63 protein-coding genes (1 of these 63 only partly in view) are annotated in these 56691 nt (G+C 39.9%); 21 read left to right on the plus strand and 42 right to left on the minus strand.

Features of this window, described 5'->3' with window-relative positions; genetic code table 11:
• The first annotated feature begins 908 nt into the window (after window positions 1-908).
• Window positions 909-1874 (plus strand): lipid A deacylase LpxR family protein, encoded by a 966-nt coding sequence (locus OC25_RS21860; protein WP_039480604.1) that lies wholly within the window; start codon window positions 909-911, stop codon window positions 1872-1874.
• A 1-nt stretch (window position 1875) separates the two neighbouring features.
• Entirely contained in the window at window positions 1876-2985 is a 1110-nt protein-coding gene (locus tag OC25_RS21865; RefSeq protein WP_039480607.1) for an acyloxyacyl hydrolase, read from the plus strand.
• Here the strand turns inward: OC25_RS21865 and OC25_RS21870 are convergent.
• From OC25_RS21870 to OC25_RS21880, 3 genes are read right to left on the minus strand one after another with little or no spacing between them, the layout of a single operon-like run.
• Entirely contained in the window at window positions 2982-3341 is a 360-nt protein-coding gene (locus OC25_RS21870) for a CoA-binding protein (protein ID WP_039480610.1), read from the minus strand. The two genes, OC25_RS21865 and OC25_RS21870, sit on opposite strands and share 4 nt — an antisense overlap.
• Window positions 3342-3375: 34 nt before the next feature.
• Window positions 3376-3843 carry a DinB family protein gene (locus OC25_RS21875; RefSeq protein ID WP_039480613.1) on the minus strand — a complete coding sequence of 156 codons (468 nt, stop codon included), beginning with the start codon at window positions 3841-3843 and terminating at the stop codon, window positions 3376-3378.
• 33 nt (window positions 3844-3876) lie between these two features.
• On the minus strand, window positions 3877-5418 hold the full coding sequence (locus OC25_RS21880; protein WP_039480617.1) for an NAD(P)/FAD-dependent oxidoreductase: 1542 nt from the start codon (window positions 5416-5418) through the stop codon (window positions 3877-3879).
• 374 nt (window positions 5419-5792) lie between these two features.
• Between OC25_RS21880 and OC25_RS21885 the strand changes: the two genes are divergently transcribed.
• The 5 genes from OC25_RS21885 (at window position 5793) to OC25_RS21905 (ending at window position 8767) form a co-directional block, all read left to right on the plus strand.
• On the plus strand, window positions 5793-6374 hold the full coding sequence (locus tag OC25_RS21885; RefSeq protein WP_039480897.1) for a LemA family protein: 582 nt from the start codon (window positions 5793-5795) through the stop codon (window positions 6372-6374).
• An 82-nt stretch (window positions 6375-6456) separates the two neighbouring features.
• A complete protein-coding gene (locus tag OC25_RS21890) occupies window positions 6457-6900 on the plus strand; it encodes a TPM domain-containing protein (protein WP_039480621.1) in 444 nt (147 codons plus the stop codon).
• Window positions 6900-7688: a TPM domain-containing protein gene (locus OC25_RS21895; protein WP_039480624.1), complete on the plus strand. Its 789-nt coding sequence runs from the start codon at window positions 6900-6902 to the stop codon at window positions 7686-7688. Before OC25_RS21890 ends, OC25_RS21895 begins: the two co-directional genes overlap by 1 nt.
• 100 nt (window positions 7689-7788) lie before the next feature.
• Window positions 7789-8178: a hypothetical protein gene (locus OC25_RS21900; RefSeq protein WP_039480626.1), complete on the plus strand. Its 390-nt coding sequence runs from the start codon at window positions 7789-7791 to the stop codon at window positions 8176-8178.
• A gap of 40 nt (window positions 8179-8218) precedes the next feature.
• Entirely contained in the window at window positions 8219-8767 is a 549-nt protein-coding gene (locus OC25_RS21905) for an NUDIX hydrolase (RefSeq protein ID WP_082018686.1), read from the plus strand.
• 111 nt (window positions 8768-8878) lie between these two features.
• On the opposite strand, the gene dnaA is transcribed toward OC25_RS21905, so the two are convergent.
• From dnaA to OC25_RS21920, 3 genes are all read right to left on the minus strand, one after another.
• Window positions 8879-10309: a chromosomal replication initiator protein DnaA gene (gene dnaA, locus OC25_RS21910; protein ID WP_025145530.1), complete on the minus strand. Its 1431-nt coding sequence runs from the start codon at window positions 10307-10309 to the stop codon at window positions 8879-8881.
• Between the two features lie 509 nt (window positions 10310-10818).
• Window positions 10819-12366, minus strand: a complete 1548-nt coding sequence (locus tag OC25_RS21915) for an acyl-CoA mutase large subunit family protein (RefSeq protein WP_039480630.1) — start codon at window positions 12364-12366, stop codon at window positions 10819-10821.
• A 170-nt stretch (window positions 12367-12536) separates the two neighbouring features.
• Window positions 12537-13067, minus strand: a complete 531-nt coding sequence (locus OC25_RS21920; protein ID WP_039480633.1) for a DUF7935 family protein — start codon at window positions 13065-13067, stop codon at window positions 12537-12539.
• A gap of 92 nt (window positions 13068-13159) precedes the next feature.
• On the opposite strand from OC25_RS21920, the gene OC25_RS21925 reads away from it, so the two are divergent.
• Together OC25_RS21925 and OC25_RS21930 are read left to right on the plus strand one after the other, a co-directional pair.
• Window positions 13160-13513 carry a HesB/IscA family protein gene (locus tag OC25_RS21925; protein WP_039480636.1) on the plus strand — a complete coding sequence of 118 codons (354 nt, stop codon included), beginning with the start codon at window positions 13160-13162 and terminating at the stop codon, window positions 13511-13513.
• Between the two features lie 156 nt (window positions 13514-13669).
• Window positions 13670-14899, plus strand: coding sequence for an ABC transporter permease (locus OC25_RS21930; protein WP_039480641.1), 1230 nt, complete (start codon window positions 13670-13672; stop codon window positions 14897-14899).
• Between the two features lie 142 nt (window positions 14900-15041).
• On the opposite strand, the gene OC25_RS21935 is transcribed toward OC25_RS21930, so the two are convergent.
• Genes OC25_RS21935 through OC25_RS21955 form a run of 5 tightly spaced genes read right to left on the minus strand, consistent with a single transcriptional unit; the run spans window position 15042 to window position 19680 of the window.
• Entirely contained in the window at window positions 15042-15779 is a 738-nt protein-coding gene (locus OC25_RS21935; protein WP_039480644.1) for a tyrosine-protein phosphatase, read from the minus strand.
• Window positions 15780-15796: 17 nt separating this feature from the next.
• Window positions 15797-16354 carry a hypothetical protein gene (locus OC25_RS21940; RefSeq protein ID WP_039480647.1) on the minus strand — a complete coding sequence of 186 codons (558 nt, stop codon included), beginning with the start codon at window positions 16352-16354 and terminating at the stop codon, window positions 15797-15799.
• The gene (gene galE, locus OC25_RS21945; protein ID WP_039480650.1) at window positions 16355-17377 is read right to left on the minus strand and encodes a UDP-glucose 4-epimerase GalE; all 1023 of its coding nucleotides are present in this window, start codon (window positions 17375-17377) and stop codon (window positions 16355-16357) included.
• Between the two features lies 1 nt (window position 17378).
• On the minus strand, window positions 17379-18368 hold the full coding sequence (locus OC25_RS21950; protein ID WP_039480652.1) for a UDP-glucuronic acid decarboxylase family protein: 990 nt from the start codon (window positions 18366-18368) through the stop codon (window positions 17379-17381).
• A 1-nt stretch (window position 18369) separates the two neighbouring features.
• Window positions 18370-19680, minus strand: coding sequence for a UDP-glucose dehydrogenase family protein (locus tag OC25_RS21955; protein ID WP_039480655.1), 1311 nt, complete (start codon window positions 19678-19680; stop codon window positions 18370-18372).
• Between the two features lie 122 nt (window positions 19681-19802).
• Between OC25_RS21955 and OC25_RS21960 the strand changes: the two genes are divergently transcribed.
• Window positions 19803-21065: a 3-deoxy-D-manno-octulosonic acid transferase gene (locus OC25_RS21960; protein ID WP_342418093.1), complete on the plus strand. Its 1263-nt coding sequence runs from the start codon at window positions 19803-19805 to the stop codon at window positions 21063-21065.
• Here the strand turns inward: OC25_RS21960 and OC25_RS21965 are convergent.
• The 8 genes from OC25_RS21965 to OC25_RS22000 form a co-directional block, all read right to left on the minus strand.
• Window positions 21055-21561 (minus strand): gluconokinase, encoded by a 507-nt coding sequence (locus tag OC25_RS21965; RefSeq protein ID WP_039480661.1) that lies wholly within the window; start codon window positions 21559-21561, stop codon window positions 21055-21057. The genes OC25_RS21960 and OC25_RS21965 overlap by 11 nt on opposite strands.
• A 7-nt stretch (window positions 21562-21568) precedes the next feature.
• Window positions 21569-22579: a ferrochelatase gene (gene hemH / locus OC25_RS21970; RefSeq protein ID WP_039480666.1), complete on the minus strand. Its 1011-nt coding sequence runs from the start codon at window positions 22577-22579 to the stop codon at window positions 21569-21571.
• A gap of 224 nt (window positions 22580-22803) precedes the next feature.
• Window positions 22804-23475 carry a fatty acid desaturase gene (locus OC25_RS21975; protein WP_039480904.1) on the minus strand — a complete coding sequence of 224 codons (672 nt, stop codon included), beginning with the start codon at window positions 23473-23475 and terminating at the stop codon, window positions 22804-22806.
• A gap of 118 nt (window positions 23476-23593) precedes the next feature.
• Window positions 23594-24442: a 4-hydroxy-3-methylbut-2-enyl diphosphate reductase gene (locus tag OC25_RS21980; RefSeq protein ID WP_039480670.1), complete on the minus strand. Its 849-nt coding sequence runs from the start codon at window positions 24440-24442 to the stop codon at window positions 23594-23596.
• A gap of 12 nt (window positions 24443-24454) precedes the next feature.
• Window positions 24455-25129, minus strand: a complete 675-nt coding sequence (locus OC25_RS21985; protein WP_052266389.1) for a carotenoid biosynthesis protein — start codon at window positions 25127-25129, stop codon at window positions 24455-24457.
• A complete protein-coding gene (locus tag OC25_RS21990; RefSeq protein WP_039480673.1) occupies window positions 25099-26196 on the minus strand; it encodes a glycosyltransferase family 2 protein in 1098 nt (365 codons plus the stop codon). The genes OC25_RS21985 and OC25_RS21990 overlap by 31 nt, the downstream gene beginning before the upstream one ends.
• On the minus strand, window positions 26193-26792 hold the full coding sequence (locus OC25_RS21995) for a 1-acyl-sn-glycerol-3-phosphate acyltransferase (protein ID WP_245222123.1): 600 nt from the start codon (window positions 26790-26792) through the stop codon (window positions 26193-26195). Before OC25_RS21995 ends, OC25_RS21990 begins: the two co-directional genes overlap by 4 nt.
• Window positions 26793-26895: 103 nt before the next feature.
• Window positions 26896-27405, minus strand: coding sequence for a phosphoribosyltransferase family protein (locus OC25_RS22000; RefSeq protein WP_039480679.1), 510 nt, complete (start codon window positions 27403-27405; stop codon window positions 26896-26898).
• Between the two features lie 189 nt (window positions 27406-27594).
• Between OC25_RS22000 and OC25_RS22005 the strand changes: the two genes are divergently transcribed.
• Window positions 27595-28299: a head GIN domain-containing protein gene (locus OC25_RS22005; RefSeq protein WP_039480681.1), complete on the plus strand. Its 705-nt coding sequence runs from the start codon at window positions 27595-27597 to the stop codon at window positions 28297-28299.
• A gap of 144 nt (window positions 28300-28443) precedes the next feature.
• On the opposite strand, the gene OC25_RS22010 is transcribed toward OC25_RS22005, so the two are convergent.
• The 3 genes from OC25_RS22010 to OC25_RS22020 all read right to left on the minus strand — a co-directional run bounded on the left by OC25_RS22010 (window position 28444) and on the right by OC25_RS22020 (window position 30711).
• Window positions 28444-28851, minus strand: coding sequence for a hypothetical protein (locus OC25_RS22010; RefSeq protein ID WP_039480686.1), 408 nt, complete (start codon window positions 28849-28851; stop codon window positions 28444-28446).
• A gap of 127 nt (window positions 28852-28978) precedes the next feature.
• Window positions 28979-30391 carry a 23S rRNA (uracil(1939)-C(5))-methyltransferase RlmD gene (gene rlmD / locus OC25_RS22015; protein WP_039480691.1) on the minus strand — a complete coding sequence of 471 codons (1413 nt, stop codon included), beginning with the start codon at window positions 30389-30391 and terminating at the stop codon, window positions 28979-28981.
• Window positions 30392-30600: 209 nt separating this feature from the next.
• Window positions 30601-30711 carry a hypothetical protein gene (locus OC25_RS22020; RefSeq protein WP_025145553.1) on the minus strand — a complete coding sequence of 37 codons (111 nt, stop codon included), beginning with the start codon at window positions 30709-30711 and terminating at the stop codon, window positions 30601-30603.
• A 583-nt stretch (window positions 30712-31294) separates the two neighbouring features.
• On the opposite strand from OC25_RS22020, the gene OC25_RS22030 reads away from it, so the two are divergent.
• Together OC25_RS22030 and OC25_RS22035 are read left to right on the plus strand one after the other, a co-directional pair.
• Complete coding sequence (locus tag OC25_RS22030) at window positions 31295-31753, plus strand: DoxX family protein (protein ID WP_039480698.1); 459 nt, start codon at window positions 31295-31297, stop codon at window positions 31751-31753.
• A 32-nt stretch (window positions 31754-31785) separates the two neighbouring features.
• Window positions 31786-33489, plus strand: a complete 1704-nt coding sequence (locus OC25_RS22035) for a M28 family peptidase (protein WP_039480702.1) — start codon at window positions 31786-31788, stop codon at window positions 33487-33489.
• Window position 33490: 1 nt separating this feature from the next.
• Here the strand turns inward: OC25_RS22035 and OC25_RS22040 are convergent, their stop codons facing one another.
• Window positions 33491-33922 (minus strand): virulence RhuM family protein, encoded by a 432-nt coding sequence (locus tag OC25_RS22040; RefSeq protein WP_039480910.1) that lies wholly within the window; start codon window positions 33920-33922, stop codon window positions 33491-33493.
• A 39-nt stretch (window positions 33923-33961) separates the two neighbouring features.
• Between OC25_RS22040 and crtD the strand changes: the two genes are divergently transcribed.
• The gene (gene crtD / locus OC25_RS22045) at window positions 33962-35446 is read left to right on the plus strand and encodes a 1-hydroxycarotenoid 3,4-desaturase CrtD (RefSeq protein ID WP_039480706.1); all 1485 of its coding nucleotides are present in this window, start codon (window positions 33962-33964) and stop codon (window positions 35444-35446) included.
• Window positions 35447-35512: 66 nt separating this feature from the next.
• Here the strand turns inward: crtD and OC25_RS22050 are convergent, their stop codons facing one another.
• From OC25_RS22050 to OC25_RS22065, 4 genes are read right to left on the minus strand one after another with little or no spacing between them, the layout of a single operon-like run.
• Window positions 35513-36073 carry a shikimate kinase gene (locus OC25_RS22050; RefSeq protein ID WP_082018685.1) on the minus strand — a complete coding sequence of 187 codons (561 nt, stop codon included), beginning with the start codon at window positions 36071-36073 and terminating at the stop codon, window positions 35513-35515.
• 17 nt (window positions 36074-36090) lie between these two features.
• On the minus strand, window positions 36091-37146 hold the full coding sequence (locus OC25_RS22055; protein ID WP_039480710.1) for an ABC transporter permease: 1056 nt from the start codon (window positions 37144-37146) through the stop codon (window positions 36091-36093).
• Window position 37147: 1 nt separating this feature from the next.
• Window positions 37148-38299, minus strand: a complete 1152-nt coding sequence (locus OC25_RS22060) for a BT_3928 family protein (protein ID WP_039480713.1) — start codon at window positions 38297-38299, stop codon at window positions 37148-37150.
• A 57-nt stretch (window positions 38300-38356) separates the two neighbouring features.
• Complete coding sequence (locus tag OC25_RS22065) at window positions 38357-38902, minus strand: DUF1599 domain-containing protein (protein ID WP_039480916.1); 546 nt, start codon at window positions 38900-38902, stop codon at window positions 38357-38359.
• 98 nt (window positions 38903-39000) lie between these two features.
• Between OC25_RS22065 and folP the strand changes: the two genes are divergently transcribed.
• The 3 genes from folP (at window position 39001) to cdaA (ending at window position 41269) form a co-directional block, all read left to right on the plus strand.
• A complete protein-coding gene (folP, locus tag OC25_RS22070; protein ID WP_039480717.1) occupies window positions 39001-39852 on the plus strand; it encodes a dihydropteroate synthase in 852 nt (283 codons plus the stop codon).
• A 143-nt stretch (window positions 39853-39995) separates the two neighbouring features.
• Window positions 39996-40358 carry a four helix bundle protein gene (locus tag OC25_RS22075; protein ID WP_039480721.1) on the plus strand — a complete coding sequence of 121 codons (363 nt, stop codon included), beginning with the start codon at window positions 39996-39998 and terminating at the stop codon, window positions 40356-40358.
• Between the two features lie 119 nt (window positions 40359-40477).
• Window positions 40478-41269 carry a diadenylate cyclase CdaA gene (gene cdaA / locus OC25_RS22080; RefSeq protein WP_039480724.1) on the plus strand — a complete coding sequence of 264 codons (792 nt, stop codon included), beginning with the start codon at window positions 40478-40480 and terminating at the stop codon, window positions 41267-41269.
• Window positions 41270-41369: 100 nt separating this feature from the next.
• Here cdaA and OC25_RS22085 read toward each other — a convergent pair whose 3' ends face one another.
• The 11 genes from OC25_RS22085 to OC25_RS22135 form a co-directional block, all read right to left on the minus strand.
• On the minus strand, window positions 41370-41780 hold the full coding sequence (locus tag OC25_RS22085) for a BrxA/BrxB family bacilliredoxin (RefSeq protein WP_039480726.1): 411 nt from the start codon (window positions 41778-41780) through the stop codon (window positions 41370-41372).
• Window positions 41781-41870: 90 nt separating this feature from the next.
• The gene (locus OC25_RS22090) at window positions 41871-42371 is read right to left on the minus strand and encodes a CCC motif membrane protein (protein ID WP_209435622.1); all 501 of its coding nucleotides are present in this window, start codon (window positions 42369-42371) and stop codon (window positions 41871-41873) included.
• Window positions 42372-42381: 10 nt separating this feature from the next.
• Window positions 42382-42705 carry a DUF2752 domain-containing protein gene (locus OC25_RS28570; RefSeq protein ID WP_052266390.1) on the minus strand — a complete coding sequence of 108 codons (324 nt, stop codon included), beginning with the start codon at window positions 42703-42705 and terminating at the stop codon, window positions 42382-42384.
• The gene (locus OC25_RS22100) at window positions 42689-43117 is read right to left on the minus strand and encodes a YkvA family protein (protein ID WP_039480729.1); all 429 of its coding nucleotides are present in this window, start codon (window positions 43115-43117) and stop codon (window positions 42689-42691) included. Before OC25_RS22100 ends, OC25_RS28570 begins: the two co-directional genes overlap by 17 nt.
• 17 nt (window positions 43118-43134) lie before the next feature.
• On the minus strand, window positions 43135-44022 hold the full coding sequence (locus tag OC25_RS22105; protein WP_039480732.1) for a YARHG domain-containing protein: 888 nt from the start codon (window positions 44020-44022) through the stop codon (window positions 43135-43137).
• 3 nt (window positions 44023-44025) lie between these two features.
• Window positions 44026-44652: a DUF2306 domain-containing protein gene (locus OC25_RS22110; protein ID WP_039480735.1), complete on the minus strand. Its 627-nt coding sequence runs from the start codon at window positions 44650-44652 to the stop codon at window positions 44026-44028.
• Window positions 44653-45060 carry a hypothetical protein gene (locus OC25_RS22115; protein ID WP_039480739.1) on the minus strand — a complete coding sequence of 136 codons (408 nt, stop codon included), beginning with the start codon at window positions 45058-45060 and terminating at the stop codon, window positions 44653-44655. It abuts the gene before it with no gap.
• A gap of 109 nt (window positions 45061-45169) precedes the next feature.
• On the minus strand, window positions 45170-46687 hold the full coding sequence (locus tag OC25_RS22120) for a GH3 auxin-responsive promoter family protein (RefSeq protein WP_039480741.1): 1518 nt from the start codon (window positions 46685-46687) through the stop codon (window positions 45170-45172).
• A gap of 159 nt (window positions 46688-46846) precedes the next feature.
• Window positions 46847-47587: an LPS export ABC transporter ATP-binding protein gene (gene lptB / locus OC25_RS22125; RefSeq protein ID WP_039480746.1), complete on the minus strand. Its 741-nt coding sequence runs from the start codon at window positions 47585-47587 to the stop codon at window positions 46847-46849.
• 76 nt (window positions 47588-47663) lie between these two features.
• Complete coding sequence (recJ, locus tag OC25_RS22130; protein ID WP_039480749.1) at window positions 47664-49364, minus strand: single-stranded-DNA-specific exonuclease RecJ; 1701 nt, start codon at window positions 49362-49364, stop codon at window positions 47664-47666.
• A 516-nt stretch (window positions 49365-49880) separates the two neighbouring features.
• A complete protein-coding gene (locus OC25_RS22135; RefSeq protein WP_039480752.1) occupies window positions 49881-51206 on the minus strand; it encodes a sulfatase-like hydrolase/transferase in 1326 nt (441 codons plus the stop codon).
• Window positions 51207-51330: 124 nt separating this feature from the next.
• Between OC25_RS22135 and OC25_RS22140 the strand changes: the two genes are divergently transcribed.
• Window positions 51331-52095 carry an MBL fold metallo-hydrolase gene (locus OC25_RS22140; RefSeq protein WP_209435623.1) on the plus strand — a complete coding sequence of 255 codons (765 nt, stop codon included), beginning with the start codon at window positions 51331-51333 and terminating at the stop codon, window positions 52093-52095.
• A gap of 81 nt (window positions 52096-52176) precedes the next feature.
• Here OC25_RS22140 and OC25_RS28005 read toward each other — a convergent pair whose 3' ends face one another.
• Both OC25_RS28005 and OC25_RS22150 read right to left on the minus strand, forming a co-directional pair.
• Window positions 52177-52818: a hypothetical protein gene (locus OC25_RS28005; RefSeq protein ID WP_156131555.1), complete on the minus strand. Its 642-nt coding sequence runs from the start codon at window positions 52816-52818 to the stop codon at window positions 52177-52179.
• A gap of 195 nt (window positions 52819-53013) precedes the next feature.
• Window positions 53014-53601 (minus strand): YceI family protein, encoded by a 588-nt coding sequence (locus OC25_RS22150; protein ID WP_039480763.1) that lies wholly within the window; start codon window positions 53599-53601, stop codon window positions 53014-53016.
• Window positions 53602-53834: 233 nt separating this feature from the next.
• On the opposite strand from OC25_RS22150, the gene OC25_RS22155 reads away from it, so the two are divergent.
• Complete coding sequence (locus OC25_RS22155) at window positions 53835-54413, plus strand: hypothetical protein (protein ID WP_039480767.1); 579 nt, start codon at window positions 53835-53837, stop codon at window positions 54411-54413.
• 105 nt (window positions 54414-54518) lie between these two features.
• Window positions 54519-54881 carry a VOC family protein gene (locus tag OC25_RS22160; RefSeq protein WP_039480770.1) on the plus strand — a complete coding sequence of 121 codons (363 nt, stop codon included), beginning with the start codon at window positions 54519-54521 and terminating at the stop codon, window positions 54879-54881.
• Window positions 54882-54974: 93 nt separating this feature from the next.
• Here OC25_RS22160 and OC25_RS22165 read toward each other — a convergent pair whose 3' ends face one another.
• A complete protein-coding gene (locus OC25_RS22165; RefSeq protein WP_156131556.1) occupies window positions 54975-55367 on the minus strand; it encodes a hypothetical protein in 393 nt (130 codons plus the stop codon).
• A 123-nt stretch (window positions 55368-55490) separates the two neighbouring features.
• Between OC25_RS22165 and OC25_RS22170 the strand changes: the two genes are divergently transcribed.
• Window positions 55491-55946 (plus strand): hypothetical protein, encoded by a 456-nt coding sequence (locus tag OC25_RS22170; RefSeq protein WP_039480777.1) that lies wholly within the window; start codon window positions 55491-55493, stop codon window positions 55944-55946.
• Window positions 55947-56126: 180 nt separating this feature from the next.
• Here OC25_RS22170 and gcvP read toward each other — a convergent pair whose 3' ends face one another.
• On the minus strand, window positions 56127-56691 hold the 3' portion of the coding sequence (gcvP, locus tag OC25_RS22175; protein ID WP_039480780.1) for an aminomethyl-transferring glycine dehydrogenase. It continues 2312 nt past the right edge of the window; 565 of the gene's 2877 nt are visible here — the last part of the coding sequence; its start codon lies beyond the right edge, outside the window — the gene reads right to left on this strand; the stop codon is at window positions 56127-56129.

The following is a 56691-nucleotide window of genomic DNA, read 5'->3' on the forward strand; positions in this document are numbered from 1 at the left end:
CAGTACTTCATTAAACCCGCTTTCGCTACATTGACATCTCTTTTAAGAACTTATTCGGCATTAACCTCACGGTTGCCTTTTATATATCTTCGGGTTTCAGTTCCAGAAAGTCTTACTTGTCTTTCTTATGTTTCGTCCGTTTCAATCTTTTTTGTTTGCCTCCTGCGACATCCGCCGCTTCAGCTTTTTTACCCTTCCTTATCGTTGGGAGTGCAAAGGTAGGAATCTTTTTTTAACTTCCAAATAAAATAATTTTTATTTTTTCGTTCTTCTTTTTTCCTTCTTCACTATTTCAATACGCTGGTTTTAATCAGCTCCCCGTTCCTTCCGAAGCGGGCTGCAAAGGTAACAATCTTTTCTCATCTCGCAAGGATTATTTTAAAATAAATCCTACTCCCCTTTTCCTATTGCCAGCTTTTCAGTTATTGTCCTCTCCTTCCGAGCGGGTTGCAAAGGTAGAAAAAATTAATACCCACGCAAAGGGTTTGGGATGTTTTATGGACAGGTTTAAGCTAATCCGATGGTTTACAGGATGAAATAATATTCATCGGGATAAAACAATTGGGGATTTGGGCTGTTTTGTATGGATTTTTAGGAGCAGGCCCGCTGTTTTTTTACCATTAAGGGATTAAGAACATTAAGGTTTGAGGCGCGTTTTTTATTTTTAGACGCTTTGAGGGGGTATTTTGCACCGGATGTGCCACCTAAACCCGACCGGCGCGGAAAACCCGCATCCCGATATTTCAATCGGGAGAGGATTTGCAGCAAGGGCGGGACTACTCAAACCAACGAAGCACAGGAACTTGCTTTGCTGATAAATCGGGATATAATTAGAGAATGGTATAACTATCGGGATATTGAACAATAATTAATACTTTTACCGCTTTAATAAATCATCCTTATTATTAATGAAAGTTGCGCTTAAAACCTACTTGCCTTTGCTCTTGATCTTTATTGCAAAGTTTAGCCAGGCTCAGAGTTACAAAAACGAGCTGGTTGTTATTACCGAGAACGACGCTTATATAGATATTACGAGCGACCGGTATTATACCAATGGCTTTTTTATTAAATACAGGCATGCTTTAAACGCCGAAAACCTGAAGGCCGGCCGGAGCAAAGAAATAATTGGTTTTGAACTGGGCCAGAAAATATATAACCCTTATTACAGTTTTGCCCCAAACCCTGCCCTGCACGACCGCCCATTTACCGCCTATTTATATGGCGAGGCCAATTACAGCAGGTTTTACCAAAATAAGCAGTTATTAAAGGTTACAGCGCAAGTTGGTCTTACGGGAAAAGATGCCCTGGGCGAAGAATTTCAAAAAACCTATCATAAACTGGTTGGCCAGAACGAAATTGCCGGTTGGGAATACGGACTAAACAGCGAACCTACTTTAAATCTGGGCATAGAATACAACAAAAGACTGCTCGCTACTCCTAACCAAATATTTGATATGACCGGAACTGCTTCGGCAGCGGTGGGCAATGTAATAACCAAAGCAAATGTAGGCGCACTGCTTAGATTAGGAAAATTTAATGAGATGGATGGCTCAGCTGCTTTTAACAGTTTAGTAAGTAATAGCAATAAAAGCAATGCTAAACGTAAATATGAGCTTTTCCTTTCGGTGGCCCCTCAATTACATGCTGTAGCCTACGATTCGAGCTTGCAGGGAGGATTGTTTTTGAATGATAAAGGTCCTATTACCTTTAAACCGAAACCCATCGTATTTACCACACAGCTGGGCTTAACCTTTGCCATTGCGCGCTGGACAGCCAATTATACGGCCACCTTTACTTCAAACGAAGTTAAAAACAGCGCAACGGGATACCGATATGCTTATTATAGTCTTGCTTACCGTTTCAGTAAAAGTTAATATGAAAAAACAATTACTCTCTTTGGCCTTAGTTTTTACAGGCTTGTCTTTTACTAAAGCGCAAATTGCTCCGGAAAACCACTCCATTATTTTTAAACCGGTATTCGGTACACACATCAATAACGATCAGGGGCATTTGTTTCAGGACCAGATTACAGGATTTGATGCAGCCTATTTCAAAGACATTAGTCAAAACAGCGACAAATGGATTGGCTTTAGTGGAGCAAAATCTTACGGAATTGGTTTCATTTTCAGAGATCTGAGCAAATTGAAAGGCACTAAAGATACTTCTGCCAATGCATTTGGTCAGGTTTACGGAGCAGTATTACAACTTGATTTCCAACTATTTAAAATTGGAAAAGCCAAGTTTAATTTTACACCGGGAGTGGGTTTGGGCTACACCAACAAATACTACTTCAATAATACGAAAAACCGTTTCCTGGGTAGTCCGATTAACGAAACCATTAAGGCCGATCTGGGTATGGAACTGCCGCTAAGTAAGTACACCGATTTAATGGCTGGCTTCGGTTTCCTGCACGTATCAAACGGTGGCGCAACCGTGCCAAATGGTGGCCTGAATACCGGAAATGTGTATATCGGACTAAAACTGGGCAACCCAAAAGAACTTACTGCCGAAAGAAAAAGTACGTATACCACCCTGCATCGAAACTCTATTGAGCTTAGCGCAGGTTTAGGCGCCAGAGGTGTATTTGGAGATAACAACAAAAGCCTTTATAAAAGCGGGCTATATGCAGGTTATAACTTCTATTTAAACGATATCATGTCGCTAAAGGCGGGGGCTGATGCGGTGTATTATTACAGCGTTTTTGACCCTAATCGTTTTGGAGAAACCTTTCAGAACTACGGTACTTCTTATGATAGATGGCGCACAGGGTTGAGTATTGGCGCAGATATTAACTTATGGCGTGTTACCGTCGCTGCACAAATCGGGAAATATATCCATTACAACAGACTAATGGAAAAAGCAACCTGGTACTGGACATTTGGCCCAACTTTTAACATTACCCCACATATTGGTTTACAGGCTAAAACCTATATGCACTTTGCACAGGCAGATTATGTAAACTGGGGCGTGGTTTACCGTTTTTAATATTGGCCGGTGGTTAACAAAACCAAGGTACAAGCTTCAACAGGCTCGATTTGATGCTGAATTAATACTTCTTCAAGCTCTGGATTCTCAGTACCCGGGTTAAAAATAACCCGTTTGGGTTTAGTTGCCAGAATATACTCGCGATATTGTGCCTGTAACGGACGCCCTATATACAAAGTGATGGTATCAATATCGCTATGAATGTGGCCGGGTTTTTCGATTTCGACACCTGCAACTGATCCTTCTTTAATGCCCACATTAACAATTTCGTGATTAAACCGCTTAAGCATATGTGCAGCTTTGTATGAATAACGTGATGGATTTGGCGACGCGCCTATAATAAGTGTTTTATTCATCTTTTACAGATTAGTGATTAGGCTAATAAACGGGCTAGAATTTAGAAAGCAAGGCTATTTGCCCCGAATGGTAAGCATGGTGCTGGGCTAAACCACTTAAAAGCTCGGTATTGGTTACTCCGGTTCCTAAAGCCGGATTCCTTTCATCTTTCACTTCATCTTCCCAATGGCTGGCTTTCATATTTTCTGCAATTCGGATCAATTCTTCGTTAGCCACTTTAAAATTAAAAATAATCTTTTCCCAGCCTTGCGGTGTTTTACTTTCAGGCAAAGGCCAATCGCCACGTTCTGGCTCAGCAGCAGGCTTTCCGGTTAACCGCGAAGTTACTTCTTCAGTCCATGCAGTTAAGTGCAGGGCGATTTCGGCAATAGAATGCGCGCCTACGATAAAATGCTTAAATGCCCTTTCAGGATTGACATTATTTAAAGTTTGCATCACATGGTTACCATGCCAGGCATCGCCATTAAAAGCTTTTTTTATTTCGTTGGTAATATTAAACATAACCAAACAACAACCTGTGTGCTATAAAGTTTGTTAAAAGGCTGTCAATATTGCATTTGCACAGTTAATACCATCAATAGCTGCCGAGACAATTCCACCGGCATAACCTGCCCCTTCGGCACAAGGATAAAGTCCTTTGATTTGCGGATGCTGGTAAGTTTCCTTATCTCTGGGAATACGTACCGGCGAAGAAGTTCTGCTCTCTACGCCTATCAAAATGGCTTCGTTGGTATAGTACCCCCTAATTTTCTTGCCGAATAAAGGCAATGCTGCACGCAAACTATCGGATACAAAATCGGGCAGAATATTATCGAGCATCGCACTTTTTGTGCCTGGCAGGTAAGAGTTTTTAGGTAAATCGATAGATAATTTATTGTTTACAAAATCAACCATCCGTTGTGCCGGCGCAACCAAATTACCTCCACCAGCTTCGAAAGCCATTTTTTCTATCTCTGATTGAAAATTAAGCATCCGTAGCGGATCGTAGCCCTGCACATCGTTTAAGGTAACCTGAACTACAGTACCTGAGTTGGCGTAAGGATTATTTCGTTTAGATGGCGACCAACCATTCACCACAATTTCGTTTTCGCCGGTAGCACATGGTGCGATAATACCCCCAGGACACATACAGAAAGAAAATACGCCGCGGCTCCCCACCTGCTCTACCAAACTGTAATAAGCTGGCGGTAAAAATTCTGACCGGATATCGCAATGGTATTGAGCCGAATCTATAATTTCCTGCGGATGCTCTATCCGGACACCCAGAGCAAAAGGTTTTGCTTCGATCAGGATGTTTTTCCTGTTCAGCAATTCGTACACATCGCGGGCTGAGTGACCGGTTGCCAGAATAACATGATCGGCAAAAAGTTTATCCTGAAAATTAATTTCGATACCTTTTACCTGGCCATGTTCGGTTAAAATATCGGTCATCTGACTATCGAACATCACCTCACCGCCTGCATTTAAGATGGTATCTTTTATGGCTGTGATAATGTGTGGTAATTTATTGGTACCAATATGTGGCCGGGCATCAATGGCGATATCGGGCTCGGCACCGTGGCTTACAAAAACCTGAAGTACTTTATTAATATCACCACGCTTGTTAGAACGGGTATATAGTTTACCATCTGAGTAAGTACCGGCTCCACCCTCTCCATAACAATAGTTAGATTCGGTATTTACTACCCCTTGCTTGTTAATGGCGGCTAAATCGCGACGGCGCTGTTTTACATCTTTACCACGCTCTACGATAATGGGCTTTAAACCGTTTTCGATACATTGTAAAGCTGCAAACAAACCTGCCGGGCCTGCCCCAATGATGATAACCGGTTTAGCCGAAGCAACATTAGGGTAATTAACGGTATAAATTTGCGGAACAACTTCTTCATCAACGAAAGCCCTTACCTGTAACCTGAAAATAACTTTACGGGAACGGGCATCTATGGATCTTTTGAGTATTTCGTAGCCTTTAATTCTTGTCAGTGGCAGTTTAAGGCCATCAGCAAGTTTCTGTTTAATCACTTCTGTTTGCTCTACCTGGTTTGGGAGCAAAGTAATTTCGATGTCTTTTTGCATATCATGTCGGGTTTTTATCCCGAATTGCTACAAAGATAAGCATCTGAAAGCATATTTGGTGATTTGCTGAACTTAGATAAAGTTTTCCGGGCTACTGCATGAAGTATTTAGCCCTGATCGGAGCGGGCATCCCGATTCATCGGGATAAAGCAGAGAGCAGGAACATCCGCTAAAAAGTGTGGAAGCCCCTGCGCTTCAAGGTAAAGAAGTCAAAATTGATGGTTATTTTTAAAATAAGAGAAACTGAATGCAACTGATAAGGAGCTTGCCAACCTGACAGATAAAAACGTAAACTGTAACAAAGGCATGCAATTTGATATCTAATTCGTAAATTGAGCAAAATCAATTGGATTAACACAACAAAAACCATAAAAATGAAAAGATTAATATTTGGGATTTTAGCTGCAGTAATTGCAGTAAGCACTTTAAGCTCATGCGGGTATAATAGCATGGTTAAACTTGATGAGAACGTAAAATCGAAATGGGGAACGGTTCAAACCCAATATCAACGGAGAGCAGATTTAATTCCGAACCTGGTTGCAACGGTAAAAGGCGCTGCCAAATTTGAACAGGGAACTTTAACAGCGGTAACTGAAGCACGTGCTAAAGCTACCCAAATGACGGTTAAGGCTGATGAGTTAACGCCAGAAAATATTCAAAAATATCAGGCTGCACAAGGTCAGCTGAGCCAGGCTTTAGGTAAATTATTGTCGATTACCGAAAATTATCCTGAGTTAAGGGCTACCCAACAGTTTAGCGATTTATCTGCACAACTGGAAAGTACAGAAAACAGGATTACTGTTGCCCGTAAAGATTTTAACGATGCCGTACAGGAGTACAATGGCAAAATCAGATCTTTCCCTACTAACTTAACCGCCGGTATGTTCGGCTTTAAGCCAAAAGGTTATTTCGAAGCTGATGCAACTGCCAAAGATGCACCTAAAGTAGAGTTTTAATCTTTTTAAGCATAACATTTAAGGGTAGTAAATGTTTATCTGAACATTTACTACCCTTTTTACTTCACCATAAATTAAGCACATGTCGTTATTTTCGGATATTGAACAGGAAAAAATAGCCAATGCCATTGCCGATGCAGAAAAAGCTACATCGGGCGAAATCAGGATTGCTATTGATAAACATTGTGAGGCTGATCCTTATGAAAAAGCCATCGAATACTTTGTTAAACTGGATATGGATAAAACAGCCAGAAGGAATGGGGTACTGATTTATCTGGCACACGTTGACCGTAAATTTGCCGTTATCGGCGATATAGGAATTAACCAGCTGGTACCTGATGATTTTTGGGAAACCACCAAAATTGCCATGACAGCACATTTTGCCAAAGGCAATTTAGCCGATGGTATTATTGCGGGCGTAACTTTGGCCGGAGAAAAACTGGCTTTGTTTTTCCCACCGCAAAAAGGCGATATTAATGAATTGCCTAACGATATTGTTTTTATGGATCGTCAAGAAAATAAGTAATGAAAAAAATATTTCTTTTATCGTTACTGGCTTTATTGTTCAACTTTGCTTTTGCGCAGGATTATCCCGAAAAACCCAACACCCTGGTTAACGATTACTCGGGTGTTTTATCTGCCGAGCAAAAGCAGGCCCTTGAAAATAAGCTGGTAGCTTTCGATGATTCTTCATCTACACAAATTGCCATCGCGATATTAAAATCGGTAGGCGATTACGACATTAACGAATATGCCGTAAACCTGGGCCGGAAATGGGGCGTTGGCCAAAGTGGAAAAAACAACGGCATTATGATTGTTGTGGCTGTTGGCGACAGAAAAATCTCTATTCAAACCGGCTACGGCGTTGAAGGCGCACTGCCCGATGTTTACGCCAAGCGGATTATTGATAATGACATTAAGCCAGAGTTCAGGGCCGGAAATTATTATGCCGGACTGGATGCAGCAACAACCTCAATTATTAAATACACCAGAGGCGAATATAAAAACGATAACCCCAGGGTTGCCAACAGGAAAAGCGGCGGTGGTGGTGGCAGCATCGTTATCGTAATTATTATCATTATCGTAATTCTGATTATCATGAGAAGAGGCGGTGGCGGTGGTAGCGAGGTAATAGGAGGTCGTGGTGCTTCTAATGCCTTATTCTGGGCCATGCTTTTTGGCAGCGGCGGCGGTGGTCGCGGCGGCTGGGGTGGTAATAGTGGCTGGGGCGGTGGCTCTTCAGGAGGAGGCGGCGGCTTCGGTGGATTTGGAGGCGGAAGCTTTGGCGGTGGTGGCTCTAGCGGAAGCTGGTAGCACCATCAGTTTAATTGTTCATTGGTTCATTAGTCAATAGTTGATTGTCTATAAACCAGAACTTTCCAACTTTAAAACAGCTTTTAACTTTACAACAACCATGTACAGAAAAGATTTAATTACAGCAGAAATACAAAAACTGGCAGAAGTGCTGGCCCGCATTATGGGCTTAAAACTGGAGGGTAAATTTAAAGAAGCCCAGTGGCTGTTTAACGAAAGTATGGAGAAAAGTTTCGTCTTGCCGGTAAACCTTTTGGAAGGAGCTGATTTAACCGCTTTTGAAAAGTGGCTTAACGACAGCGATCTTGCTCCTGAAAAGCTGGATTCGCTTAGCGAATTTCTTTATTACGAGTTGGGAATTAGCGCTGAAAGGAATTTAATTATCGCACCAAAATTAAATTTAGTGTATCAGTTTTTATCAGACCGGCATAAGATTGTACATTTGGTTAACCTGCACCGTCAGAAAACGATACAACAATACTTACGCTAAGCGTCTTGCTTGTGGCGTATAAAAATTAATAATGAAACAGATGATTATAGAAAAGTGGCAGAAAATTGCCTCTAAATATTTAGTACGGGAAAAGTGGGCTACTTTAAGGGTAGATGAGGTTAAACTACCTGATGGTCTAATTAAAGACGATTACTACGTTTTAGAATACCCCAACTGGGTTAATGCTATTGCCTTAACCGAAGCAGGAAAAATTATTATGGTACGCCAGTATCGTCATGCGGCCGATATTGTTTCGCTCGAAGTACCGGGTGGTGTAATTGACGGTGACGAAGCGCCAGAATTTGCCATTAAACGCGAGCTTTTGGAAGAAACCGGATACAGCTTTAAAACCTGTAAATTAATTGCTGAACTTTATCCCAACCCTGCTACTGCAAACAACGTCACTTTTACCTACCTCTTAACCGGGGGTGATAAAACGCATGAACAACACTTAGATGAACATGAAATTTTAAATGTAGAAGAATATACTGTTGACGAAGTAAAACAGTTAATTAGAGAAAATAAGATTGCCCAGGCTTTACACGTTGCGGCTTTATTTTACGGGCTCGAAGAAATAGCCAAAGGTTAATAAAAATCTGAGATAGGCCCCTTATTCCTATCTCAGATTTTACAGGTAAAAAAAGCAGCCAGATTTTGAACATCTGGCTGCTTTTTTATTGAACAATAAACTTGTAAAAGCTTAGCTCATTTTTAGTTTTTTCTGGATATCGTGTACGTAAGCTTTAAACTTTTTATCGGTATCGATTAAATCTTCTACCGTTTGGCAAGCATAAATTACGGTACTGTGATCGCGGCCACCAAAGAAAGCACCAATTGTTTTCAATGATGATTTGGTATGGCTCTTAGAAAGGTACATCGAAATCTGACGCGCCTGAACAATTTCACGTTTACGTGTTTGCGATTTAACCATATCAACCGGAACTTCAAAATACTCGCAAACCAGTTTCTGGATGTACTCCATTGAAATTTCTTTCGAAGTATTTTTGATAAAGTTCTTCAGCATTTGTTTGGCTAATGCTAAATCGATTTCTTTTTTGTTCAAAGTAGCTTGCGCCAGCAATGATACCATAGCACCTTCCAGCTCACGCACGTTGTTATCAATGTTGTGCGCTACATACTCTACCACCTCGCCTGGCAACTCAATACCATCAGCATACATTTTCTTTCTTAAGATAGCAATACGCGTTTCAAGATCCGGAATTTGCAAATCGGCAGATAAGCCCCATTTAAAACGGCTTAACAAACGCTCTTCTAAACCTGCTAAATCTTTTGGCGCTTTATCAGAAGTTAAGATTACCTGTTTACCCGATTGGTGTAGGTGGTTAAAGATGTGGAAGAAAATATCCTGCGTTTTTTCTTTTCCGGCAAAGTTGTGCACATCATCCATGATGATTACATCCATAGCCTGGTAAAAGTTAACGAAATCGTTAATGGTGTTGTTCTTTAATGAATCAACAAACTGCTGGCAAAATTTCTCGCAGCTAACATAAATAACCAGCTTATCTGGCATGCTGCGTTTAATCTCATTTCCGATGGCCTGCGCCAGGTGGGTTTTACCCAAACCTACCCCACCGTAAATCATTAAAGGGTTAAAAGATGTACCTCCTGGTTTTGCAGCAACAGCGTAACCTGCCGAGCGTGCCAAACGGTTACAATCTCCCTCAATGTAATTTTCGAAAGTGTAGTTTGAGTTTAATTGTGGATCAACGTTTAATTTCTTTAATCCAGGGATAATAAATGGGTTCTTAATATCCTTATTAATGGATACCGGAATCGGCATCGATTGTACCTTTGCCTCCGCGCCATTTCCATTTGAGGGCATATTGGTGGTATAAGGATTACCGCTGTTTGATGATTTATCTACAACGATATTATATTCCAACCTGCCATCCTCTCCAAGTTGTTTTTTTACCGTCTTGCGTAGCAAGCCAACATAGTGCTCTTCAAGCCATTCGTAAAAGAATAAACTTGGCACCTGTATAGTTAGAACCTTACCTTCCAATTTAAGGGCAGTTATTGGCTCGAACCAGGTTTTGAAACTTTGGTTCGGGATGTTATCCTTAATAATTTGGAGACAGTTCTTCCATACTTCTGTACAAGTTTTTTCCATTGCGATTTCTGTAATTTATTGGTTTTCAGTTCCGATTCGATATAAAGGGACGGTCCGTTTCGGGACTACGAATATTGAGAAAATTATCAACATTTTAAACAAAAATTTCAAATAAATCGTAACCCTCTGATAAGGAATAAAGTAGGTTGCTTAACCTCAATTTTTTATGTTAATAACTATTTATTAACACTGGTTATCCACATTTACAATTATTTAACGCGTTTGTCTCCGGTTAATTTCAAATCACCCTTAAAAAGCAAATTCCAAGCCATTTTAGGCATCATTTGCCAATATTGCGCTAATCAACACACGAAAACACTGATAATCAAAGCGCTACAAAGTATAAATAATATGTCGTTTAAATACGCGCTTCAGGCTATCTGCTAATTAAAACCTGTAATACTTTTTTTGTAGCTATTATCTGACAGTGAACTGGTCATTTTGATTGAAGCTTATCACTGCTCATCATCCTTCAGATCAGCTGATTATTAACATCACTAAATATGATTTTAATAAACGCCAAAGGTGTCGCGCAGCACATCAGCAATCTCTCCGAGCGTGGCATACTTTTCAACAGCATCAATAATCAAAGGCATTAAATTGGTGTCGCCCCGGGCAGCTTCTTTTAATAAACGCAGTGCTTCATCTACCGCAGCCTGATTGCGCGTTGCCCTGAGCTGCTCCAGCTTTTCGCTTTGTAGTTTACGGATAGCATCGTCGATATTAAAAACTTCGGTTAAGCTTTCTTCTTCCTGCGTAAATTTATTTACCCCGACCGAGATCCGCTCACCACTTTCAATCTCTTTCTGGTACTGGTAGGCTGCATTGGCAATCTCATTTTGCATGTAATCGCTTTCAATGGCATTAACCGAACCACCCATAGCATCTATCCGGTCGATATATATCCAGGCTGCTGCTTCAACTTCATCAGTTAAATTTTCTACAAAGAATGAACCTGCCAACGGATCAACGGTATCCGTAACTCCGCTTTCAAATGCAATAATCTGCTGTGTACGCAGGGCAATTTTAGCTGCCGATTCGGTTGGAAGCGAAAGCGCTTCATCGTAACCATTGGTATGCAGCGATTGTGTACCACCCAAAACTGCCGCCATAGCCTGATTGCTCACCCTGATTACATTGTTTAATGGTTGCTGAGCCGTTAAGGTCGAACCTCCCGTTTGGGTATGAAACCTGAGCATCTGGGCTTTTTCGTCAGTAGCGCCCAAATCTTTGGTAATTTTGGCCCACATGCGCCGCGCAGCCCTGAATTTTGCAATTTCTTCGAAAAAGTTATTGTGGCAGTTAAAAAAGAAAGATAACCTTTTGGCAAAAACATTAATGTCTAAACCTTTGTTTAAAGCTGCCTTTAAATAGGTTTTGCCATTGGCAAGCGTAAAAGCCAGTTCCTGCACAGCTGTCGAACCCGCCTCACGAATATGGTAACCCGATATAGAAATGGTATTCCATTTAGGTACCTCTTTGCTGCAAAACTCAAAAATATCGGTTATTAAGCGCATCGATTGTTTGGGCGGATATATATAAGTACCCCTGGCAGCATACTCTTTTAAAATATCGTTTTGTATGGTTCCCGAAATTTGCTTTAAATCTGCACCCTGCTTTTTAGCCAGGGCAATGTACATGGCCAGTAATATAGATGCAGTTGCATTAATCGTCATCGAAGTGGTAATGTCCTGCAGCTTAATACCTTCAAACAGAATTTCGATATCCTGAAGCGAATCAATAGCCACCCCTACTTTCCCAACTTCGCCATCTGCCATATCATGATCAGAATCGTAACCTATCTGTGTAGGCAAATCGAATGCAACCGACAAGCCTGTAGTTCCCTGAGCCAGTAAATAATGATAACGCTTGTTTGATTCTTCTGCAGTAGAAAAACCGGCGTACTGCCGCATCGTCCACAAGCGGCCGCGATACATATCTTTTTGTATGCCCCGGGTAAATGGATATTGCCCGGGTTGCTCTTCCATTGGCCTTGCCGAAGTATACAGCCCTTTTATTTCAATGCCTGATGTAGTGGTGTGTTTCTTCGTGCTCATATATTTGGTTTATTGGTCATTGGTTCATTGGTGAGGCAAACTGCCAACTTTAAACTGCATACTGTATTATCGGTAATTGCCTCCAACTCCAAACGCTCAACTCCAAACTTATTCAGTAGTTCATTAGTCATTGGTTCATTTGTAACTGCCCATTGGAAACTGCGTGATGCTTAAAACAACCGGGCAATATCTTTCTTAATCAACGCTAATGTTAAATCGTAAGGATTTTCATCAATAGTAGCCATGTGCTGCAAAATAGCTTTGCTCAGTTCAATTCCGTTCGATCCGGCAGACAAACCCTGTACAGCATTATTAATCATACCGATGGTATCATCTTTCAATTTACGCACTACGCCCCAGGTAACCGCATCTACATATAACTGCTGGGTAATGTTGTGCTGGTATTCTGCACGGACTTCACTTAAAATACCGGCTTGCAAAGTAGCTAAATCAATACCTTGCTGATGGAGACGCACCAACAGGTTAGCCGGGTTAATCCGGTCAACAAAGATGATTAAACGCTCGTGTGCCTGTAACCTTAACGGTAAAATATGCGCCCTTGTTTCTTTATTCAGCTCTATGGTTTTTAAATTAAAGAAACGCTGTATATCGCCCTTTAAAATATAATAAACAGCCATTAGCGCACCAAAAACGCCTGCAAATAAGATCACTACATCAATTAAAATCTGTTGGGTATTCATAAGTATTGTTTATATACGGTAATATTAGCTGACCGTTAAAAGCAAAAATGTGCATTATTATTTATATTTGTGACAGATAAAATTTAAATAACATGAGCACAACAGTTGATACATCATTTGCACCAGTTACTTTTTCGGAAGGAGCAGCCAAAGAGTTATATAAATTAAGAGATCAGCAGGAAATTGGCGAAGATTACGGCTTACGCGTTGGTGTAGAAGGTGGCGGTTGCGCTGGCATGAACTACGTGCTGGGTTTTGACCAGAAAAAAGATGGCGATCAGGAGTTTTTGATCGATGGCATTAAAGTTTTCATGAACAAAGCACATCAGATGTACCTGATGGGGATGATGATTGATTGGCAAGATGGTTTAAACTCACGCGGTTTTACCTTCATTAACCCGAACGCAACCAGCACTTGTGGCTGTGGTACGAGTTTCTCGGCATAAATAAAATATTATTGTAACATATCGTGTAGTCCCCTTGTCTAAACATCGGGACTTTTTTTATTTTTACACATAAAGGTTTAAGACAAAGGTGTAGGGTACAAGGCTAATCCCATCTTCATACTTGATACTCAATACTATACTTGGTACTTACAATAAATGAATTACAGAGAAAACATCAGACTGGCATTAGAATCTATTAAAGGTAACCGCTTGCGCACCATGCTTACCGCCTTGATTATTGCCATAGGTTTAATGGCTTTGGTGGGGATTTTAACCACACTTGATGCTGTAAAGAAAAGTATGACCGATGCCTTTAGCAGCATGGGGGCTAATTCATTCACCATCCGTAACCGCGGTACAGGTATCAGAATTGGTAATGGTAAAAGGCCAAAACCTTTTAAAGCCATCCGTTACGAAGATGCCATTAAATTTAAAGATAGTTTAAATACACCAGCCAAAGTAGCGGTGAGTGTATTTGCCAGCGGTGGTTCTACTGTAAAGTACGGCAGTTTAAAAACCAACCCGAATATTAATGTGCAGGGTATAGACGAAAATGGGTTGGCCTCTCAAGGCTTAAACCTATCGCAAGGCAGGAATTTTAGCGTTTCTGAAATTCAACTGGGTAGTAATGTATGTATTGTTGGTGGCGAGGTGGTAGAAAAACTATTCAAAGACGCAGATCCGCTTGATAAACTGATTAATGTAGGTAACAACCGCTTTAAAATTGTGGGGATTTTAGCTAAAAAAGGTTCGAGTATGGGCTTTAGCGGCGACAGGGCTGTTTATGTTCCTTTGTTAAAGGCGAAACAGATCAATGCAAACGCCAATCCATCTTACACCATTACCGTAATGGTGCCCAGCAATGAAATGCAGGAAACGATTATCGGAGAATCTACAGCATTATTCAGAAATATCCGTAAGGTAAAAGTAAACGAGACCAATAACTTCGAAATTACCAAGAGCGATGCCATTGCGCAAACCCTGTTCGAGAACCTGGCATTTGTGGCCATTGGAGGTGTAGCCATTGGTATTATTACATTAATAGGCGCTTCCATCGGTTTAATGAATATTATGCTGGTTTCGGTAACCGAACGTACCCGCGAAATTGGTATCCGTAAAGCAATTGGTGCCAACCCGCATGTAATCCGTCGACAGTTTTTAATTGAAGCCGTAGTGATTTGCCTGATGGGCGGTGTGCTCGGCATATTTTTAGGCATTGTACTCGGAAACATTATATCGCTGGCCATGGGCGGAGCATTCCTGATTCCCTGGCTGTTTATTATCGGCGGTTTTGTATTGTGTGTTTTTGTTGGTATTCTTTCGGGATATTATCCTGCCAAAAAAGCCTCAAAATTAGATCCGGTAGAGGCATTGAGATACGAATAAAGGTTAACCGGTTAATTGTTTGAATTGGTTAATTGCAGGTTTTTAGAAAGCGAAGCTTACTTATTAATTTAATTATTAGAATAGTAAAGGTTAGATTATTTGAGCAGTTAACCACTTAACCGATTCAAACAGTTAAACAATTCTAAAGTAGGGCATTCCCCAACTGGTGCTGACTCAGCAAGTTTTCGATTAAAGGTGTGCTTAAGCTATCTGCCAATGCATCGGCGTGCTTTAAATGGTGCATATCGCTACCGATAAAGTCGATCAGGTAATTTTCAACCATTTCCTCGGCTACTTTTTTTGCGCCGTTACCATAATAGCCAGTTAAGGCAATCGTATTGAGTTGCAAAAGACAACCTGTTTCCCTGATCTGGTGGTAATTTTCGAAAGCATGGTGGTAATAAGGATATCTTTCAGGGTGTGCCAGAACAGGTTTATAACCCGCATCCTGCATCATTTTGATAAAATCGAGCAGGTTTTGAGGTGCATTGATATAAGAAAGCTCAAAAAGGAGGTAATCGGAACCAAAGGTTAATACTTCTTTCTGTCTGATCTTTTTCTCGAGGGTTTCATCCAGATAATATTCTGCAGCTGCATCGACCTCGAGCTCTATTTCTGCTTCTTTTAGCCCGTTTCTCAATACATCAAGTCCGCGATTAATGTTATCGGGTGTATTGCGGTAATAATCGGCCATGATGTGCGGGGTGGCAATCAGCTTATGGTAGCCCAGGGCTTTAAATTTTTTAGCCAGCAATAAAGAATCTTTTATTGTTTGTGCGCCATCATCAATACCCGGGATAATGTGCGAGTGCATATCCGTCCCAATACTGGAGAAATTAAATTCGGGTACTATTTTTTTCTTTTTAAATAATCCGAACATAATGGTCGATCGTGGTTTTAACTTATTTTCTTTGGCAGATTACTGGCCTCGGCTGCACCTGCAAATTTAGAGGAATAGATTTTATGGAGCAAATGATTAAAATCTTCGCTCAGGTCAAATTGATGGTCTTCGTGAAGCTTTTTAAATTTATTTAAGGTTACCACGGTTGTTTTCAGATAAAATGCTGTGAACAATATCATAAAATCGCGGTAACCAAAAATTGATTTCTTATAGTCGAAAGGAATGGCATTGAGGATAAACAATTTCAGTTCTACCTCCCCTAACGGATCTTTTGTAACCTTATAAAAATGATTAACCATGGTGATCATCTTCCGGACTTTTACCAAAGCTTCCTTTGCATTCAGCTTGTGTAATTCCGAAATCTGCTCCTCTACATCGGCCTTAATCTTCTCTTTACGGTCGTTTAAATCCGTTTCATCCTCCAACAATTTATAATGAAGGTGTTCGGTAAGCACTTTATCTTTTGCAATTAAACGCAGCAGTAGCTTGTCTTTTTCTTTAACAGGTAAGCTGGTAATGGCTTCTTTAAGATCTTTGTGCTCCGATAACTTCATTTAAAAAGGGTTAGCCTTAATGTATTTTTCCCACTCCCATGCCGAGCGCATCATTTCGTTGATATCCAAGTTGGCCTTCCAGCCCAGTTGTGCATTCGATTTCTGTACATCGCCATAAATCTGAACAATATCACCAGCTCTTCTCGGGCCAATTTTATAATCCAGCTTTTCGTTATTTACTTTTTCAAAAGCAGCAATGATTTCTAAAACTGACGAACCTTTACCGGTACCAATATTGAAAACATCGTAATTGCCATTTGGGTTTCCGGTTTCTAAAAGTTTAATGGCTGCAACGTGCGCTTTGGCCAAGTCAACTACGTGGATATAATCGCGGATAGCTGAACCATCCGGTGTATCGTAATCATCGCCATAAACGGTAATCGGGCCGCGTTTACCAATAGCAGACTGTGTAATAAACGGAACCAGGTTTGCCGGAACGCCATTTGGCAATTCGCCAATTAAAGCCGTTTCGTGTGCACCAACCGGGTTAAAATAGCGCAAAGCGATAATATTTAAATCAGGCGTTACTGCTGCTGTTTCAGCTAAAATCTCTTCGGCAATCTGTTTGGTGTTACCATAAGGCGATTCTGCCTTTTGTACAGGCGCTGCTTCAGTTACCGGTAAGCTTTCTGGCTGACCGTAAACAGTACATGAAGAAGAGAATACGAAATTAATTTTTCTGTTGAATGAGGTTAACAGGTTAATTAATCCGTAAAAATTATTTCTATAGTATTTTAAAGGTTGTTCTACCGATTCGCCTACAGCTTTTGAAGCAGCAAAGTGGATAATTCCATCAATGTCGGTATTGTTTTCAGCGAATTCCTGTACAGCTTTATCATCCTGTAGGTCAATTTCATGGAAATCGAACCATTTGCCGGTAATAGCATGAAGCTGGGTTAAAATTTTAATGTTCGAGTTAGAGAGGTTATCAACAATAACAACTTCATAACCTGCATTGTGTAATTCTACTGCTGTGTGCGAACCGATGTATCCTGTTCCACCGGTAACTAATATTTTTGCCATTTTAACGGTTAAATGTGGTAAAGTCTTTATGATCAATTTTAGCCAAAGCCTCTGCAGGCAACGACTTAAAGTATTCGTATGTAATTTTTAATCCCTCAGCACGACCAACTTTTGGCTCCCAGCCCAATATCTCTTTCGCTTTGGTAATATCGGGTCTGCGTTGTTTCGGATCATCTTGCGGAAGTTCCTTATACACAATTTTTTGCGAGGTACCAGTTAGTTTGATAATTTCTTCGCAAAACTGCTTGATAGTAATTTCATCGGGGTTACCAATGTTTACGGGTTGTGCATAATCGCTCATCAGTAAGCGGTAAATCCCTTCAATAAGATCATCAACATAACAGAAAGAGCGAGTCTGACTGCCATCGCCAAAGATGGTTAAATCTTCGCCCCTTAGTGCCTGCCCGATAAAAGCTGGTAAAACACGGCCATCGTTCAGTCGCATTCTTGGACCGTAAGTATTAAAGATCCTAACAATACGGGTTTCTACCCCGTGAAAAGTATGGTAGGCCATGGTAATGGCTTCCTGAAAACGTTTGGCTTCATCGTAAACACCACGGGGCCCAACGGGATTTACATTGCCCCAGTATTCTTCTGGCTGTGGGTTAACATTTGGATCTCCATAAACTTCGGAAGTTGAAGCAATGAGCATCCGCGCATTTTTATTTCTGGCCAGCCCCAGCAGGTTGTGGGTACCTAAAGAACCAACTTTAAGGGTTTGAATCGGAATTTTAAGGTAATCGATCGGACTTGCCGGTGAGGCAAAGTGTAAGATGTAGTGAAGTTTCCCCGGAATATGCACAAACTTGGAAACATCGTGGTTGTAAAACTCAAAATTTTCGAGTTTAAACAAATGCTCAATATTTGCCATATCGCCCGTAATCAGGTTATCCATTCCGATAACATGAAAACCCTCTTTCACAAAGCGATCACAAAGGTGCGAACCTAAAAATCCGGCTGCACCTGTAATCAAAATTCTTTTTCGACCCATTTTAATCTATTAGTTTTCTACCTATGCTATTATAATAATAGCCAAGATCGATCATTTTTTGCAAATCATACAAATTTCGACCATCGAAAACCACTTTATTTTTCAAAATATGCTCAATTTTATCAAAATCGGGGTTGCGGAAAACCGACCATTCTGTTGCAATCAACAGTGCTTCAGCACCTTCCAATGCTTCGTACTGGTTTTTGGCGTATTTAATTTTATCGCCCAGAATATTTTTAACATTGGTCATCGCTTCCGGATCAAAAACGGTAACGGTAGCACCGTTCTTAACCAGCTCATCAATAATATACAAAGCCGGTGCTTCACGGATATCGTCGGTTTCGGGTTTAAAAGCTAAACCCCAAAGCGCAAAATGTTTGCCTTTAATGTCGCCTTTATAATATTTTAATACTTTATCAACCAGGATTGTTTTTTGTCTTTCGTTAACCTCCATTACCGATTTTAAAATCTGGAAGTCGTACGCATAATCATCGGATGATTTAACCAGTGCCTGAACATCTTTCGGGAAACATGAACCACCATAACCCACACCCGGGAAAAGGAAACGTTTACCGATACGATCATCTGAACCGATACCGCGTCTTACTGCATCAACATCGGCACCAACCAGTTCGCACAGGTTTGCAATCTCGTTCATGAAGGTAATTTTGGTAGCCAGGAAAGAATTTGCCGCATATTTAGTCAGCTCAGAAGAACGCTCATCCATAAAAAGAATCGGGTTTCCCTGACGTACATAAGGTGCATACAATTCGGTCATTAGTTTTTTAGCCTTTTCGCTTTTAGTGCCCAAAACCACGCGGTCTGGTTTCATAAAGTCGTCAACAGCTACTCCTTCTCTTAAAAATTCAGGGTTCGAAACCACATCTACCTCAACCGAAGTATTTTCGGCAAAAACAGCTTTTACTTTATCGGCAGTTCCCACAGGAACGGTTGATTTGTTGACGATTACTTTATACTCGGTAATCAATTTAGAAATATCTTTAGCTGCGCCTAAAATGTACGAAAGATCGGCAGCACCATCGCCACCCGGAGGAGTTGGCAAAGCCATAAAAATAATCTGTGCATCTTTTACGGCATCAGCAAGATTGGTGGTAAACGTTAATCTGTCCTGCTCAATATTTCTATGAAACAAAAGATCTAAACCTGGCTCGTAAATAGGCACTTCGCCAGCCTGCATTTGTTTTACTTTTGCTTCATTAATGTCAACACAAATAACATCATTTCCTGTTTCTGCTAAACAGGTTCCGGTAACTAAACCTACGTATCCTGTACCAATAACGGCTATTTTCATCTAGAGTATAATTTATTTTGTCTGTAACGAAACGATTCTGACTTATCTAATTGTCTTGATTTATAGGCTAAATCCCGAAGGTTTCATATATTATTAAGCTTTTTAAATATATTACTTTTATCTTGGCACGAAGATATGAAATTACACTAATGCTTTTGCTTTACATAATCGGAATTCGGGTTTACATTTTACTAATAAGGATCTTTTCATTATTTAATCCTAAGGCTAAACAATTTATAAGCGGCCGTAAAAACGTCTACACACAAATTGCTCAGCGCATTAACCCGAAAGAAAAACACATTTGGTTCCATTTTGCATCTTTAGGCGAATTTGAGCAGGGCCGGCCGGTTTTAGAAAAACTGAAAACACTTTACCCGGCTAAAAAAATCGTGGTTACCTTTTTTTCGCCCTCAGGATATGAAATTAGAAAAAACTATGCATTAGCCGATGTTTTTTATCTGCCCATTGACACTCAAAAGAATGCAGACAGGTTTATTGAAAGTATTAACCCCGAAATGGCCATTTTTACCAAATATGAATTCTGGCATTTTTACTTTAAGGGGCTGAAAGACCGCGGTATCCCTTTATATGTAATATCGGGCATTTTCAGGAACAGCCAGGCATTCTTTAAATGGTATGGAGGCTTTTACCGCAATATACTAAAAGCAGTAACGTACTTTTTTGTGCAGAACGAAGAAAGTGAAAACCTGTTAAAATCAATTGGCTTAAACAATGTAGCCCTTAGTGGCGATACCCGTTTTGATCGTGTTTATGAAAACGCACAAACACCAAAACATTTACCTTTAATTGAGCAGTTTATAGCTGGCCAACCCACTTTAATTTGCGGCAGCACCTGGCCCGAAGATGAAAAGTTACTTGCTGCCTTACCTGCCCAATATCCCGGTTGGAAATTAATTATTGCGCCTCACGAAATCCATGCCAGCCATATTGAAAGTATAGAAAAACAGTTTCCGGTTGGCAGTTTGCGGTTTTCGGTACTCAGTGCGCACTTAGAAGCTAACAATGCTCAAATCTCAGATCTCAAATCTCAAATCTTAATCATCGATAACATCGGTATGCTTTCGGCATTGTATCAATACGGTAAAGTGGCTTATATTGGTGGTGGATTTGGCACTGGTATACACAACACCCTTGAAGCTGCTGCTTTTGGTTTACCTGTAATTTTCGGGCCTAAATACGATAAATTCCAGGAAGCTAAAGATCTGATTACCATTGGTGCCGCGAAAAGTATATCATCAGCAGCAGAACTGACTGATGCTTTTAATGGTTTTGCAGATAACAAAAATGCCGCTGAAGCAGCCAAAAAATATGTGACAGATAAAAAAGGGGCTACCGATCAGATTATTTCAGTAATTACGAAATGAGCTTAGCCTGGGCTATTTCTGCTACAATAGCATCTATTGGCTGATCGATTGAGACAGTTAAAACATCCTGCTCGTCAACTTGCGGTTCTTCAAGCGTATCGAACTGGCTTTGCAACAGGCTCGATGGCATGTATTGATGCGAACGCTTCGCAATGCGATCATGAATTAAATCGAAACTGCCTTTTAAATAAACGAAGCTGATGGCCGGATTATCGACCCGCAGCAATTCGCGATACGCTTTTTTTAAAGCAGAGCAGGCAATAATACAAGAGGTACCATGCGCTACATGCTCACGGCCAACTTTAGCGATAAGTTGAAGCCAATCTAAACGATCTTCGTCGGTTAAAGGAATTCCCGCCGCCATTTTATCTACATTGCGTTGCGAATGCAGGTTATCGCCGTCAATAAATTCGGCCTGTATTCGTGGTGCAAGGGCTTTTCCTACCACGGTTTTACCACTTCCCGAAACGCCCATTAAAATGATAAAACCTGCCATTTCAGAATTATTTAATCATTCCGGCTAAAGCCTCAATAAATACCGGACTATCGTTTAAGCTTTCTACCAGCTGTACATGCTCTCCTCCTAACTCCCTGAACTCTTCGTGGTATTCTACTGTAATTTCATAAAGGGTTTCCAGGCAATCGGCAACAAAAGCCGGACTAAAAACCAGTAAACGCTTTTTGCCTTCTCCTGCCAACTTTTTCAATACATCGGTGGTGTAAGGTTGCACCCAGGGCTCTTTACCTAAACGCGACTGAAAACAAACAGTGTATTTTTCTTTTGGCAGATTTAATTCAGCAGCAATTAATCTGGCTGTATGATGCCCTTGTGCTGAATAGCAAAATTTATTGGTATCGTTTAAGGTTTGGCAACAATCGCTGCTTTTTAAGCAGTAGCTACCGGTATGATCGCACTTTAACAATTGACGTTCTGGCAAACCATGAAAACTGAACAACACATGATCATAGGTATCTATCTGATGTTTTCTTGCATTTTCTGCAAAAACCTTTATCATTAATTCGTTATCATGGAAAGAGTTAACAAAGGAAATTGGCGGTACAGTTGGCCATTTACCCACCAACTCCATAACCAGCTGTATAACTGAACCACTACTAGCCGATGCATACTGCGGAAACAACGGAATAACCTGAATACTTTCTACAAGGCCCGATTTAAGCTTATCGAGTGCCGAAGCAATTGAAGGGTTTTGGTAACGCATAGCCAGCTCTACCTGGTATTCGTCGCCCAGCCTTTCTTGCAGCATTTTAGCCTGCAGCTTGCTGTAATACAAAAGTGGCGAACCATTTTCGTTCCATATTTCGCGGTATAATTTAGCAGTTTTAGGGCTACGGAAAGGAACGATAATTCCTTTAACCAATAGTGTACGGTTTAATTTAGGAATATCAATTACCCTTTCATCCATCAAAAACTGATCAAGATATTTTTTGACATCGGCTGTTGCCGTACTATCGGGTGTTCCTAAATTTACCAGTAAAATTCCCTTTTTGCTCATTGATATTAAAATATGTTATTTGCGCAAATATCGCTTATTTATTGTTTTTAACCTATGTTAAAAAGTGATGAAAAACATTTTTTCGTCAACAGAAAATAATATTAACGGTTATTATTCCCTGCTTGTTTAACCCGACTGGCCATGATATCGTTAAATCCTTGACTATGAAATCTAATCAAGTGTCAGCTGGTAACAGCTGACACCACTGATGAACATCTAACCTGTTATTTTGTCTTATACAATTGCCACCAGGGCATACCCGGCTTTTGATGATGTTCTAAATGATAGCCGAAAAAGTAACAGGTAATGAAAGCAATGAAATGGTTCTTCTTTAGCGTAGAAGCATGATATTCGTTATCGTGCACGCCCTTATGTGGCAAATAAGTACCAAAATAAAACAATTGAAAAGTGCTTAACAGCGATGGCAACACCCAAAACAGCAACAGATTTTGCTCCGGAACCCAGATTTTCAGAACATTGTAAGCAATGGCCATAATTACGAGTTGTATTACTGTTACATAATTGAGCATAAACCTGAAATACCATTTCCAAAAACCATGCGGAGCAAAATCAGGATCGTTTACGGTATGTACATGATTGTGGTGCTGGTGATGTTTCGTGTACAAACGATTATAGAAAAATCCAGCATATAAAAATACCGCAAGGTAACCGAAAAAATTGTTGATTGTTTTATGGTTTGAAATTGTACCGTGCATGGCATCGTGTGCGGTAATAAACAAACCAGTATACATATGCATTTGTACCAATACCATTAGGTAAACCAAAGGATTTGTCCAACTGAACTGCCAGTTTAACAAGAAAAAAATTGAAATGAACCAGCAGGCAATTACAGTTAATGCAACCAATATTCCGGTAAATGAGCTTACAGTTTTCAATTTACAGTTTATATTGAAATGATTACAATCTTTGATTCCCTCCTTGCCGTCATGCTGAACTTGTTTCAGCACCTCTTCAATCATTTTAATTAACGAGGAGGAGTATCTTCAATGCAATCTAATATTCTTCTAGTCTGGCCTTTACCTTTTCCATCAGCCACATTGGTGTAGAGGTTGCACCGCAGATGCCAACTTTATCGTTTTCGGCAAACCAGCCTTGCTCCAACTCTTCAACATTCGAAATGAAATAAGAATTTTCGTTGTACTTTTTACATACATCGTAAAGCACTTTACCGTTGGATGATTTTTTACCTGAAACGAAAACGATTTTATTGTAATGGCTTACAAAATCTTCCAATTCCTCGTAACGGTTAGATACTTGCCTGCAAATGGTATCGTTGGCCTTTACCTCGTAACCGCGACTCAACAATTCATCTTTAATGTGGTAAAATTTATCGGTGCTTTTGGTGGTTTGACTATACAAAGTAAACTTAGCAGGAAGCTCAACATTATCGAGTTCTGCCAAATCCTGAAAAACAATTGCTTTACCATCGGTTTGGCCTTGCAAACCAATTACCTCTGCGTGTCCGTGCTTGCCAAAAATAAGTACCTGCTCATCATCATCGTGCGAATTTTTAATCCGGTTCTGCAGTTTTAAAACCACCGGGCAAGAGGCATCAATTAAGGTAAGGTTATTTTCTAAAGCCAGCTGATAAGTAGATGGAGCTTCGCCATGTGCCCTGATCAGCACTTTTTCATCGCGTAAATTCTTTAAAATTTCGTGATCGATGATTTTCAATCCCCGGTTGGTTAAACGTTCAACTTCTTCATCGTTGTGCACAATATCTCCTAAACAATATAAATAACCATCGTTATCCAAAATGTCTTCGGCCATTTCTATGGCATACACTACACCAAAGCAAAAGCCTGATGATTTATCGATGTTGACCTGTAAGTTATAACCCATTGCAATGCAAAATTAAGCAAAAATATTTGTTCCCGTTGTCATGTATAAGACAACAAAAAAGATAAACTGTGCCACAAACATCGCTGTGCCCAGGTATTTTTGCTGTTTAAGGCCCAATGCATAGTAAAACTTCAATAAAATAACCGAAACAATAAACCAGGCCACATAATTCTGAACCGGGATTTCGTGCCAGTTCCATTGCCAATAGTTAAATTTCATGGCTACAGGTTCTAAAAAGTAATCGAAAATAACCAATGCGAGTGCACCCAGTGCAGAAGCGAGAATACTGTTTCTAATCTTCAGGCTTTTCATCATTTGCCCTACGCTAAAAATCAGAATTACCCAGTTTACCCCCATCAACAAAGGCACAGCAGCAATTTTGTAACCCAGTGTAGGCCCATAATAATAACTGCCAAATATCTTGCCGGTATGTACCCCCAAAACCTCAACCATAAAGCCACATAGAAAAACGCCCGAAACAAATAACAACAAACGTTTAACATCCGCATTGTAGGCAAAAACAATTACGGCAAACATGAGCAGTAAATGAAAAGGAACCAGCTTAAGGAAATAAGGCTGGGCAGCCGGAATTAAAAAACCGAGTAAACCAACCAAATGAAAAACGATAATTACAGCAACTGCAATTTTTTTAACTTTTAAATCGCTTTGATCGTTCTGCCCTTCCATGTGCCTGTTTTAAAAATATGCTTTTTTATAGAAATCAATGAAATAATTAAGAAGAACAACATCTGAAAAGGATGCAATATCAAATTAACCAAAACATTTTGTCCTGATAAATAAGAAATCATTATTCTACTTAAAATTATTAAAGTTAATGGTAACACCAGTAAAGTAACATTAAAGTTTAAAATTAAAATTACCGGACCAATAGTTACCAAAAGCTGGTAAAGTAATAAGATTAAGATGTTATTACCAAAACCTGCGAGTAAATTTTTACTGAACCCGGCAATACTTTCGTTCAGTCCTTTATACATCCTGCAATAAATCAGGCCGTTGGCTAAAAGTGCTTCGGCATTAAATTTTTCCTGTTTAACGCGTTTCATAATTTCAACATCTTCTACCACCTGGTTCTTTACCTTTTCGTGCCACTGGTTTTCACTGTAGTTATGGGCATTAAAAAACATACACTGTCCGCTTGCCGCAGCAAATGCCGGATTTTTTGAAAGTTTAACCAGTCGCAATGGCAATAAGTTTAGCAAAATAAAATGCATTAAAGGTACCGTTAAGCGCTCACCTATCGATAGCATCACCTGATTGGTAAAAACGCTCAGCAAAGCAAGTTCACCAACTTCCATACGGGCAATTAAACTGTTAATCAGTCCGCCATTAATGGTTTCATCGGCATCAATAAATAAAAGGTAATTTCCGGTAGCCAGTTCGGCAAGCTGGTGACAGGCAAAGTTTTTCCCAAGCCAACCCAGTGGTAGCTCTTGCCCTTTAACGATCCTGAAATTAGGGTTTTGCACACAAAAGGTTTCTACCAGTGTAAATGTCTGGTCGCTGCTACCATCATCTAAAACGATAACTTCGTAATTGATATAGTCCTGGTTGCGGATAGATATTAATAAGTCGAGTATATTATCAGCTTCATTCCGTGCCGGAATCAGGATCGAAACCTTCTCATGGTAATGCTTAATTACGCGCGGCAATTTAGGGTTAGATAGAAAATTAAAAAGGGTAACTGAAAACCTGATGACCAGAAAAATCAGCACCGCGTAAATAAAAATTGTCATTCAGTAATCTGTGTTTGTTTAATAACCGATTGATCGTAATGTTTATTGTACGCACTTTTCAACAACTGCAAGCTCACGTATTCTTCAGTCTCCCAATTTTGGAGATAAGTATATGCAGAAGGCTTTCTTTTGGCAAAGTAATCGATAAATGTAGCCGCAAAAATGATATTGATCTTTTTTTTACTGGCATTAATCATTTGCATAACGCCTTTTTCGAAGCTGATACTTTTTAAATGATTTGAATACAATTTGCCCTGCGGAAAAACGAGCACCAAATTATTGGGATCATCTAACAGCTCACCCGCATAACTGAGGGTATCTAAAACATCTTTCCCTTTGCCTTCGGCAGCAAAAGCACCTAAATATTTCAAAAAGCTAACCTTATTGTAATTATCGGCATTAACCAATACATGAAACTGCTTTTTAAACACCTTTTTATTGAGGTAAAAGATAAAAAAACCATCCCACCAGCTGAAATGATTGGCCAGAATAAGCATTGAAGCATCAGATTTGGTTTCAACCCGATCGAAATGAAAGGCTGTGAAATCTTTTTTAATGATAAACTGAATGTACCAGGAGAAAAAGCTAAAAATCAAATTATTTTTCCGGGGCTGATACATTTTGGGAAATTGCAAAAAAATGAGCTGAATTGCAAATGTAATGGCACATCCGCGTTACATCTTACGTCTTACATTTCCCCTAACTCAAATACACCCGGTCTTCTTCACCTTCCACATCCATTACCACATCTACATGCTCTTTTAAAATGGTGGCCAGTTCGAGGCCAACAAAATCGGTTGCAATAGGGAAAATTTTATGGCTTCTATCAACTAAAACCACCGTACGGATTTTTTTATGCGGCGTATTTAAGAAAACACCCAAGCCATAAGCTAAGGTTTTGCCGCTGTTTAAAACATCATCAACAATGATGATCACCTTGTTTTTCCAGTAGCTCTCATCTAAATCAGTTGAGGCTACCAGTTTGCTGCTCTCTTTTTGCAAATCGATGCGCAGCAATGTTACTTTAAAGCCAGAGATTTTTTTCAGCACTTTTTCCAGGCGCAAAGCCAGTTTATAACCACGATCCCAAATTCCGGCAAGCACAATTTCCTTTTCGTTCAGGTTATCTTCTAAAATCTGATAAGCGATACGATCTATCTTTTGCTGAATTTGTTTCTTGTTTAGAATAAGTAATTGTGATGCGGCCATTGTATTAAAAGGTTGAATACAAAAAGAACGATTTTAAGGATGAAATTCAAACTATTTGAAAAATAATTTCGATTGTCTGCAACGTTTTGACCTTAACTGCGTCTTATTAATACCAAAAACAAAATCCCAGGCTGTTATTACCCTAAAAACCAGGTTTGCCAGTCTAATAATCATTTAACGAAGAGCACTATGAAAACCCTTACCCAATCTGCAATCATTTTATTTGTGATCGTGAGCAGCTATATGGCCAGAGCACAGGAAACCAAAAATGTTGCCGTAAAAAACTTTAACAGCATCGATATTAGCAGCGGAATAGACTTATATCTTACCCAAGGTGGAAATGAAGGCGTAAGCATCCAATCAGATAGCGAAACCCTGAAAAACATTGTAGTAGAACAAAACGGAGCCAATGTAAATATCAAATTTAAAGATGGTATTAATTGGGGCGGCCTCTTTAAAAATCGCGTAATTAAAGCTTATGTAACCTATAAGAGCCTGAATACCATTGCAGCCTCAGGTGGTTCGGATGTATATACCCAAAATCAGTTAAAAACAGATAAACTGGCTATCCGTTCTTCTGGCGGTTCAGACCTGAAACTGGATGTGGTTTGTAACGATTTATCCATCCAATCAAGCGGTGGTAGCGATATTGACCTAAAAGGTAAAGCTGAAAACATGACCATCCAATCAAGCGGCGGCAGTGATATTGATGCTTATGGTTTTATAACCAATTATGCCAAAGTACAGGCATCTGGCGGTTCAGATGTGGCTATTTACGTAAACAAAGGCCTTGAAGCATCTGCAAGCGGCGGTGGCGACGTACATTATAAAGGAAATGCATCACTGAAGAAAACATCAAGCTCAAAAAGCGGAGATGTAAGACACGTGAATTAAGAAAATTTAGTTTAGTTTAATGATAACTCGCTGCTTTGTGGATACAAAGCAGCGTTTGTTTTTTAGGGGAATTGCACAGATGGGATGGATTACACAGGTGGAATAAGTGTAGTATTTATGATTCCGATTCCGGACAACTCCAGACTATCTTTTCTTATACGGGTAATAAATAAAATTGGCACCTTCGGGAACAATCACGAATACGCACATAAAATCTTCAGGCTTTTTATAAACTTTTAAAAAGGGTTCTTTTTTCTCTTTACTGATAATTCCTTTTTCTACAAACTCCTCTAAGGTGGAAGCTTGTATCGTCCAATTGGTATTAAGTTCTTCTTTATTCAAAATTAGCTCACCAATATTCACTTCATGCTGATGGGCGATAAAAATAGGGTGTGCAGAAATGCCTTCAACCATAATCTCTATAGCTACTTCTTTTATCGCATCCGTATAAAGCTCAAGGTCTTTTTCTAAACTTACCAGCGGACTTTCCTGTTTCTTTTGAGGCGCCCCACCGTCTTCTGGTGTGGCGCTTAACAATTCTTCTCTATCCATTTTTATTGTTGAAAGGTTGAATGTTGAAACGTTGTAAAGTTCCGGCATACATCCTACATTTTTTATTGTTGAAAGGTTTAAATGTTGGAAGGTTTTAATTTCCAACATACATCTTCCATTTTACATCTTATGATTTTAACCTTAATAATACAACATTCTCCACATGCTGTGTGTGCGGGAACATATCCACAGGCTTAATGCGTGCCACATCGTATTTTTCTTTTAACAACTCGAGGTCTCTGGCCTGAGTTGCGGCATTACAGCTTACGTAAACAATTTTTTCAGCTTCCATTTCCAGCAAGCGTTGCACTACATCGGCGTGCATACCAGCCCTTGGCGGATCGGTAATTACCACATCAGGCTTGCCATGACTGGCAATAAATTCTGCAGTTAGAATATCTTTCATATCACCGGCATAAAAGATGGTATTATCGATTCCGTTTAGCTCAGAATTAAATTTAGCATCTTCAATAGCGGTTGGCACATATTCTACCCCTACTACCTGCTTTACATTTTTAGCCACAAAATTGGCAATGGTTCCAGCTCCTGTGTATAAATCATAAACCAGCTCATCGCCTTTAAACTCTGCAAAATCACGGGTAATTTTATACAATTCGAAAGCTTGCTCAGAGTTGGTTTGGTAGAAAGATTTTACGCCAATTTTGAAACGAATACCGTCCATTTCCTCAAAAATATGATCGCGGCCTGCAAATACCACTACTTCCTGATCGAAAATGGTATCGTTTTTCTTTTGGTTAACAATATAAAGCAATGAAGTAATTTGTGGAAATTCTGCTTTAAGGAAATTCATTAAACCATCTATCTGCTCTTGTTCAGGATAAGCAAAAACTACTGCTATCATTACTTCACCAGTAGATGAAGTACGGATGATGAGGTTACGCAGTACGCCTTCGTGGTTACGCAAATCGTAAAACGATAACCCGTTTTCTAAAGCGTACTTTCTTACCGCATTCCTGATTGAGTTGGAAGGTTCGGCCTGCAAATAACAATGCTCAATATCTAAAATCTTATCAAAACGCAGGGGTACGTGAAAGCCCAGGGCATTCATATCAAAATCTTCGTCGCGCTCTACATCGGTTTTTTCTAACCAGCGTTTGTTCGAAAAAGTAAACTCCAATTTATTGCGATAGTAACGATCATTTGCAGAACCTAAAATCGGCTCTGTATGCGAGGTATCTATTTTACCCAGGCGCTGCAGCGCGGCCTCTACATTTTTTTGTTTAAATTTTAATTGGGATTCGTAACCCATGTGTTGCCATTTGCAACCGCCACAGGTTCCGAAATGAGCACAAAAAGGATCGGTACGTAAATCAGACTTTTCATGAAGTTGCTCAATTACCGCTTCAGCGAAATTCTTCTTCTTTTTGGTTAAACGTACATCCACTACATCGCCGGGAACTGCCTTATCCACAAAAATCACCAACTCGTCGGCTTTGCCAACACCTTTTCCTTCTTCAGCAATATCGATTATTTGTACGTTTGGAACAATAGTTACCGTACCGGGTTTTCTTCTACTCATTATCTTGCAAAGATAGAAAAAAGAGGTAAAAGGTTGAGGGTTGAAAGACAGAGGGTTAAAAATGTGGATCCAGAAGAACTAAACTATTGAAGATAAGATAGAAGCAAGAAGATCAAAAAGGTAGAAAGCTAAGATGCCGGCACAAAAAAAATGGACAATACCATCCCTAAAGGACTGGATATCCGTTATGAAAATTTTGGTTTCAAAAATTATTTTCCAAAAAATTTAAATGCGGCGCCCCAGAAACCATCCAGCCAGTTAAATTTCAGGTCAAACTTTTCATCTACCTGTACAGAAAATTCAAGTATTTCTTTGCTCATGATAAAAAACCTTTCAATTTTAACAATAATACTAAATTCATACCAAAAACCAAAATGGTATAGTTTAAGTTTTTGTTAATTTTACATCAAATGGTTAAATCCCCTTTTTCAATAACCTCGACTCTATGTATTCGAAATAAAAATTTATCCCAATTCAAATCATCTAAATATTTAGATGTTAGGCTTTCTAGGCTCTATCTTAGAATACCGTAGTAAATACTCCATCTTACTCCATAGATAATCATAGGCCTCTTCTGCATTACTAAAAACCTTAAAGTCATTCCTCCCGCCTTTTTCATCCAAATAAAAAAACTCCCACCTAGAATAATTTTTGTATAAGATACAAGCATCAGGCTTTAAACCTTCATTTAAGGAATACCATCGATCGGGGATATTAGCCCAATGTAGTCTATCTTTCAATTCTAATAAGTCCATCTCTATTTTAAAATTCGAATATATTCAAGTTCCTTGAACCATCCTGAATTTACTTATTTAAAATCCACTGATTTTCAATTATTTGTTTGATATACCAATATAATTTCCGTAACTTAAGTTATCATTCACATAAAAATGGAGGTTCGTTATGAACGTTATCCGTAAAATTGAACATTGGGGCGATGTTCATCATTCAAAATGGCTGGATTATCTTCGCATTGTCCTTGGCCTTGTCATTTTTGGAAAAGGTGTTTCTTTTGTTAGCGATACATCTGTACTCCAGAACATGATTACACAAAACAATATTTTTGGTTTCTCCAGCATGTTAATCAGCATGGCCATACATGTGGTGGCATTTGCACACCTGGTTGGTGGCGTTTTAATTACGCTGGGCCTAGTAACCCGCTTTGCGGTGGTTATCCAGATTCCGATTTTGCTGTTTGCCGTATTTTTCGTTAACCTTACCCCAGGTTTTTCTTCTCCAAACTCAGAACTCTGGTTCTCCGTGCTGGTTTTATTCCTGCTCATCATGTTTTGGGTGGTAGGCTCCGGACCATTATCGGCCGATGCAGAAATGAAACGTAAAACTGGTAAGCGTTACGCTTAAATTCTTAGTATCTTTCGCTTTTATAAACGCTTATGAAAACGAAGATACTTTTTGCACTGCTTTTTGCGGGGTTGACCAGTTACGCACAGAATCCAGAGGATGAATATTTTAAACTCACCCGGAAAGGTTTTAATGCACAAAATGCCTACGAAACCACAGCTTTTGTAGAGAAATACTTTCGTGTGCCCGGCAATACAGGTTTCAACGCCAGCATCCACCAGGTAGAAAGCATATTGAAAAAAGCAGGTTTTGTAGCTCAGCAGCAAAATGAATTTGAAGCACCTTTAACTTATCGCATCGAAAAACGGGCGATGAAAGCCAATACCTGGGAGCCTGTTGATGCCAGCATCGCTATTGTTGGTGAGCAACAGCCTTTAATCTCTTTTCAAACTAACCGCAATATGATTCCGATTAATTGCGGCTCAACCCCTGCGGGCGGCGTTACCGCTCCGGTAGTCTATCTCGAAAAAACGAGTCCGGCCGATCTTGAAAAAATGGATCTGAAGGGAAAAATCCTGTTTTCAGAAAGTCATCCCTCACGCTTACTCCAGGCTGCTACTAAAGCAGGTGCCATTGGTGTACTGGGCTATTCGATGCCTAAATATACACAACCCGAAGTGCACCAGACCTCTATTCAGTTTGGCAGCATGAAGGCGAACAGCGAGGTGTGGACTTTACTGCTATCGTACGCGGCGAAAGAAAAATTAAAAGCCGCTTGCTTAAAAGGTACACCTCAGTTAAAAGTAAATATCCAAACCAAAATTTATCCATCAGAAGAATTAACCATTGTAGCGAATGTGCGCGGAAGTGTAAACCCTGATGAGCGCTTTGTTTTTAGTGCACACGTACAGGAACCCGGAGCCAATGATAATGCAAGTGGCGTGGGCACCCTGGCTGAAATGGCGCGCTTAACTGCAGAATTGTATAAAGCAAAAAAAATAAACCCCAAACGCAGTTTAACCTTTTTATGGGGCGATGAAATTGTTTCGACCCGCAGATACATTTCCGAAGATAGTACCCGCGCCAAAGGCATTATGTGGGGAATGAGCCTGGATATGGTTGGCGAAGACACCAAAAAGACCGGTGGATCTTTTCTGATTGAAAAAATGCCTGATCCATCAGCTATCTGGACCAGGGGAACCGACAAACATACCGAATGGGGCGCCGGCGATGTAGCTGAAAAAGATCTTTTCCCTCATTATTTTAACGATTTCATTTTCGATATCTGCAAAGCACAAGGAAAATTTGCCAACTGGACGGTTAATTATAATCCTTTTGAAGGCGGTAGCGACCATACTCCTTTTTTACAAAATAAAATTCCTGGGTTATTAATGTGGCATTTTACCGATGTTTTTTACCACACCGATAACGACAGGATTGATAAAGTTTCGCCAACGGAAATGAAAAATGTTGGTATAAGTGGTTTAACCGCGGCATACACCTTAATATCGGCAGATGAGAATACAGCAATTGCAACTGTTGCACAGGTGAAAGCTGATGCACTTAGCCGCTTAAAAACCGAATTCGATTTAAGCAAAAAGGCCATAGCAGCAGGTAAATCCGCAGCAGAAGAAAAGCACATTATTGAGGTTTGGAGCAAGTGGTATATTGATGCATTGGCTACTATCAATAAAATGGCGGTAAAACCACAAACCACAAGAGTAGGTTCTGCGATTAAGTTTACCACAGGAGAAGTTGAAAAGCAGACAAGGGTATATCTGGAGGAGTTGAAATAAGTTAGTTATTAATCGCCTGTTTTAACTCCAATAATTGCTGACTCTGCTCCTGCAACTTTTTATTGTTTAAGGCATATCCTTTAAGTAAATAGTCTTTTAAAATTTGGTTAGCCCAAATACGAAACTGTGTTGCTCTAACCGAATTTACCCTATAACCAATTGATAAAATCATATCCAGATTATAAGCATCAATCATCCTCTTTACACTCCTCAAACCTTCCACTCTAACTATTTCCATTTTGGAAATAGTTGACTTATCCAATTCTTTGTTACGTAATATATTGTTAATATGCTTATTAACTGCTGGAACCTGAATTCCAAAAACTTCAGCAATCTGCTTTTGTGTTAGCCAAACAGTATCGTCTCCGTAAGCAACTTCAATTGCAGGTAACCCTTCTTTAGTTTTATATATGATAATTTTATCCCTATCCATTACTTTAAGTTAGTAAAAATATTATCCTATTTTCGCATCATGCCTAAACCAAAAGCAATTGTTATCGGTGCCGGAATTGCCGGAATCGCTTCGGCTATCCGCCTGCGCATAAAGGGATATGAGGTAAGCGTTTTTGAAGCTGGCTCTAAACCCGGGGGTAAACTGGCAGAAATCAACATGAGTGGATTCAGGTTTGATGCAGGCCCCAGCCTGTTTACCATGCCACAATATGTAGATGAACTGTTTCAGCTAGCCGGTAAAAATCCAAACGATTATTTCGAATACACCAGGCTAAAAGAAATTTGCCGTTATTTTTACGAAGATGGATTAAGGTTAACGGCTAAAGCTGATTTAAATGACTTTGCACGGGAAATTGAAACAAAAACCGAGTCAACCGCAGCAGAAGTTGAAAAGTTTCTAAAAAAAAGTGCGACCATTTACGACGTAACCCACAAAGTATTTCTGGAACGCACACTGCACAAGTTGAAAAGTTACCTTCATTGGGACACCTTAAAATCAGTTTTCAGGTTTGGGCAAATCGATGCTTTCAGGACACAGCAACAGGCCAATAACAGTTTTTTTAAAGATGCCAGAATTGTCCAACTCTTTAACCGATACGCTACTTACAATGGCTCCAACCCGTATCAGGCTCCCGCAACTTTAAATGTAATTCCGCATTTTGAGTACCATTTTGGTGCCTATTTACCTAAAAACGGGATGTACGGTATTGTTAATGGTCTGGTAAAACTGGCAGAAGAGCTGGGCGTAAAATTCCATTACAACCAAAAGGTCGAAGAAATACGGTATACTAACGGGCGCAAACCTAAAGTACAGGGCGTAACGGTTAATGATAAAATGCTTACCTCAGAGGTAGTAATTTCGAATCTGGATATCTGGTTTACCTATAAAAACTTGCTTAAGGGTATAACGCAACCTAAAAAGCTACTCAGTCAAGAACGCAGCAGCTCTGCCTTAATTTTTTACTGGGGTATGGATAGCAATTACAGCGATTTAGGTTTACACAACATCTTTTTTGCATCAGATTATCAGCAAGAGTTTAACAGCATCTGGAAAGATAAAACAATCAGCAACGATCCCACGGTTTATATTAACATTAGCGGTAAACACCTCCGTACAGATGCCCCTTTAGATAGCGAAAACTGGTTTGTCATGATTAACGTCCCCGCCAATAATGGCCAAGACTGGGATCAGCTCATTCAGCAGGCAAGAGCCAATATCATCCAAAAAATCAGTCGCATTTTAAAGCGGAATATTGAAAGAGATATTGTTTGCGAACAAATTTTAGATCCACAAAGCATAGAAAGTAAAACCGGTTCCTACCAGGGATCATTGTACGGCAATAGCTCAAACAATCAGTTCGCTGCATTTCTGAGGCATCCGAACTTCAGCTCAAAGGTTAAAAATTTATTCTTCTGCGGGGGAAGCGTTCATCCCGGCGGAGGTATCCCTCTGGCTCTGCTGTCGGCTAAAATTGTAAGTGATTGTGTTGATGAGGTGGTTTAAGCTAGTAGCGGGTAAGTAGTATCAGGTATATAGTATCGGGTATATAGTATCAAGTATCTGGAGGGATTAAGCCTTAAGTGCTGCTTCCAGTTTTTCGCCGTCCAGATCAAAGGCATCAACAATTAATTTCGCCTGGGTATAAAAAGGATCGCGCTCCTGTAGTTTTTCTTTAATAAATACCAGCAATTGTTCGTCGTTTAAATCTTTAATTAGCGGTCGTTTCTGGCGATTGTGTAACCTCGACACCAAAGCCGCAGGTTCCATTTGCAGATAAACTGTTTCACCGTGCGCATTCATCCACTCCATGTTATCGAAGAAACAGGGCAAACCACCACCGGTAGCAACCACACAGGTTTCGGGGTAATCGAAAGTTTTAAGCATTTCACTTTCATAATCCCTAAAACCGCTCTCACCAAACTCAGCAAAATATTCGGCAATGCTTTTTCCACTTTTGGCAACGATTTCAGCATCAAGATCAATTACAGGGCAATCCAACCGGTGCGCCAATTGCTTTGCTTTGGTACTTTTACCACATCCCATGTACCCTACCAGAAAAATGATTCCTGAAATTGCTTTACCTGGAACAGTTGTTAAATTTTCGCTGTTTGTATGGTTCGTATTGCTCATGCTTATTATTTTTTGGGTTACGCCAGTTTCACCCTCGGATCGATATAGGCGTACAAAATATCGACCAATATATTAATTACAACGAAAACAAAAGCAATAAATAATATCGACCCCATTACTACAGGGAAATCAGACATCTCTAATGCGGTTACAGTTGTTCTGCCCAGTCCGTTATAGCCGAAAATATATTCCACAAAAAACGATCCGGCCAATAAAGAAGCAAACCAGCCAGAAATAGCGGTTATAACGGGATTCATGGCATTTTTTAAAGCATGTTTATAAATAATCGTATTCCTGCTTAAACCCTTTGCCCTGGCTGTCCTGATGTAATCCTGGGCCAGTACGTCGAGCATGGCACTGCGCGTAAGCTGTACAATAATGGCCAGTGGTCTCAGTCCTAAAGTAATCATCGGTAACCATAAATTGCGCAGGGTTAGTACTTCGCCGTTAAAAGGATCGTAAGAATATAAACTTCCGCTCATTTTCAATCCCGTGTAATTGCTCAGTACAAAACCAAAAAGCCAGGCAATAATGATCCCCGCAAAAAAGGAGGGTGCCGAGATACCCAAAATAGCGAAGGCATTGGCCGATTTATCAATCCACGAATCTTTATATACTGCTGATAGCACACCTAAAAACACACCAATCAGTGTGGCGAAAATCATGGCGGTTAATGCCAGGATAAAAGTATTTGGAACGGTTTCAGCAAGAATTTCAGTCACATCACGCCTGGTTTGATAAGAACTGCGCAAATAGGGCCATTTGATCACAACTGCCTTTTTACCGAAAGTCATTAATTTAGTGTAATGATATTTCTGTCGGGTGGCAGTATCGTTATCGAGCACACTAACAGGCGATAAATCGTTCACATACAAAACAAACTGAACGGGTTTCGAACGATCAAGACCAAACTCTTTACGTACCGCTTCGAGCGATTGCACATCGGCACGTTGCCCCATAGTCATCCGGGCAGGATCGCCGGGCAGGATGTTAAACAGCACAAAAACAACCAGTATCACGCCAGCCATAACCAGCAATCCATACATGAGTTTTTTTAGTGCATAACCAATCATTTTACTTATCGAAATATTTCCTGCTCAACTGGTCAAAAGTAGGCACATTGTGATAGTGCCATTTATTAATTACCACTCCGTTCTTCAACAGCAGTACACCTGGGTTAGCCCTTACCATACTTTTCAAGGGCACGGCATCCGCATAAAAAACTTCAGAAAACAAGTTATTCTTTTTGATAAAAGCCTCTGCATCCTGTGCCGAATTGGAGGTTAATAAAACCGTACGGATGTTAAACTGCTGCGTAGCGTTTATGGCAATCGCATTTAATTTACCAATGGCACTTTCGTTCGTATTTTTAAGATCGTAGGCTACAAAAATTAAACTGTAGTAAGGATTTTCGATCAGTTCTTTAGTATAATCAGTTCCTGAAGCATCGGTAATTACCAAATCCTTGATTTTAGGCTCATAACCTTTCTTTACCAGCCTTTTGGTTGGCTCGCCAATAATTTCCCAATTGTTATCTTTCCAGATTTCGGTTTTAAGATAGGCTTTATCGCTCATGTCTTTTTCCGCATTGGTTTTCTTATTTTTAAGGTGATACATGATTTCGAACTCATCAGGCTTTTCTCCCGGAGGGATCACCATTAATGAAGGAATATGTGCACCTACCTTATAAGGCAGAAAATCCATAACCGGTAACACATTGTAAGTATACAGGCCAAAGCCCAAAGATATGATCGTTACTGCCAAAGCAATGTTACGTTGAGTAGCTTCCTTTTTAAATAAAGGCTGAATTAGCTCCTTTTTGGCAAAGATGATGAGAATCAATACCAGCAAGATCAAATCTTTACTGAACGATTGCCATGGGGTAAGCGGAATGGCATCGCCAAAGCAACCACAGCTGGTTACCACTTTAAATGCTGCCGAAATAAAGGTTAACAACGTAAAGAAAATGATGAGCAACAGCAATCCCCAGGCTACTTTTTTGCTCCAGAAACCCAATAACAACAAAGCCCCTAAAACAATTTCGAGGGTACACAGTAAAATAGCAATACCGGTAGCCATTCCGTTCAGGAAGCCCATGTGAAAAACCTCGAAATACTCCTGCAGTTTATAGCCAAAACCCAGTGGATCGTTGGCTTTGATTAAGCCGGAAAAGATAAATAAAGCGCCAACAAAAAATCTGGAGAATCTTAAAAGTACGTTTTGCATCGGTATAATCTGTTTTTCAGTCGTAATAATATTTAATGGCTATGCTTAAGTGGAAACTTATTTAACCCCCAGTTTAATCAGGGCGAAAACCGAGTAATTCAACATATCCTGATAATTTGCTTTTACCCCTTCTGATGCCAGGGTCTGTCCTTCGTTATCTTCGATTTGTTTAACCCTGAAAATTTTCATTAAAATCAGATCGGTAAGCGAGCTGATGCGCATATCGCGCCAGGCCTCTCCATAATCGTGGTTTTTGGCAAACATTAAATCCCTGGTTTCGGTAACTTTTTCATCAAATAACTTTTCAACAGTTTCAAAAGGCATTTCATTCGGATCGTTTTCGGTAAGCTCGAGCTGCATCATGGCAATAATGCAATAGTTCACTATGCCAATGTATTCTGAAGTTACGCCCTCGCCTACTTTACTTACTTTTTTTTCTTCCAAAGTGCGAATGCGCTGGGCTTTGATAAAAATCTGATCAGTGATAGAGCTTGGCCTCAATATCCGCCAGGCCGTACCATAATCTTTCGTTTTCTTTAAAAATAATGATCTGCAAACTGCAATCACTTCATCAAATTCTGTAGCCGTATTTGTTTGTGCCAAAGCCAATATTTATTTAGTTTTTAGTGTATTTTTGTCGTGAAAAACAAAAGCTAAAGATACATTTTTAAAGCGAAACCCAAATCCCGAAAGGGTTTATTATGGCAGAAAAAAACTTTTTTGAGCCCAAGCAAAGCTTAAATATAAAGGGTAGGCTTATCGATTTAAGTCGCCCAAAAGTGATGGGAATTCTCAACATCACACCCGATTCTTTTTACAGCAACAGCAGAACAAAATCTATAGATGAGGCCCTGGCCAAAACAGCACAATACCTGACCGAAGGTGCCACGTTTATCGATATTGGCGGTTATTCTTCAAGGCCTGGTGCAAAGAATATTTCCGAACAGGAAGAAATAGATCGGCTGGTACCGGTAGTGGCTAGTTTATACGAAGCTTTTCCAGAAGCCATTTTTTCCATTGATACCTTCAGGGCCAAAGTAGCCGAGGCAACCATTCAGGCTGGTGCGCATATTGTTAACGATATTGCCTCAGGCGACATGGACGAGCTGATGTTCGAAACCGTCGCCAGATTGCAGGTACCTTACATGATTATGCACATGCAGGGCACGCCGCAAAACATGCAGCAAAACCCGGTGTACGAAAACGTAACGCTGGAAGTTGTAGATTATCTGGCTAAAAAAGTAGCAGAACTGAAAGCATTGCACATCCACGATGTGATTATCGACCCAGGATTTGGTTTCGGAAAAACCATTGCGCACAATTACGAGTTACTAAACCAGATGGAGGCTTTTCGGATTTTTAAACTTCCGGTGCTTGTTGGTTTTTCGCGCAAAGGAATGATTTATAAAACATTGGGCACTAACGCAGCTGAAGCGTTGAATGGCACTTCGGTACTGAATACCATCGCCCTCCAAAAAGGCGCAGGAATTTTAAGGGTACACGATGTAAAGGAGGCCGTAGAGTGTGTGCGGTTGGTGGAAATGTTGGGTTAATTGGTTAACTGGTTAAACTGGTTAATTGACCGGGCATAGTTGGTTATTAATTGTTTAAATTGATAAAACACAACCTACTGGTTAATTAACAATCTATCGCTTATATTTGATATCATCCCCTGATTAACCTAAACTTAATTACGATGCATATTTATTCCTTTGAAAAACTAGAAACCTGGCAAAAAGCAAGAATGTTTAGAAAAGACATTTACCATTTGACCAGAAAATTCCCTAAAGAAGAAATATTTGGATTAACAAGCCAACTTAAAAGATCTGCAAGCAGTATTGGTGATTGTTTAGCAGAAGGTTCAGCCAGAGTTACACCAAAGGACAAAGCTCATTTTATAACCATTGCTTATTCAAGTGCGATAGAAACAATTAACCACATTATTGGTGCTTATGACCTCGATTACATTAGTGAAGAAGAATACGTTGCATACAGACTTAAACTAGATGAATTAACCAACAAATTGAATGCTTTACGTAAATCAATTTTAAAAAATTAGGTTTTCAAGGCCATTAACTAATTAAACGCTTTGAACAATTAACCTAATCCCAACAATTAACCAATTAAACGATTTATACAGTTAACCAATATAGAAACTGTTTTACTATCTTGCCCATAATGAAAGGATTAGATTTCGACTTTGTAAAATTCACCATTACCGATGTGGTAGATATTGTGCTGGTGGCACTGTTAATTTATTATGTGTACACACTAATCCGCAATACCCTCGCCGTAAACCTGCTTGTGGGTATGCTCATTATTGCCATATTTTACCGGGTGGTAGATGCGCTGAACATGAAATTGCTGACCACCATCATCGATAAATTCATGAGTGTGGGTATTATTGCCCTCATTGTTATTTTTCACCCCGAAATCAGGCGCTTCCTGCTGCTCATTGGTAAAAATGCCTTTTTACAGAAAAACAAGGCCTGGTGGGGTTATTTATTTGGCCGCAAAGAAATTGAACGAAATAACCTAACGCGGATAAAACCCATCATCGATGCCTGCAAAAGCATGAAAAAAACCAGAACAGGTGCGTTGATTGTGTTTGTTAAATTTTACGACGAACAGTTTTTTGCCAATAGCTGTGAGTTGGTTGATGCCAAAATATCCAAGCGGTTATTAGAAAGTATTTTCCAGAAAAACAGCCCGCTGCACGATGGCGCTGTAGTAATTTCTGAGAACAAAATTAAAAGTGCAAGCTGTATTTTACCTTTAACAGATAACGATCAGTTACCCGCACAATTTGGTTTAAGACACCGGGCCGGTATCGGTGTTTCTGAAACTACGGATGCTGTAGCAGTAATTATTTCGGAAGAAACAGGAGAAATTTCGTATGCCAAACAAGGCCGGGTAAGAATGAACGTTTCGTTCGGTGAGCTGGAGAAATTGCTCAATAAAGACTTTTAATAGCACCGATTTATAGATTTAAGGAGATTACACTGATTAGTGTTATGTCAATCAGTGTAATCTAAATATCTGTGTAATCCACCAAATCGGCGTAATCTTACTAACAGTATTGTTCGAAAGCACCAATCAGGTTCTCAGCAATCATTTGCGCTGGTCTGCCTTCAATCTGGTGACGTTCTATCATGTGTACCAATTTACCATCTTTAAATAAAGCCATAGCCGGCGATGATGGAGGGAAAGGCATCATGTAATTTCTGGCCTGATCTACAGCTTCTTTTTCCATACCTGCAAAAACAGTAACCAATTTATCAGGGTGTTTTTCGTGTGCTGCTGCTGCTCTTGCTGCAGGGCGTGCATTTGCTGCCGCACAACCACAAACCGAGTTTACCACAACTAACACAGTTCCTTCGCCTTTAATGGCTTGATCTACATCTGCTGCGTTTTTTAATTCCTGAAAACCTGCGTTCGTTAATTCCTTACGCATAGGTTCTACTAAATATTCTGGATACATTATAATGAGTTTATTATTTACAATTTGAACGCTACAAAAATAAGAAAATCGGATGGCATGTACCATCCGGTTTATATTTTTAAGGTAAAATTAATTACCTAAGCCTTTCTCTCTTAGCAGTTCTTTCATCAATTCAGGGTCTCTCAAAGCAGCCCAACCAAATACAGCTATCATTAAAATAATACAAATGATATAAAGTAAACTCAATATAGAGCCGATTATGGCACAAACCTTTCCGGCCTTGGTATTTTTATAAGATGAAATGGCGTATAAATTCGGGTTAAGCCTGTATTTCTTAATGTCGCCTGCAGCTAAAACCCATGCAACTATCCCAAAAATTAAGCCGAGACCATAACAGCAACACCCCGGAATAGATAAAATACCCAATACCAGGGCAGCTGTTGAGTTGGGTAAATTTTGTTGTCCCATTCCTCCAAATTGTCCGAATGGAGGTGGCTGCTGAAAAGGTGGCGGTTGTTGAAATGGAGGTGGTGTTACCGGCCCTTCGTTGATAGGCTGCACAGTTGATTCCTCGTTCTTAGAAAGATCAATAGGTTTATTTTCTTGCGGGTTTTCCTGTTCTTCTGACATGAGTAGGTGTTTAACTTAGTAGTTGGTGATTGTATATTTTGTAAATGTAATTGATTAGGACAATTACTGCAATACCTGCAAAAACGATTTTAATTAGCTGGGCGCCAAATTTAAAGTCGAATTTAAGGTGGAGAATTGTAAAAAGTACAATAAAAATTAAAGGAAGGGTTGCCGGATAAAAGCGAAAAGAATCGATTAAATTACCCTTTAGCAAAGCCAATACCGATCGTTGTAAACCACAGCCGGGGCAATCGATTCCGAATTGGGATTTAAACGGACAACTTAGCAAATGCCCACCCAACCAATCTAAAAAGCTTTTATGCGGGTGAGCCATCAATATCAATTATTTTTCCCTGTGCATCTTTCCAGGCTTTATATTTTTCCAGATCTTTAAGCACCTGCCTGTACACCAGGTTTAAGATATAAATATCATCAATAAAACCTAATGCCGGCACAAAATCAGGAATCACATCTATGGGCGACAGGAAATAAACGAGTCCACCCAAAATGGCAACGATTGATCGTTTGGGGATTTCGGTATAGCTGCCGTTTACATAATCTTTAGATACGGCAAACAATAATACCAGTTTTGCCCAAACGCCTTCCAGATCACCTTTATTGGTTACAGCCTTGCCCAGTGCATCCTTTATGGTTTTACTGGCCCTGGTTTTATCGTTCAAAATCACTGTAGCTTTGCTTTGCGATTTTTTAAAGAAATCCAATATTTTTTGCCTGTTCAATTTCATGCTCAATCTATTACAAATTAACGGCCAAAAGCATCGTAATTGTCTTCGGCATATTTGGTAAAGCGATCTAATAACTTGATATTTTTATTTTCTATTGCCGTTAAATCGTTATCAACATTGTTTTTAACCGGTACGTACCACTCAACAGGATCGAAAAAATTACGGAAAGTCTGCTTTTTAAAAGCATAACCGTGACGCGCGAAAATGGTGTTTTTGATAATCTGCAAATCGAGTTTTCGCAAATTCTTTAAATCAGCCTCATTTAATAAAACTGTAGAAGCATTTAACTTAAAAATCTGATCAGACGCACTTCTGTAAAAAGCATTGGCACCTAACGAATCGATGGTTCCATCTTCGAGGGTATCTAAATGTTCAACCATTTTATGATCGCTCCAGTCTACATAACTGGCCTCTGTGGGCAACATCAAACTGGCGTTATAAACAAAGGCTTTTTTCAATAATTTAAACTGTTTCTCCGGCCATTTCAGTGCTGTTTTATAGGCATTCCATTTACCAATTAAAGTATCGCCAACCAGTGTAATTTCAAATTTCCCGTCGTATTTTTCACTTCCGGGTTCATCTAAAACAAACGTAATTTTACCTCCATCATCAGATAGTTTACCCAATAATGGCCGGCTGTTACCCGAAACCACGCTTTGTGCAATAACAGTATCTTTTGTAATCTTTTTAATGTTGATATTCAGTTTTTTCACCGCATCTGTCATATCGCCATCGTATTCCAATTCATCCTGCGTGTAAAAATCGCCCACCCAAAAGCCATACAGCTCTTTGTGGATTTCCTGCTGTGCTATACCGCCAGCTTGTTTTTGTGCATTTGTTTTTTTGTTTTCCCTGCAAGAAAGCATCAAAAATGGGAGCAGCGCTAATAAGAAGATTCTTTTCATCAATTAAATTATTTTCCGTTTAATAAGCCATTCGGCGAGTAATAAATTGGGGATCCAGCCCAGCCAGGCAATAATCTGGTAAACATCCATTGGGGCAGGATGAAATAAATATACTAAAATAACTTTCCAAAGCCTTAATGTTATGGCCGAAGTTACCAGGGCAAAACTACGGTACATCATTTTTTTATGTGCTTTTATTTTCCGGTTGAGAATGAGTTGCACTGCCTTGAATGTAAACCAAAACCACAAAACACCTAAAATAACAAACGAAGTTTTAGCCATTAAGCCACCATTGGCAAAACAGCCGATAAAAATACCCGAAGGTGCTGCCAAAATTAAAACCACACCCGCATACAGGTAACCCAGTAAACGATGGATTTTAGGATATTTTGCAAGTATTTTAGGGTTAAACTGTGTAAAGCCAGCCAGTAAAACAAATATGGCACTATACACGTGGATGTAGAAAACAGGCAGGTATGCGCTAATTCCGGTTACTTCGGTTTGTTTGATCTGAAGAAAAGAAGCCTCGCTACTAAAAGGGATATAGCGTAAAGTGATCTGCACCATCAGCATAAAAAAGTAGGCAAAAAACAATAGCCAGGCCACCTGTTTATAGCTGATCCTTTTCATTTATTTTTTGTTAAAGAGCGCCAGTAACTTTTTATCGAAAGGTATGGGTATCAATTTGCCATTTAAGACATCATTTTCGTATAACTGCTTTTTTTTAGGATCGAACACGAAATAGTTGGTAACCATCAGCCTATCCGGATAATTTTGGTGCAGGCTAAAATTATAGGTTTTGGAATAGCTGCCTGACAGATCCGTTCGAGGATTAGGACTGCTCTCGAGCATAAAACCGTACGAAATGCCGCCATTTTTTTTCACCCTTTCGCCCAAACCTTTGGTTAACTGCTGACATCTTGGCGATGTTTCTACAATTTTATACGCAATCTGCGCTTTGTAACTCTCTTTTACCTGGCCTTTTGATTGAACTACGGAAAATACCAGCGTTAAAATAAGAAATAGGATGTTTTTCATTGTTGAGTTGCGTTATTAATTATAAAACTGTCACACTGAGTTTGTCGAAATGCCATCGTATGGTCTTCGACAAGCTCAGACTGACACATTTAAATGAAATTCACCAAAATTAAGCTGATTTCATCATCTCCAGAATATCTTCCACATACTTCCGCTCGTTAGCTAAACGTGGTACTTTATGCTGACCGCCCAGTTTATCTTTAGCTTTTAACCAGTTGTAAAAGGTATGTGCAGGTGCATTGTGTACTTTTGGTCTACATAATGCCATATCTTTAAAGCGCTTGGCATCATAATCAGAATTTACCTCGCGCAGGGTTTGATCCATAATGTCTACAAACTTTTCAAAATCATCGGGCTGTTTATCAAACTCAATAATCCATTCGTGGCCTCCTGCTTTTTCCCCTTTAAAATAAATCGGACCGGCAGTATAGTCTTTAATTTCGGCACCCGTTTCCTGGCAGGCTTTGGTTAAGGCCTGTTCGGCATTATCGATAATAACCTCTTCGCCAAACGCATTGATAAAGTGTTTGGTACGCCCGGTAATTTTAATGCGATAAGGGGCCAGTGAGGTAAACTGAATCGTATCGCCAATCATATAGCGCCACAAACCACCATTGGTAGAAATTACAATTGCATAGTTTTTATGCAGCTCCACTTCGCCCAGAACCAGCGCTTTCGGATTTTCTTCTCCAATGTGTTCCATCGGAATAAATTCATAGAAAATGCCATAATCAAGCATCAATAACATTTCATCCGAATCGTCCTGATCCTGGATCCCAAAAAAGCCTTCAGAGGCATTGTAGGTTTCCAGATAATACATATCTGCCGATGGGATGAGCTGTTTAAACTGCTCACGATAAGGCGCAAAGTTTACAGCACCATGAATATACACTTCGAGGTTTGGCCAAACTTCGAGCAAATTGCTTTTGCCTGTAAGTTCGAGCACTTTTTTAGCCAGTACGATCGTCCAGGTAGGTACGCCCGAAATACTGGTTACATTTTCGTTGATAGTCGCCTCGGCCATCCTATCCATTTTAATTTCGTAGTTGTCCATCAAAGCGATAGACATATCGGGCGTACGGTAAAACTCGGCCCAGATGGGCAGGTTTTTAATCAATACAGCCGATAAATCGCCATAAAAACAATCTTCGTTTAATTGGTTTACCTGATGGCTGCCACCTAAAACCAGGCTTTTACCGGTAAACATCTGGTTATCGGGCCGGTTGTTGCAGTAAATAGAAAGCATGTCTTTACCACCCTTAAAATGGCATTCTTCAAGGCTTTCTTCAGAAACCGGTATAAATTTACTCCTATCGCTAGTGGTACCTGATGATTTTGCAAACCACCTGATATCTGATGGCCAAAGGATATTCTGCTCGCCATTGAGCATGCGCTCAATATAGGGCTTTAAAGTATCGTAATTCTGGATGGGAACGCGTTCCTGATATTGCTGTACCGTTAAAATGGTTTTATAATCGTACAATTTACCCCATTCGGTATTTTCGGCACTATCAATCAGCGTATGGAACCATTCTTCCTGAACATCATGCGGATATTTCATAAAAAGCTCAATCTGGTGGATCCGCTTTTTCATTAACCAGGTAAAAATCGAATTTACAATTGCCATCTTAATGGTTAAAATTAATGAATATCATTTGATCAAAAGTTGCTATTCTTTTATCTACAGCACCTGGGTTTACAGTAATTTGTTTAAGCATAAAGTTTAGGCAACACCCAAAATTAAAATTTGTTTGTGGTAGACAATAATTTATCCCTAACCTGAAAATTAAACATCGAATTTCTTACGTTTTAACACGAAGTTCGATCCCAAATATACTTTTCTTACCATCTCGTTTTCGGCCAGTACCTCTGGTACCCCTTGCTCTAAGATTTTCCCTTCAAAGAGCAAATAAGCCCTATCGGTAATCGAAAGGGTTTCCTGTACGTTGTGGTCGGTGATTAAAATACCGATATTTTTGGTTTTCAGTTTAGCCACAATACTCTGTATTTCTTCTACCGCAATGGGGTCTACCCCGGCAAATGGCTCATCCAGTAAAATAAAGTTCGGGTTTGCAGCCAAAGCACGGGCGATTTCTGTACGGCGACGCTCCCCACCCGACAATAAATCGCCACGGTTTTTGCGCACCTTATGCAAGCTAAACTCATTAATCAATTCTTCGAGTTTATCTTTTTGTTCTTCCTTACTCATGTTGCTCATCTCCAGAATGGCAAGAATATTATCCTCAACAGTAAGTTTCCTAAAAACTGATGCTTCCTGGGCAAGATAACCGATTCCCTTTTGTGCCCTGCGGTACATAGCATCTTCGGTAATATCTTCCTCCTCTAAAAAAATACGCCCTTCGTTGGGTTTAATCAATCCCACAATCATATAAAACGAAGTAGTTTTACCCGCCCCGTTCGGTCCCAGCAAACCCACAATTTCGCCCTGGTTTACGTTAAACGAAACGTTGTTTACAACAGTACGCTGTTTATATTTTTTAACCAGATTTTCGGCTCTTAGTATCATATATCTCTACACTAAACCTCGCAGGTTTTTAAAACGGCTATGCCAAATTAAACCTGCGAGGTTTATTAAAGTTTAATTAATTAACTTTTATTCCTTTAATATTCAGTTGCAAACGCTTCTTATCCCGCCACACATTTTCTTCAATGGTATAACAAATAGAAAAAGGTACTCTTGGCAGCAATTGGTTTTGAAATTCTCCCAAACCAAATGCGATGCCCTCAAAAATAGGCGAATTTTGTTGTTTTACATTAATTTTTAAGTGATTTGCACCAACAGCCATGGCGTGTTGTGCCAGATATACCCCATGGGTAACAAAAACCGGCGCCATGTTTTCTGGCCCAAATGGCCCCATCTGCGCCAAAACCCGGTAGAACTTACCATCAATCTGCGCCAGTTCTATCTCGGCATCGATTTTAATCATCGGGGTTAACAACTCTTCGGTAATGCTTGCCGCTACAATTTCTTCAAACTTATCTGCAAAGGCATTTACATTATGCTCCTGCATGGTTAAGCCTGCTGCAAATTTATGTCCTCCGTACTGATCCAATAAATCCGCACAACCACTCAGGGCCTCGTATAAATCGAACCCCACTACCGAACGGCACGAACCTGCCACATGACCATTTGATTTGGTGAGCACGATAGTTGGGCGGTAATATTTCTCCGTTAAGCGCGAAGCCACAATTCCAATCACCCCTTTATGCCAGTTCTCGTTAAATACCACAGTGGTTTTTCTGTTAATCAGTATTTCACTATCTCCGATTAAAGCCAATGCTTCGCGGGTAATATCCTGATCGTAAGTTTTACGTTCGGTGTTTTTCAGGTTAATCAGCTCGCTCTGTTCCAAAGCATTGCCATCAACCTGGCAAAGCAACATGGCTACCGCATGCTTGGCATGGTCTATTCTACCTGCAGCATTTATCCGCGGACCGAGTGTAAAAACCACATCTGTAATGGTGTAATTTTCGGTCTTGCCCGAAACTTCCATCAATGCGCGCAAACCTTCGCAAGGGTTGGTATTTAATTTTTTCAAACCATAATGTGCCAAAATACGGTTCTCCCCAACAATGGGTACAATATCGGCAGCAATACTGATCATCACCAGATCCAAATACTGCAAATAACTTTCTTTAGGCAGCTGGTGTTTTTGAGCATACGCCTGCGCCAGTTTAAAACCTATACCGCAGCCTGCCAGTTCTTTAAACGGATAAGGACAATCTGCCCTTTTCGGATCTAAAACAGCAATTGCCTTAGGAAGCTCATCTCCCGGTAAGTGGTGATCGCAAATGATAAAATCGATGCCTAAAGTATTGGCATAATCAATTTTGTCGATAGATTTTATCCCGCAATCGAGCGCAATAATTAACGAGAAGCCATTTTCACTGGCATAATCTATACCAGCTGTGGAAATGCCGTAACCTTCTAAATAACGGTCGGGGATATAATATTCAATGTTTGAGGTTAACTGAGAAAAGAAACTGAAAGCCAGGGCTACTGAAGTTGTACCATCTACATCATAATCGCCATATATCAGGATTTTTTCATGATTTGCCAAAGCAGTTTCGATCCTGGCTATTGCAGCATCCATATCTTTCATTAAGAAAGGATTATGCAGGTGATCCAAATCCGGCCTGAAGAAATCTTTGGCCTGATCGAAGTCGCAAATATTTCTTTGTACCAATATTTGCGCCAGAGAGCGATCTATATTCAGTTGTTCTGCAATCGTAGTTATCGTAGCATCATCACAATTTGATGCAAGCACCCATCTTTTTTCCATTTATTCTGTTTCCGAACAGTAAATATACATTTTAATTGGATATGACGGCACGAATCCTTAGATAACGAAAGTTCTGGTGTCACAAATCTAATCTAAGGCCTTTTTGATAGCATTTCAACAAACATTATTTCCCGCTGATGAAGCAGAAAAGGATACAGATTTTAAATAACATCAATTATATCTGCGTATTAATCCCTTAAATCTGCGGGAGAAAATAGCACGCCCGTTCCCCGCTGATGACGCAGAAAGCGCAGATTTTAAATAATAGCAACTATATCTGCGCCATTTCCTTAAATCTGCGGAAGAAAATAGCACACCTATTTCCCGCTGATCACGCAGAAAGCGCAGATCTTAAACAACAAAATCATCAATTATATCTGCGTATTAATCCTTTAAATCTGCGGGAGAAAATTAGCAAATCTGTTTCCCGCTGATCACGCAGAAAGCGCAGATTTTAAATAATAGCAACTATATCTGCGCCATTTCCTTAAATCTGCGGGAGAAAATAAAACGACCTTACTTCGAGTTACCCGGATATTCCTGGTAAAGCTTCATTAAGTGTTCCTTCTGTGCTGCATATTTTGCATCATCGGCAAGATTCACCCGTTCAGCGGGATCCCACGAAAGGTTATACAACTCCGTAAGTTCCTTATTATCATTTTTGGTAATCCGCAGTTTCCAATCGCCATCCTTTACCCCTTCTAAAACGTAATTGTGGTAATAAATCGGGCGGTGCGGCTTATTGTGGTTTTTGGTCGTTAGCAAAGCAGCAATAGATTCGCCATCATAAACCCTTTGCGGAAGCTTTGTCTTGGTCCAGTCGGCCAGCGTAGGCAAAACATCCAGGTTCGAAATGGGCTTGGTCAACTGCGTATCGCTAAGGGTATGACCTTTCCAGTAAACAATAAACGGCACCCTGTGACCGGCTTCATAAGAGATTCCCTTCGATCCCCTGAAAACACCTGCCGAACCCACATGGTAAAATTTGGTAAAACCATCCTGATACATCCGCGCAGGAGCATTAATCCATGGGCCATTATCACTGGTAAAAATAAAAATCGTGTTATCGGCTTGTCCGGAAGCAACCACCTGTTTCCAGATTTGTGCCAGGCCGGCATCCATATCTTCAATTACATCGCCCAACTCGCCACCCGCCGAAGGTGTTTTACGGCTCTTTTGTGCGGCAAAGGCAACCGGTAAATGCGGCATATTTTGCGCCAGATACAGAAAAAATGGCTTTTTCGCTGCTGCATTTTTCTTAATGAAAGAAATCGATTCGCGCGTATATGAGCTCGTTAAAATGCTATCGTGCGGTTTATAAATTTCGGGCTTCGTATTTCTGAAAATTTTAATGGTAGTATCGGTTTTTACGTAAGGCGCCCGGTAATCGTGACTATACAGCAGACCGTAAAATTCATCGAAACCTTTTTTGTTTGGCAACGAAACACCATGATCTCCCAGATGCCATTTACCTACCAATGCTGTTGCGTAGCCTGATTGTTTAAGCATTTGTGCAATCGTAATTTCATCTTCAGGTATCCCTGCCTTCTCACCCGGACCTATTGGCCTTGGTAAATCCATCCGGCTGCAATACCTGCCCGTAAGCAACGATGCTCTCGATGGGGTACAGGTTGGCGAGGTGGTTACAAAATTCGTTGCTTTGATTCCTTTTGCTGCCATCCCATCTAAAAATGGCGTCTTAATTAGCGGGCTTCCATAACAGGAAATATCGGCATAACCCATATCATCGGCCAACACAATGATTACATTAGGACGTTGCTGCGCACTCAGGCGGGTAGAAAAACTAAAAGCTAATAAAAGAAATAAAACGCGAATGTTCATAAAGGATAATTTCCCCGAAATTTAGCAATGATATTTTACAAAAAAAGGAAGTATCCAAGCTTTTACTAAAACAAATACTGTTATTTAGATTGTTACCTTTGCAGAAACATTAAAGATTTAAATTTTGCAAGTCCACACCCTATACGAAGGAACCTATTCGGTTGATGCCACAAAGAAATTTGTTCCTTTCGATCCAGCCATACACCATTTTAAAGACAGACCCGCTTCGCTGTTTATCAACGTACAACCTTTTTTGGTTGAGCTCAAAAACGACCTGATTCTTTTCGATACCGGTTTAGGTTTTAGCGACGATCATGGCGAATTGATTTTACATAAAAATATCCGGAATGCAGGTTTCGATCCTACCGATGTAACCAAGGTTTTAATGTCGCACTTACATTACGATCACTCTGGTGGTATGATTCATCAGTTAGGCAACAAAACCGAACTGAGTTTCCCCGATGCTGAACATATTATTAACCGTGGCGAATGGGAAACCGCCTTTAGCAGTACATCCACTTCGTATCATGCCGATATTTTCGAATTTGTACAACGCAATGCCCAGTTAACATTTGTGGAGGGCGATGGAGCTATTGATGAAACCATTGCTTACGAATTTACCGGTGCACACTGCCCTAACCATCAGGTTTTCCTTTTAACAGAAGGCAAACAAAAGGTATTTTTTGGTGGCGATGTTTTGCCAGAGCCTGAAGAACTGATTAAAAATTTTATTGCCAAATATGATTTCGATGGTAGAAAGGCTATGGAACTACGCAAAGCATACGGTAAAAGAGCAGCAGCCGAAAACTGGGAATGTTTATTTTACCACGGTAAAAGTGTGGCTACCGGCTTTGTAGATGAAATTGATGGTGGGTTTAAAATAAGGTAGATTTTCTAATTTTTAACCGCAAAGTACGCAAAGAGAAGGCGCAAAGGGCGCGGAATGTCATATTCGGGATCCCCATTGCCGTCATTCTGGCGCAGGCCAGAATCTCTTTTTTACCACCGAGCCCACAAAGAAAGGCACAGAGCGAACAGAGCAATTTTTAAAATATTCCGTGTTTTCCCTGCATCCGTGGCCAACGCAGATCGTCATTCTGGCGCAGGCCAGAATCTCTTTTTTAACCACAGAGCCCGCAAAGAAAAGCACAGCGCGAACAGGGCAATTTTTAAAATATTCCGTGTTTTCCCTGCATCCGTGGCCAAAGCAGATCGTCATTCTGGCGCAGGCCAGAATCTCTTTTTTAACCACAGAGCCCGCAAAGAAAAGCACTGAGCGAACAGAGCAATATTTAAAACATTCCGTGTTTTCCGTGCATCCGTGGCCAAAGCAGGCCGTCATTCTGGCGCAGGCCAGAATCTCTTTTTTTAACCACCGAGCACACAAAGAAAGACACAAAGCACACAAACTAATAATCTCCGTGCTCTCTGTGTAAAACTCAGTGCCCTCTGTGGTAAAAGTTAACAACATTTTAACCACAAAGCTACTCCAACCGTCATTCTGGCGCAGGCCAAAATCTTTTTTTTTTAACCACAGAGCCCACAGAGAAAAGCACTGAGCGAACAGAGCAATATTTAAAACATTCCGTGTTTTCCGTGCATCCGTGGCCAAACCAGGTCGTCATTCTGGCGCAGGCCAGAATCTCTTTTTTACCACCGAGCACACAAAGCACACAATCTAATCTCCGTGCTCTCTGTGTAAAACTCAGTGCCCTCTGTGGTAAAAGTTAGCACAACTAAAAAAGCCCCGGCAAACTGCCAGGGCTTTTAGCTTTTCAAGCCCTCCCATTCAGTGGAGGGATGGGGATTATTTTTTAGCTACTAATTTCACAGCTAATTCAAACTCATCGTTAATCGCTTTATCACCAATGCTATCGAAGAATGATTTAGAACCATATTTGATATCATATTTAGTTCTGTCAACTACAATTTTACCAGCTAAAGCAGAAACAGTACCATCAGCATTAACCGTTACAGTTGCAGGGAAGCTTAGTGGTTTAGTAATACCTTTAATAGTTAAGTTACCTGATACAGTTACGTTAGCACCGCTACCCGCTACTTTAGTAATTACGAAAGTAGAAGTTGGGAATTTAGCCACACCGAAGAAATCGTCAGCTTTTAAGTGACCTTCTAATTTAGCGCTACCATCAGCATCTTTGATTGAGTTCATATCGATGGTGAAAGTACCACCAGTTACACTTTTACCATTAACAGCAAGTGAACCTGATTGTAAAGCGATTGTTCCGTTGTGAGAACCGGTTACTTTTTTACCAACCCAAGTAATGGTCGATTTTGCTGCATCTACAGTATAAGTAACTGGTTTAGCAGGGTTTTTAAAAGCTGATAAAGCAACAACTGCTACTAATAAAAAGATTGAAGAGATTTTTAATTTCATTTTCTGGTTTTTTAATTTGATACAAATATAGATCAAGCTTTTAGCTGTTGTTATTGACCTATGTTAAGTTTTTCAAAAATAATCGGTTTTATTTAAAATCATTCTATTGACTGCAGATTTATAATAAAGGTTTAATTTGTTTACTTTTTAATGTGAATTAAATATTTATTCGACTTAATCATACCAGGAACATTAATTTTATGGAATAACACTATCTTTCACATCTTAAAGACATGAAAAAAATAACGATTCTCCTCATGTTGGCTACCATGTTTAATCTGGCAGCTTCGGCCCAAAACATTTCAAGTAAAGAAAAACAATTTTTGACCTGGTTTTTCACCAAAAAACTTCAAATCAAAGACAAAGAGATATTTTATGTTGACAAAAACTCAGAAGGTATTGTTCAGGAACTAAAGAAATCTCTAGATAAAGATACTTTAAAGGGCTATAAGTATAACCATCTGATAAATGAACTAATCTACACTAAAAACGAGAAAAAAGCTGTACTTCGTGCAATTGAGAAAATAAAAACGCAAACACTTCCAGATCATATCCTACCTTTTGCGAAAGCCATTACCAATGATAGCTTAAGCCAGATTTTTAATGGTAAAGGCTGGGATAACGCCTATAAAAAAGGACTTCATGGGTATTATCAATTCCACAAACCTATTTTTTTCAGAAATGGCACTTTTTGCATTTTTCAATATGGTTACAGATGTGGCAATTTATGCGGTGAGGGAAACACCTGTATTTATAAAAAAACGGATAAAGGTTGGGAAGAATTTATCCAGTTTGAAAATTGGGTAAGTTAACCCAGTCCATCCTTAGTCACTTTTAGCTATATTTATCTTTGCACCGACATCAATTGCAGGAGGCAAACTATACAGCAATAAACACATTTAATAAGAAGTAAAGAGATGAACCACAAAGCAACATCCATCCGCCCCTTTATTGGTGCAAAAGATTTTGAAATATCAAGAAGCTTTTACCGCGACCTGGGTTTCGAAGAAACTACGCTGGGTCCACAAATGTCTGTCTTTAAAACTGGTAACCTGGCTTTTTACCTCCAGAACGCTTATGTAAAAGACTGGATCGATAACACCATGATTTTTATGGAGGTTGACGATGCAGACCGTTATTATACCGAATTGCTTGCCCTCGATTTACCCGGCAAATATAAAAACGTAAAACTTACACCTGTCCGTCACGAAGATTGGGGCAGTGAGTGTTTCCTTCACGATCCATCGGGAATTTTATGGCACTTCGGGGCGTTTAAGTAGAAAACGAACAGTGCTCAGTGCGCCAATACCCCATCTTTGCCCTCAAGTGGTTTACCTGAACGTAACTGCTCTAAGGCTGAAGCTTCAAATTCTTTATAATTGAAACGATTCTCTTCTTGTTGATCTGACATAATTCCTGTGTTTAAAGTTATTAATTTTCCTTTTGACACAGTTTATTGAATAGACCCAACTAAAACCAGCACCTGCAAGCATAAACCTAGCACCTGCAAGCATAAACCTAGCACCTGCAAGCATAAAACCAACACCTGCAAGCATAAACCTAGCACCTGCAAGCATAAAACTAGCACCTGCAAGCATAAAACTAGTACCTGCAAGCATAAACCTAGCACCTGCAAGCATAAACCTAGCACCTGCAAGCATAAAACCAGCATCTGCAAGCATAAAACCAGCACCTGCAAGCATAAAACCAGTACCTGCAAGCATAAAACTAACACCTGCAAGCACTGCACAAAGCACTTTAAGCAAATCTTGTCCCCCTTTTGAAGGGGGCAGGGGGATGACCTAACCACTATCTCCCAACTATCATGCATTAACTACACAGCCTATTACATTAAACCCTATATTTAAACCAAATCAATAACGCTAGAAATGAAGAATAAAATTTATGCCGCACTGTGTTTAACCACTTTGCTTTTTACCGCCACTAGCTGTAATGTTAACAGTAGCTACATCAACCGCGAAGAAGATAAAAAAGACGCAGAGAAAGTGGCTGATCAGTTTTACGAATTGCTTCAGAAAAAGGACTTTCAAAAAGTAGATCCACTATTGAGCACAAAATTCAAAGCTGCAACCAGCGCCGAAAAATTAAACGATTATTTAAACGGAGCCTTAAATAAGTTAGGCGAAATTAAAAGCGAAAAGCTCGATCACTGGGAATCGAAGGTGGTAAAAGGTACCAATCCATCTGCAAATTACGTGCTTTACTACGTGGTAGAAAGAACAAAATACCAATCAAAAGAAACGGTTACATTAACTGCAGAAAACGACCAGATCAAAATACAAGGCTACAACGTAAATTCGGATGGCTTGCTGCTAGATAAATAACATTCCTGTTTTACAGGCATAAAAAAAAGCAGGTTTTATGAAGTAAATCCATAAAACCTGCTAACATATCTAATGAGATTGCCTGCCTTGTAGCAGACAGGCTTCATCGCCTGAAAAACCTCCCCGCAATAACGGGCAATTGTTTTTGGCTATGGCAAGGAAAACCCTAAACCCTAAACCTTAAGGCACAATCTCTTCCAAATAGCTCTCAACCGGCGGACAAGCACAGATTAATGATCTATCGCCATGGCTATCGTTAACACGACCAACCGAAGGCCAGAACTTACGCTCTAACACATAAGGCAGCGGGAACGCAGCAGTTTGACGGCTATAAGCATGCTCCCACTCATTTGCAGTAATTACCGAAACCGTGTGAGGTGCATTTTTAAGCGGGTTATCTGTTTTATCTAAAGTACCGTTTTCTACCTGGGTAATTTCATTTCTGATAGCAATTAAGGCATCACAGAAACGGTCTAACTCATGTTTAGGTTCCGATTCTGTAGGCTCAACCATTAAAGTACCCGCAACCGGGAACGAAACCGTTGGTGCATGGAAACCATAATCCATTAAACGTTTGGCAATATCAGTTACTTCGATACCGAAAGCTTTGAAAGCACGGCAATCTAAAATCATTTCGTGTGCACAACGACCCTGAGCACCTGAATAAAGTACCGGGAAGTGTTGCTCTAAACGCGCTTTCATGTAGTTGGCGTTTAAAATCGCATATTTAGTTGCATTGGTTAAA

Source organism: Pedobacter kyungheensis (assembly GCF_000812965.1).
GTDB classification, from domain to species: Bacteria; Bacteroidota; Bacteroidia; order Sphingobacteriales; family Sphingobacteriaceae; genus Pedobacter; species Pedobacter kyungheensis.

What these genes read in the sequence shown, in the direction of transcription:
- OC25_RS21860 (WP_039480604.1), top strand. Translation starts at nt 909, where the DNA reads ATGAAAGTTGCGCTTAAAACCTACTTGCCTTTGCTCTTGATCTTTATT.
- OC25_RS21865 (WP_039480607.1), top strand. Translation starts at nt 1,876, where the DNA reads ATGAAAAAACAATTACTCTCTTTGGCCTTAGTTTTTACAGGCTTGTCT.
- OC25_RS21870 (WP_039480610.1), bottom strand. Translation starts at nt 3,341, where the DNA reads ATGAATAAAACACTTATTATAGGCGCGTCGCCAAATCCATCACGTTAT.
- OC25_RS21875 (WP_039480613.1), bottom strand. Translation starts at nt 3,843, where the DNA reads ATGTTTAATATTACCAACGAAATAAAAAAAGCTTTTAATGGCGATGCC.
- OC25_RS21880 (WP_039480617.1), bottom strand. Translation starts at nt 5,418, where the DNA reads ATGCAAAAAGACATCGAAATTACTTTGCTCCCAAACCAGGTAGAGCAA.
- OC25_RS21885 (WP_039480897.1), top strand. Translation starts at nt 5,793, where the DNA reads ATGAAAAGATTAATATTTGGGATTTTAGCTGCAGTAATTGCAGTAAGC.
- OC25_RS21890 (WP_039480621.1), top strand. Translation starts at nt 6,457, where the DNA reads ATGTCGTTATTTTCGGATATTGAACAGGAAAAAATAGCCAATGCCATT.
- OC25_RS21895 (WP_039480624.1), top strand. Translation starts at nt 6,900, where the DNA reads ATGAAAAAAATATTTCTTTTATCGTTACTGGCTTTATTGTTCAACTTT.
- OC25_RS21900 (WP_039480626.1), top strand. Translation starts at nt 7,789, where the DNA reads ATGTACAGAAAAGATTTAATTACAGCAGAAATACAAAAACTGGCAGAA.
- OC25_RS21905 (WP_082018686.1), top strand. Translation starts at nt 8,219, where the DNA reads ATGATTATAGAAAAGTGGCAGAAAATTGCCTCTAAATATTTAGTACGG.
- dnaA (WP_025145530.1), bottom strand. Translation starts at nt 10,309, where the DNA reads ATGGAAAAAACTTGTACAGAAGTATGGAAGAACTGTCTCCAAATTATT.
- OC25_RS21915 (WP_039480630.1), bottom strand. Translation starts at nt 12,366, where the DNA reads ATGAGCACGAAGAAACACACCACTACATCAGGCATTGAAATAAAAGGG.
- OC25_RS21920 (WP_039480633.1), bottom strand. Translation starts at nt 13,067, where the DNA reads ATGAATACCCAACAGATTTTAATTGATGTAGTGATCTTATTTGCAGGC.
- OC25_RS21925 (WP_039480636.1), top strand. Translation starts at nt 13,160, where the DNA reads ATGAGCACAACAGTTGATACATCATTTGCACCAGTTACTTTTTCGGAA.
- OC25_RS21930 (WP_039480641.1), top strand. Translation starts at nt 13,670, where the DNA reads ATGAATTACAGAGAAAACATCAGACTGGCATTAGAATCTATTAAAGGT.
- OC25_RS21935 (WP_039480644.1), bottom strand. Translation starts at nt 15,779, where the DNA reads ATGTTCGGATTATTTAAAAAGAAAAAAATAGTACCCGAATTTAATTTC.
- OC25_RS21940 (WP_039480647.1), bottom strand. Translation starts at nt 16,354, where the DNA reads ATGAAGTTATCGGAGCACAAAGATCTTAAAGAAGCCATTACCAGCTTA.
- galE (WP_039480650.1), bottom strand. Translation starts at nt 17,377, where the DNA reads ATGGCAAAAATATTAGTTACCGGTGGAACAGGATACATCGGTTCGCAC.
- OC25_RS21950 (WP_039480652.1), bottom strand. Translation starts at nt 18,368, where the DNA reads ATGGGTCGAAAAAGAATTTTGATTACAGGTGCAGCCGGATTTTTAGGT.
- OC25_RS21955 (WP_039480655.1), bottom strand. Translation starts at nt 19,680, where the DNA reads ATGAAAATAGCCGTTATTGGTACAGGATACGTAGGTTTAGTTACCGGA.
- OC25_RS21965 (WP_039480661.1), bottom strand. Translation starts at nt 21,561, where the DNA reads ATGGCAGGTTTTATCATTTTAATGGGCGTTTCGGGAAGTGGTAAAACC.
- hemH (WP_039480666.1), bottom strand. Translation starts at nt 22,579, where the DNA reads ATGAGCAAAAAGGGAATTTTACTGGTAAATTTAGGAACACCCGATAGT.
- OC25_RS21980 (WP_039480670.1), bottom strand. Translation starts at nt 24,442, where the DNA reads ATGGGTTATAACTTACAGGTCAACATCGATAAATCATCAGGCTTTTGC.
- OC25_RS21985 (WP_052266389.1), bottom strand. Translation starts at nt 25,129, where the DNA reads ATGGAAGGGCAGAACGATCAAAGCGATTTAAAAGTTAAAAAAATTGCA.
- OC25_RS21990 (WP_039480673.1), bottom strand. Translation starts at nt 26,196, where the DNA reads ATGACAATTTTTATTTACGCGGTGCTGATTTTTCTGGTCATCAGGTTT.
- OC25_RS22000 (WP_039480679.1), bottom strand. Translation starts at nt 27,405, where the DNA reads ATGGCCGCATCACAATTACTTATTCTAAACAAGAAACAAATTCAGCAA.
- OC25_RS22005 (WP_039480681.1), top strand. Translation starts at nt 27,595, where the DNA reads ATGAAAACCCTTACCCAATCTGCAATCATTTTATTTGTGATCGTGAGC.
- OC25_RS22010 (WP_039480686.1), bottom strand. Translation starts at nt 28,851, where the DNA reads ATGGATAGAGAAGAATTGTTAAGCGCCACACCAGAAGACGGTGGGGCG.
- rlmD (WP_039480691.1), bottom strand. Translation starts at nt 30,391, where the DNA reads ATGAGTAGAAGAAAACCCGGTACGGTAACTATTGTTCCAAACGTACAA.
- OC25_RS22020 (WP_025145553.1), bottom strand. Translation starts at nt 30,711, where the DNA reads ATGAGCAAAGAAATACTTGAATTTTCTGTACAGGTAGATGAAAAGTTT.
- OC25_RS22030 (WP_039480698.1), top strand. Translation starts at nt 31,295, where the DNA reads ATGAACGTTATCCGTAAAATTGAACATTGGGGCGATGTTCATCATTCA.
- OC25_RS22035 (WP_039480702.1), top strand. Translation starts at nt 31,786, where the DNA reads ATGAAAACGAAGATACTTTTTGCACTGCTTTTTGCGGGGTTGACCAGT.
- OC25_RS22040 (WP_039480910.1), bottom strand. Translation starts at nt 33,922, where the DNA reads ATGGATAGGGATAAAATTATCATATATAAAACTAAAGAAGGGTTACCT.
- crtD (WP_039480706.1), top strand. Translation starts at nt 33,962, where the DNA reads ATGCCTAAACCAAAAGCAATTGTTATCGGTGCCGGAATTGCCGGAATC.
- OC25_RS22050 (WP_082018685.1), bottom strand. Translation starts at nt 36,073, where the DNA reads ATGAGCAATACGAACCATACAAACAGCGAAAATTTAACAACTGTTCCA.
- OC25_RS22055 (WP_039480710.1), bottom strand. Translation starts at nt 37,146, where the DNA reads ATGATTGGTTATGCACTAAAAAAACTCATGTATGGATTGCTGGTTATG.
- OC25_RS22060 (WP_039480713.1), bottom strand. Translation starts at nt 38,299, where the DNA reads ATGCAAAACGTACTTTTAAGATTCTCCAGATTTTTTGTTGGCGCTTTA.
- folP (WP_039480717.1), top strand. Translation starts at nt 39,001, where the DNA reads ATGGCAGAAAAAAACTTTTTTGAGCCCAAGCAAAGCTTAAATATAAAG.
- OC25_RS22075 (WP_039480721.1), top strand. Translation starts at nt 39,996, where the DNA reads ATGCATATTTATTCCTTTGAAAAACTAGAAACCTGGCAAAAAGCAAGA.
- cdaA (WP_039480724.1), top strand. Translation starts at nt 40,478, where the DNA reads ATGAAAGGATTAGATTTCGACTTTGTAAAATTCACCATTACCGATGTG.
- OC25_RS22085 (WP_039480726.1), bottom strand. Translation starts at nt 41,780, where the DNA reads ATGTATCCAGAATATTTAGTAGAACCTATGCGTAAGGAATTAACGAAC.
- OC25_RS22090 (WP_209435622.1), bottom strand. Translation starts at nt 42,371, where the DNA reads ATGTCAGAAGAACAGGAAAACCCGCAAGAAAATAAACCTATTGATCTT.
- OC25_RS28570 (WP_052266390.1), bottom strand. Translation starts at nt 42,705, where the DNA reads ATGGCTCACCCGCATAAAAGCTTTTTAGATTGGTTGGGTGGGCATTTG.
- OC25_RS22100 (WP_039480729.1), bottom strand. Translation starts at nt 43,117, where the DNA reads ATGAAATTGAACAGGCAAAAAATATTGGATTTCTTTAAAAAATCGCAA.
- OC25_RS22105 (WP_039480732.1), bottom strand. Translation starts at nt 44,022, where the DNA reads ATGAAAAGAATCTTCTTATTAGCGCTGCTCCCATTTTTGATGCTTTCT.
- OC25_RS22110 (WP_039480735.1), bottom strand. Translation starts at nt 44,652, where the DNA reads ATGAAAAGGATCAGCTATAAACAGGTGGCCTGGCTATTGTTTTTTGCC.
- OC25_RS22115 (WP_039480739.1), bottom strand. Translation starts at nt 45,060, where the DNA reads ATGAAAAACATCCTATTTCTTATTTTAACGCTGGTATTTTCCGTAGTT.
- OC25_RS22120 (WP_039480741.1), bottom strand. Translation starts at nt 46,687, where the DNA reads ATGGCAATTGTAAATTCGATTTTTACCTGGTTAATGAAAAAGCGGATC.
- lptB (WP_039480746.1), bottom strand. Translation starts at nt 47,587, where the DNA reads ATGATACTAAGAGCCGAAAATCTGGTTAAAAAATATAAACAGCGTACT.
- recJ (WP_039480749.1), bottom strand. Translation starts at nt 49,364, where the DNA reads ATGGAAAAAAGATGGGTGCTTGCATCAAATTGTGATGATGCTACGATA.
- OC25_RS22135 (WP_039480752.1), bottom strand. Translation starts at nt 51,206, where the DNA reads ATGAACATTCGCGTTTTATTTCTTTTATTAGCTTTTAGTTTTTCTACC.
- OC25_RS22150 (WP_039480763.1), bottom strand. Translation starts at nt 53,601, where the DNA reads ATGAAATTAAAAATCTCTTCAATCTTTTTATTAGTAGCAGTTGTTGCT.
- OC25_RS22155 (WP_039480767.1), top strand. Translation starts at nt 53,835, where the DNA reads ATGAAAAAAATAACGATTCTCCTCATGTTGGCTACCATGTTTAATCTG.
- OC25_RS22160 (WP_039480770.1), top strand. Translation starts at nt 54,519, where the DNA reads ATGAACCACAAAGCAACATCCATCCGCCCCTTTATTGGTGCAAAAGAT.
- OC25_RS22170 (WP_039480777.1), top strand. Translation starts at nt 55,491, where the DNA reads ATGAAGAATAAAATTTATGCCGCACTGTGTTTAACCACTTTGCTTTTT.